Genomic DNA, 44675 nt, shown 5'->3' with positions numbered 1-44675 from the left:
TGTTACGGCGGTCATGGCGAAAGGGAAACGCCCGGTCTCATTCCGAACCCGGAAGCTAAGCCTTTCAGCGCCGATGGTACTGCCCGGGGGACCGGGTGGGAGAGTAGGACGCCGCCGGACAATCTTTGAACGAACGGGGGTCGGAGCATCTGCTCCGGCCCCCGTTTCGTGCGTTCAGGGCCTCCTCTGCGCGTGCGGCCGAGGGCCACGAGACGGCCCGCTGGCCGCGATCCAATCCGGTAGCGCTCAGGCGTGCACCGATTCCCAGTGAGGTACGTACACACCATGACTTCTCCGCGTCGCGGGCCCGCAGGCTCTGATCGAGGTCGAGGCGCTTCCTCCGGGGGCGGCCGCGGAGGTGGCGGTGGGGGGCGGTCCGGCGCACCGCGGCAGGACGGCGCCAGCGACCGCGGGCGCCCAGCCGGGCACCGTGGCTCCCGTAGTGGGGACTCGCGCGGCGGTGCGCAGAGCGGTGACCGTCCTCAGCGTTCTGGTGGCGGTGACCGGCCGTCGTGGCAGGACCGGCGTCCCGCCGGTGACCGCCCGCAGCGCTCCGGCGGCGAGCGTCCGCAGCGCTCCGGCGGTGATCGTCCGCAGCGTTCTGGTGGCGGTGACCGGCCGTCGTGGCAGGACCGGCGTCCCGCCGGTGACCGCCCGCAGCGCTCCGGCGGCGAGCGTCCGCAGCGCTCCGGCGGTGATCGTCCGCAGCGTTCTGGTGGCGGTGACCGGCCGTCGTGGCAGGACCGGCGTCCCGCCGGTGACCGCCCTCAGCGCTCCGGCGGCGAGCGTCCGCAGCGCTCCGGCGGTGATCGTCCGCAGCGTTCTGGTGGCGGCGACCGGCCGTCGTGGCAGGACCGGCGTCCCGCTGGTGACCGCCCTCAGCGCTCCGGCGGCGAGCGTCCGCAGCGCTCCGGCGGTGATCGTCCGCAGCGTTCTGGTGGCGGCGACCGGCCGTCGTGGCAGGACCGGCGTCCCGCTGGTGATCGTCCGCAGCGTTCTGGTGGCGGTGACCGGCCGTCGTGGCAGGACCGGCGTCCGGCCGGTGACCGTCCGCAGCGTTCTGGTGGCGGTGACCGGCCGTCGTGGCAGGACCGGCGTCCCGCCGGTGACCGCCCTCAGCGATCCGGCGGCGAGCGTCCGCAGGGCTCCGGCGGTGATCGTCCTCAGCGTTCTGGTGGCGGCGACCGGCCGTCGTGGCAGGACCGCAGGCCGGATCGCGCGGCTGGTCGCTCTACCGGAGAAGGGGCCTGGCAGGAGCGTCGTCCGGACCGCCCCGCCGCCCCTGATCGCCCGTCCTGGCAGGACCGCAGGCCGGCACGTCCGGACGGCCCGCCGGACGACGGGGTCCGGCGTCCGGCTGCGCCGGAACTGCCCGAGTGGGCGGATGCCCGCGAACTGGACCCCGCTGTCCGAGCTGCCCTGCGCGGTCTGGACTCACGCAACTCCGACGTCGTCGGACAGCACCTGGTGGCCGCCGGCGGCCTGCTGGAGGAGGAGCCCGAGCTCGCCCTCGAGCACGCCCGGGCTGCCCGGGACCGGGCGTCCCGGCTCGCGGTCGTGCGTGAAGCGGTCGGGGTCGCTGCCTACCACGCGGGTGACTACGCGGAGGCAGCTCGCGAGCTGCGCGCCTATGCCCGGATGACCGGCGACCAGAGCTACCGCGCCGTGCTCGCCGACTGTGAACGTGCACTGGGGCGCCCCGAGACGGCTCTGCGACTGGTGCAGGAGGCGTTGGAGACGTCGCCGGAGGGGGAAGAGCTCGTCGAGCTGCGGCTGGTGGAGGCCGGTGCCCGGCGGGACATGGGCGAGGAGCGTGCCGCCGTCCTGGTCCTGGAGGCCGCGCTCGGCGGCCGGCCCACGCCCGCTGGCCTCGGCGACGCCGACCTCGGCCGGCTCCGGCTGGCCACCGCGTACGCCGACCTGCTCGCCGACCGGGGTGACGAGGACGTCGCTCAGCAGTGGTACGCGGTCATCGCGGCTGCCGATCCCGACGACCTGACCGGGGTCAGCGCGCACTTCGCCGAGGACCCCGAGGACGAGGCAGAAGACCCGGATGCCGAGGCTGACGATGTGCGTGCGGCCGGCGACGAGGCCACCGACCTCACGTCCGCGCCGGAGGGCCGGGGCGCCGACGACCCCCTGAACGGTGCCTTCGACGAGGAGGTGCTCGACTCGGTGACCGGCCCGGTGACCGACGCCGACATCGAGGCGGAGGTGGCGGAGCTGCTGGGGGAGACGCCGCCGCCGGTGGAGCGCGATCACACCCGGCTCTTCCAGGAGCCGCCCACCCACGGGAGCGAGCAGGACCCGCCGACGGACTGAACTCCGTCGTCCACACCGGCCGGGGCTGTCCACAACTCGCGGTCAGCCCTGGCCGGCCGGTCCACCTCCCGGCGAGGCTTGCCGGTATGAGCCTGGCCGTGATCGACCGGAACGACGTCGTACTGCGTGGGCGGCTGTCCGCCCCGCCCGAGCTGCGCCCGCTCCCCAGCGGGGACACGATGCTGCTGTTCAAGCTGGTGGTGCGACGCGAGAACCCGCGCCCGCGGGCGCCGAAGTCCGACGTCCTGACCTGCGTGAGCACCGTCCCCACGCTGCTGCGCTATGCCTCGGCCTGGCGCACCGACGACGTGGTCGAGGTCGAGGGCTCGCTGCAACGCCGGTTCTGGCGCACCCCCACCGGCACCGCCGTGGCCTATGAGGTCAGCTGCCGGCGAGGCCGCAAACTGCAGCGCACGAGCCGTGGCACTGCACGTGAGCCGGCATGAGCCCGGTCAGTCCTCGTGTGGTCGCAGCACCAGCCCGGTGCGCGGCTTGGGCAGGAAGAGCGTCGACTTCCGCGGCATGCGGGCACCACTGCGGGCGACCGCGGCGACGTCCGCCGGGGCGGGGGAGTGGAGCAACAGGGCCACTCCCGCGCGCTCACCGGCCAACCGGAGCGCCTGGTCGACGTCGTGGGCGACCAGCACCGATGCGGGGTCGTCGGAGCGGTGCCACAGGTGGCCGAGCAGACCGTGGTGGGCCAGCACCACGTCGAGCTCCCGCCACGCCGCGGGGGCCCCCGTCGGCACGGTCGCGAGCAGGGACGCCGTCGGGGCCGACAGCTCCACCACGCGTTTCCCGTCGGTCACCAGGAAGCCCGGACCACCCACCGTGCCGGCCGCGCCGTCCGCCCCGCGTGCCCAGCGACGGCAGACCTCGGCGACCTCGCCGTCAGCGGGGGTGACGTCCCGTGCGGTCAACCCGGTCGCGGCGAGATCGACAGCGGCTGTCAGCGACAGACCGGGTACGACGCGGTGGATCGCCTGCACCCGCAGTCCCCCGGGTCCGGTGGGCGTGAGCAGGGCGAGCACGGCACACCGCGCGGAGCCACCGGTCGCCTGGTGGGCCCGGGCAGCCGCGAACCGGTGGTGCCCGTCGGCGATGACCGCGTGGGTCTTTTCCAGGGCCGTGGTCAACCGCTGCAGCACCAGCGGGTCGGTCACCCGCCACAGCCGGTGCGTCACGCCATCCGGGTCGGTCACCTGCAGGGTGGGCGCGCCCTGCCCCGAGTGCCGCGTCACCTCGGCGACCTCCGGCTCCGGGTCGTGGGCCAGCACGACCGGCTCGAGGTCGGTGCGGGTCTCGTCGAGCAGCATCCGGCGGCCCTCGACGGCCGGAGCGAACGTGTCCTCGTGCGGCAGCACGGCGGTCGACCCCGCCGGCGGCACGCGCACCGCACCCAGCCATCCGGTGGTCGCGGCAGTCCCCGGGGTGGCCATCTCGTACCGCCACATCGCCGGCACGTCCTCCCGGACGAGCACCCGCTCGGCCAGCCACTGCTGCAGGTTGCCCGCCGCCGCGCGCGCCGAGGCGCGGTCGCGTGCGACGCGGCCCCCGGGGACGGGGTCGACGTGCGGCAGGATCAAGCGGACGATGTTGTGCGGGTCGGCCTCGACCAGGCGGTCGCGGCCCCCCACGGTGACCAGGTCGTAGGCTGGCGAGCTCACCCGGGCCAGGTGTGTGGGGTCGTGCTGCCGGTAGACCAGGGCGCGGAAGGGCCGGACGTCCAGCCCCGTCGCGGCGGAGGGCGGGACGTCCGCCGGCGGGGTGGGCACCGCCCGATGGTAGGAGCGAGGTGCCGGCTGGCTCGCGCCGGCTGGGCGTCGGCGGGGCCGGGCCGGGGCGACGGGGAGGAGCAGGAGTGGAGCCAGGTCAGCCGGACGGCGGCGTCTACGAGTGGTACCAGCGCGGCCTCCAGCTGCTGGGAGACGGGCACCCCGATGCCGCGGCCACCTTGCTGGAGCGCGCGGTCCACGCCGAACCGGCCTCCCGGAGCGTGCTGGAGGCGCTCGCGCGCGCCCAGTACGACGCGGGCCGCTACCGCGAGGCGGTCGAGAGCTTCGCCCGGATCATCGACGCCAACCCCACCGACGACTACGCCCAGTTCGGCCTCGGGCTCGCCGCCAGCCGCGCCGGAGACCTCGAACTCGCCGCCGAGCACCTGGCCCTGGCCGTTGCCATGCGGCCCGATCTCACCCACTACGCCCAGGCGCTGCGCGGCGTGCGCGCCCGCCGCGACCTCGCCCAGGAGCTGCCGTGACCGACCCGATCCTCGCGTCCCGCCCCGTTCCCGCCGACCGGTCCGAGGCCCCCTCGTGACCGCACCGGAACGGCCGCCGCTCGCCGCTGGCAGCGACAGGCCGCCGGCCGACGAGTACGACGTCGCGCTGCTCGACCTCGACGGGGTCGTCTACGTCGGCCCCGCGGCGGTGCCCGGCGTGCCCGAGGCCCTCGCCGCCGCGCGCGACCAGGGCATGCGCCTGGGCTTCGTGACCAACAACGCCGCGCGCACCCCGGAGCAGGTCGCCGAACACCTCACGGAGCTGGGCGTGTCCGCTGCGGCCGAGGACGTCATCACCAGCTCGCAGGCCGCGGCCACGGTCGTCCGGGAGCTGGTCGGCGCCGACGCGCCCGTCCTGGCGGTCGGCGGCCCGGGCGTGGCGGCCGCGCTGACCGCCGCCGGGCTCCGGGTCGTCGAGCGGGCCGAGGACGAACCGGCGGCCGTGGTGCAGGGCTACGGGCCCGGGGTGGGTTGGGCGCAGCTCGCCGAGGCCGTGGTGGCCGTGCGGAACGGAGCCCGGCACGTGGCCACGAACACCGACGCGACCATCCCCTCCCCGCGCGGGGTGTTGCCGGGCAACGGCGCGCTGGTGGGGGTGGTCAGCGCCGTCACCGGGCGGGCCCCGCTGGTGACCGGCAAGCCCGACCCCGCGATGCACGCCGAGTGCGTCCGTCGCACGGGCGCGGACCGGCCGCTGGTCGTGGGTGACCGCCTGGACACCGACATCGAGGGCGCCCGGCGGGCCGGCGCAGCCAGCCTGCTCGTCCTCACCGGGGTCGCCACCCCGACCGATCTGCTCGCCGCGGTCCCCGAGCACCGGCCGGACCTGCTCGCAGCCGACGTCGCCGGACTGCTCAACCCGCACCCGGCGGTGGAGCCGGTCGAGGGTGGGTGGCGCTGCGGGGGCTGGCTGGCCGAGGCCGCCGGCGCTCACCTGGTGCTGCGCTCGCAGGGCGCCGGTGGAGACGGCGGTGACGGGCTGGACGGACTGCGCGCCCTCGCCGTGGCGTGCTGGGCGGCGGACGGCCGGTCCAGCGGCGAGGGCGGCCGGCGGCCACGGGTCAGCGCAGCCGACGCCCCGGCGGCCGCGGCGCTGGCGCGGTGGGGTCTCGTCCCGGACTGACCGGGTCGACCGGGCCGTCGACGCGGGAGACGGCCGGCTCACCGCCGCCGCGGGGTCAGAGCATCGAACGGAGCCGGAGCATGTCGCGCAGCCCCGCCTCCAGCTTCACCCGGCCGCTGGCCCAGGCCGGGGTGAACGACAGGTTGCCGGCCGTCAGCGCCAGCAGGTCGTCGCTGGTCATGGTCAGCCGGATGTCGGCCTTGGGCACCGCCGGCCCCTCGGGCACCGCGGTCATGTCGTGCACGGCGCCCCGGGCCAGCCGGCCCTGCACCACCTGCCCGAGGTCGGTGAGCCGGCAGGAGACGGTGCGGTCGAGGTCGCGGGCCGCGTCCTTCGCGGCCAACCGGCCGACGAAACCGGTGAGAGCGGTCATGCACTGGTCCAGCGTCGCCACGGAAGGGGTGCCTCCTCCAGCCGGTGGCCGGGCAGGTCCCGGCCGGGGCAGTCCAGGGCGGGACGCTACCGGCGGCCACCGACACCGGCGCGGCCGGTCAGGGGCGGGCGGCGGCTCGGCGGCGCTGGAGGTCCGTGGGTGCTCCGCCGCGCCGCGGGCAGTCCGCACGGGCCGGTAACCTGCGACGTGGTCCGCCGACCTGACACCCGGGGGCGGACCGGTCCGGGAGCCCGCAGCACCCGGCCGTGGCCCCGACCCCCTGCACGCCCATCCGCCAGCCCGCCGCCCCACCGACGGCGCAGCCCGATCACCGACCCCGTGGAGGAGGACCGTGAGCCACCCGGAACGACCACGCCCGGTGCCCGGCCCCCCGCGCGGTCCCGTGGTCGGTCCGCTGCCCGCGCCCGACCCGGCGACCGGCGTCCCCAGCGGCGCTCCGGGGCCGGACGCGGGCTCAGGTCCGGACGCGCCGGCACGCGACGTCCCCCCGGCCGGCTCGCCGTTCGCCGGACTGGCCGAGCGGCCGGTGGCCGAGCACGTGGGGGTCTACGAGGCCGAGCACGAGCGGTTGCAGCGCGAACTGTCGACCATCGACGAGCTCTGATGGCACGTCGCAGCCGGCTCGACGCCGAGCTCGTCCGTCGTGGGCTGGCCCGCTCCCGGGAGCACGCCGTCGCGCTGATCGCCGAGGGGCGGGTCACCGTCGCCGGTGCCGCCGCCACCAAGCCGGCCACCGGCGTCGAGGCCGGCACCCCGGTGGTCGTCCGCACCGATCCCGACCAGCCCAGCTGGGTGTCCCGAGGCGCGCACAAGCTGCTGGGCGCGCTGGCCGCCTTCGACGTCGACGTGACCGGCCGGCGCGCCCTGGACGCCGGGGCCTCCACCGGTGGGTTCACCGAGGTGCTGCTCAGCCGCGGAGCCCGCGAGGTGGTCGCGGTCGACGTCGGGTACGGCGAGCTGGCCTGGTCGCTGCGCACCGACGACCGGGTCGCGGTGCACGAGCGCACCAACGTCCGGGAGCTGACCCCGGAGGTGATCGGTGGGCCGGTGCAGCTGGTCGTGGCCGACCTCTCGTTCATCTCGCTGCGGCTCGTGCTCCCTGCCCTGACCAGCTGCGCCACCCCCGACGCCGACCTGCTGCCGATGGTCAAGCCCCAGTTTGAGGTCGGGCGGGAGCGGCTGGGAAGTGGCGGGGTCGTCCGCGACCCGGCGCACCGCGCCGAGTCGGTGCTCACGGTGGCCAGGGCCGCGGCCGATCTGGGCTGGGGCACCGCCGGGGTGGTGGCCAGTCCGCTGCCCGGCCCGGCGGGCAACGTGGAGTTCTTCCTCCGATTGCGCCGCGACGCCCCACCACCGCAACCGGACGACGTCGACCGAGCAGTTCAGGAGGGACCACAGTGACCGAGTGCCTGCCACCGCGGGAAGGGGGCGGGGTCCGGCGCGTGCTGCTCGCCGTCCACACCGGACGGGCCGACATCGTCGCGCTCGCCCGGTCCGCCGCCGCCCGGCTGGCCGGGGCCGGTTTCGTCGTCCGGGTGCTCGACGACGAGGCGGTGGACCTGGCCATCCCCGGCGCCGAGGTCTGCACGTTCGGTCCGCAGGCCGCCGAGGGCACCGAGATCCTGCTCGTCTTCGGCGGGGACGGCACGTTCCTGCGTGCCGCCGAGCTCGCCCGCTCGACCGATGCGGCGATCACCGGGGTGAACCTGGGCCGGGTCGGCTTCCTCGCCGAGACCGAGCCGGAAGCGGTCGAGGAGATGCTCGCCGCGGTCGAGCGCTGCCAGTACGAGGTCGAGGAGCGGCTGACCCTGGAGGCGACGGTCTTCGACGACGAGGGGCGGTCCGTCGGCGGCACCTGGGGCCTGAACGAGGTGTCGGTGGAGAAGGTGGAGCGCTCCCGGGTGCTCGACGTCGTCCTGGAGGTCGACGGGCACCCGCTCACCAGCTTCGGCTGCGACGGCGTGCTCTGCGCGACCCCGACCGGGTCCACGGCGTACGCATTCTCCGCCGGTGGGCCGGTGGTGTGGCCCGACGTGGAGGCGCTGCTGCTGGTGCCGGCGAACGCGCACGCCCTGTTCTCCCGGCCGCTGGTCACCTCACCGACCTCGGTGCTCACCGTGGCCGTGCCGCACGACGGCGCCCGGGCGCGGGTCTCCGCCGACGGACGCCGCCTGGTCGAGGTGCCCGACGGCGGCCGGGTCGAGGTGCGGCGCTCGGACCGGCCGGTGCGGATCGCCCGGGTCAACCCCACGTCCTTCGGTGACCGGCTGGTCGCCAAGTTCGGGCTCCCGGTGCGCGGCTTCCGCGACGCCCGCTCGCACGGCCCCGGGCACGAGGCGCCGACCTGGCACCGCAACGTGCTGGGCCGGGGCATCAACACCGCCGACGGCGCCACCCGCCGACCCGAGGAGGTGGGCGGTGGCGACGCGGACGGCGCGGCGTGAGCAGGCGCAGCCGGCAGCTCCGCGCAACGGCGCCCTCACCGAGCTGCACATCCGCGGCCTCGGCGCGATCGATGACGTCACCCTGGAACTCGGGCCCGGGCTGACCGTGGTCACCGGGGAGACCGGGGCGGGCAAGACCATGGTCGTCACCGGGCTGACCCTGCTGTTCGGCGGCCGGGCGGACCCCGGCCGGGTGCGCGCCAACGGCCGGGCGAGCGTGGAGGGCCGGATCACGCTGCCCCCGGGCTCGCCGGTCTGGGACCGCGCGGCCGACGCCGGTGCCGATCCCGACGAGGACGGCAGCCTGATCCTGGCCCGCACGATCAGCGCCGAGGGCCGGTCGCGGGCGCACCTGGGCGGGCGCACCGTGCCGGTCGGCCTGGTCGCCGAGCTGTCCGAGCACCTGCTGGCCGTGCACGGGCAGACCGACCAGCTGCGGCTGACCCGGCCGGCGGAGCAGCGTCGTGCCCTGGACCGCTATGCCGGTCCGGCGCACCTGGCGCTGATCGAGGAGCACCGGGTCGCCTACGCGCGGTGGCGCGAGCTCGCCGACGACCTGGACCGCCGGCGCAGCCAGGCCCGGGAGCTGGCGCAGACCGCTGACGTGCTGCGGCACGGGCTGGAGGAGATCGCTGCCGTCGCCCCCGAGCCGGGCGAGGACGAGGCGCTCGACGCCCAGGCCAGGCGGCTCGGGGATGCCGACGCGCTGCGCGTGGTCGCCGACGAGGCCCGGATCGCCCTGGTCGGTGACGTCACCGGCGAGCTCGGCGGCGACGGCGGCTTCTCTGCTGACGCCTCGGCCGCCCTGGCCACGGCCGAGCGGGCGCTGGCCGGCTCCGACGACCCGTCGCTGGTGCTGCTGGCCCGGGACCTCGCCGACGCCGTGGCGGTGGTCTCCGACGTCGCCGTCCAGCTGGCCGGCTACGTCGCCGACCTGGACGCCGACCCGGCCCACCTGGCCGAGGTGCTGGACCGGCGTGCCGCGATCACGGGGCTGGTCCGCAAGTACGCCGATCCGGGCGCCGGGCTGGCCGGGGTGCTCAGCTGGGCGGCCGACGCCCAGCAGCGGCTGGCCCAGCTGGACGTGTCCGACGAGGCGCTCCAGGCGCTGGAGGCCGAGCGGGACGCCGCCCGAGCCGAGCTGGCCGCGCTGTCCGCCCAGGTCACGGAGGGGCGTCGGGCCGCGGCCGACGGCTTCGCCGCCGAGGTGGGCGCGGAGCTGGCCGGGCTGGCGATGAAGAGCGCGCAGGTGTCCTTCCGCATCGACACCGACCCGGACCACCTCGGCGCCGACGGCGCGGACGACGTGGTGCTGCTGCTGTCCGCGCACCCGGGTGCGCCCGCCCGGCCGGTGCACAAGGGGGCCTCGGGCGGTGAGCTCTCCCGGGTGATGCTGGCCATCGAGGTGGTGTTCGCCGGGGCCGACCCGGTGCCGGTGATGGTGTTCGACGAGGTCGACGCCGGCGTGGGCGGTCAGGCGGCCGGTGAGATCGGCGCCCGGCTGGCCCGGCTGGCGCGGGAGCACCAGGTCGTCGTCGTCACGCACCTGGCCCAGGTCGCTGCCTTCGCCGACACCCACGTCGTCGTCGACAAGGCGCCCGACTCCGGTGCCGGCGTCACCGCCACCGACATCCACACGGTCACCGACGACGAGCGGGTGCGGGAGCTGGCCCGGATGCTGTCGGGCCTGGCCGACAGCGAGACCGGTCAGGCGCACGCGCGGGAGCTCCTGGCGGTGGCCACTCAGCGGCACTGAGCCGGTCGGGGCCCCGCGAGGGCCCCTCCGTCAGCGGCGTTCGGCGTAGCCGGCGAGGCCGGTCTGCAGCAGGGCCAGCCCCGAGCGGCCGCGGGCGCGCAGCTCGGCGACCAGCTCCGGACCGGCGGCGCCGGCCAGCACCCGGTCACGGGCCAGCTCCAGCAGCCCTGCGTACAGCCCCAGCACCGAGTGGGCGGCGAGCCACGGTTCGAGCCGGCCCGGCTCGGCGCCGGTCTCGGTCGCGAACTCCGCGGCGAGGGAGGAGGTCAGTGCGCCGAGGATCTCCCGCTCCCGCACCTGCAGGGTCCGCGAGCCGCGGATCACCCGGGCCATCTCCGCGACGCCCTCGGCGGCCGCGGCGGAGCCGAGCTGGCTGATCGCGGCGACCACGAAGCCGCCGGCGGCCGCGGGCGCCGACACCCCGGCGCGCCGGTGCCGGACGGCGTCGAGCAGCGCCTCGCGCATCGGCGGGTCGGCCTCGAAGACCAGCCCCTCCTTGACCGGGAAGTGGTTGAAGACGGTCTTCTCCACGACGCCCGCGCGCTGGGCGATCTCCTGCACGCTCACGGCGTCGAACCCGCGCTCGGCGAACAGCCCGGCGGCGGCGTCGACGATCTCCTCGCGGGTCTGCTGGCGGCGCAGCTCCCGCTTGTTCGGCCCCCCGCGCCCGCGCCGGCGGGCCGGGCGCCGGCGCTGCTCCTCCGCGTCCTCGGCGGGCCGGACAGGGGCGGGCGGCGCGGGGGTGAAGGCCACCACCTGCGCGGTGCGCCCGGCGTCGTCCGCGACGGGATCGGCGGCCCCGGCCGGGACGACCGGCTCGGCGGCGGCATCGTGCAGGACGGTCGCTGTACCCCGGCTCGCGGAGGCCCCTCCAGTCACAGCAGCCACGCTAGTGACGGGCCGGTCCCGTCCCCGGGCAGCGACACCCGGTGCGATCGTCGGCGTGTCGCGCTCGACCCCGTGGCGTTCACCAACGGTGATCGACCCGTCACCCTTGCGCGTCGGGCCTCGGGTCCCGACGGCCCGTGGGAGCATCGGGGGATGCGCATCGGCACCCTGCGGCGCGGACGGGCGTCCTCGACGGGACCCGGCGTGGCCGGCACCGTCCGGCTGGACCGGCGGACCAAGAACCTCACCAAGCGGCTGCGTCCCGGCGAGGTCGCCGTCATCGACCACGCCGACGTGGACCGGGTGAGCGCCGACTCGCTGGTCGCCGCCAAGGTCGCCGCGGTGGTCAACGCCGCGCCCAGCACCACCGGCCGCTACCCCAACCTCGGTCCCGGGATCCTGGTGGAGGCGGGCATCCCGCTGATCGACGGCGTCGGCAAGGAGGTCTTCGAGACCCTCAAGGAGGGCACGGAGGTCCGGGTCGAGGGCAACCGGCTCTATGTCGGGGAGACCGTCGTCGCCGAGGGCGTCGAGCAGACCCAGGAGACGGTCGACGCGGCGATGGCCGAGGCCCGGGCGGGGCTGTCCACCCAGCTCGAGGCGTTCGCCGCCAACACGATGGAGTACATGAAGCGCGAGCGCGCGCTGCTGCTCGACGGCGTGGGGGTGCCCGACGTCACGACCCGGATCGAGGGCCGGCACGCACTCGTCGTCGTCCGCGGGTACGACTACAAGGAGGACCTGGCGGCGCTGCGGTCCTACATCCGCGACTACCGGCCGGTGCTCATCGGCGTCGACGGCGGCGCCGACGCCATCCGCGAGGCCGGCTACCAACCGGACATGATCATCGGTGACATGGACTCGGTCAGCGACGACGTCCTGCGCTGCGGTGCCGAGGTCGTGGTGCACGCCTACGCCGACGGGCGCGCTCCCGGGCTGCAGCGGGTGCTGGACCTCGGGGTCGAGGCGATCACCTTCCCGGCGTCGGCCACCAGCGAGGACATCGCGATGCTGCTGGCCGACGAGAAGGGTGCCTCGCTCATCGTCGCCGTCGGCACGCACGCCACGCTGGTGGAGTTCCTGGACAAGGGCCGCGGCGGCATGGCATCCACCTTCCTCACCCGGTTGCGCCTGGGCGGCAAGCTCGTCGACGCGAAGGGGGTGAGCCGGCTCTACCGCAGCCGGATCTCCACCCTCGCCCTCACCCTGCTGGTCCTCGCCGCGCTGGCGTCGATCGCGGCGGCGCTGGCCGTCTCGACCGCCGGCCGGGTGTACCTGGACCTGCTCATCGACCAATGGGACAGCTTCACGTTCTGGTTGGAGAACCTCTTCTCGTGATCGACTTCCGCTACCACCTGGTCTCGCTGATCGCGGTCTTCCTGGCCGTGGCGCTGGGCATCGTCATCGGCACCACCCAGCTCAACGGGCCCGTGCTGACGAACCTGCAGAACCAGGTCAGCCAGCTGCAGGAGGACAAGAGGGCCCTGGAGGACCAGACCCGGGAGCTGCAGGCCCAGCTCGACGAGGACGGCGGCTTCGACGAGGCCGTCGGCCCCGTCCTGGTGGCCGACCGGCTGAGCGGGCGAAGCGTGCTGCTGGTGGTCACCGGCGGCGAGGTCGAGCCCGAGGTCGTCGAGGGAGTCACCGCGTTGCTGGGCACCGCCGGCGCGACGGTCACCGGCACGATCCGGCTCACCGACGCCTACGCCGACCCGGCCACCGCCAGCAGCCTGCAGAGCTACGTCAGCGGCCCCGGGCTGCCGGCCGGGGTGCTGCCCCCGGAGACCGGCGACACCGGCGAGCTCGTGGCCTCGGTGCTGGCGCAGGTCCTGATGGTGCCCAGCCCGGGCATCGAGGGCCCCGGGGTGGCGCCGGACACCGCCGCCACCTCGCAGCTCCTCGCCGGCCTGGAGGAGCTCGAGGTCCTGAGCCGGGAGACCAGTTCGGTGAGCCCGGCCGACTACGCGGTGGTCCTCACCTCCGGTGGCATCGAGGGGGAGGACGCCGAGGCGCGCGCCGCGGCGCTGGTGGACCTGGCGACCGCCCTGGATGCCCAGGGGTCCGGTGCCGTCGTCGCCGGGGACTCGGCCGCCGCCCAGGACGGCGGACTGGTCGCCGCCGTCCGGGCCGACGCCGGGGCCAGCGACAACGTCTCCACCGTCGACAACGTCACCGCGCCGGCCGGCCGGATCAGCACCGTGCTCGCCCTGGTCGCCGAGGGTGCGGGCACCTCGGGGCGGTACGGGAGCGGCGAGGACGCCCAGCCGGTGCCGGCGCCGGTCTCATGAGCCCTCGTGGTCAGCACCGCCGGACCCTGGCCCTGACAGCCGCCGGTGCGCTCGCCGCCCGCGCCGGGCTGGCCGGCGCCGCGGCGCTCACCGCTCGCCCGGCCGGGGACCGCTGGCGGCGCACCAACTACGCGGGGCGGCCGGTGACGCTGCTCGGCGGACCGGTGCTGGCCGCCGCGGCGACCACCACCAGCGCGGCCGGTGCCCCGGCCGGGCAGCGGGCCGCCGCGCTCGTCGTCGGTGCGGCGGCGGGGCTGGTCGGCGGCTACGACGACCTCGCCGGCGCTCGCCCGGAACAGGCGCGGGACAAGGGCCTGACCGGTCACCTGGCGGCGCTGCGCGCCGGCCGGGTCTCGGCCGGCGCGGTGAAGGTCGCCGGGATCGGCGCGGCCGCCGCGGTGGCCGCGGTGCTGACCCGCCGCGGTACCGGCGCCGGTGCTCTCGTCGACGGCGTCCTCACCACCGGTCTGGTCGCCGGGACGGCGAACCTGGTCAACCTGCTCGACCTGCGGCCCGGCCGTGCCGGCAAGGCCGCCGTGCTGCTCGCCTCGGCCACCGCCGGTGGGCCCGCCGGGGGGCTCGTCGCCGGCCCGCTGGGTGCCACCCTCGGGGTGCTGCCGGCCGACCTCGGCGAGCGGGTCATGCTCGGTGACTGCGGCGCCAACGCCGTCGGTGCGCTGCTCGGGCTGCGCCTGGCCGCACTGCCCGGTCGCCCGGCGCGCGCCGGCCTGCTCACCGGCATCGCCGCGCTGACCCTGGCCAGCGAGCGGATCAGCTTCACCCGCGTCATCGAGGCCACTCCGGGGCTGCGCGAGCTGGACCGGCTCGGCCGCCGACGGGCGTGAGCGCCCGGCGGGTCGCCTCGGGGGTGGCCGGGGCGGCGCTGCTGATCTCGGCGCTGACCCTGCTGGCACGGACGGCCGGCTTCGGCCGCACGGTGGTGTTCACCAACGCGGTGGGCGCGGACTCCACCGGCGACACCTACCAGGCCGCCAACAACGTGCCCAACATCGTCTTCGAGGTCGTGGCCGGCGGCGCGCTGGCCAGCCTGGTGGTCCCGATGCTGGCCGGCGGGATCGCGGCCGGCGACCGGGAGCAGGTGCGCCGGACGGCCTCGGCGCTGCTGGGCTGGACGCTGCTGCTGCTGGTGCCGCTGGCGGTGCTGCTGGCGGTGCTCGCCCACCCGATCGCGGCCCTGCTGCTGGGCGGGGACGCCGGCGACCCCGCGAAGGTCGATCTCGCGGCCCGCTTCCTGCTCGTCTTCGCCCCCCAGGTCGTCCTCTACGGCATCGCGGTGGTGCTCACCGGCGTGCTGCAGGCGCACCGGCGGTTCACCGGGCCGGCGGTCGCGCCGCTGCTGAGCTCCGTCGTCGTCGCCGGGGCCTATCTGCTCTTCGCCGCCCTCGGGGGAAGCCGGGACGTCGACACCCTGTCCACGGCGGCCGAGCTGGTCCTCGGCGTCGGGACCACGCTCGGGGTGGTGGCGCTGAGCCTGTCGCTGCTGGTGCCGCTGCGGGCGCTGGGGCTGCGGCTGCGCCCGTCGCTGCGCTTCCCCGTCGGCGCCGCGCCGCGGGTGCGCCGGCTGGCGGTGGCCGGGGTGCTGACCCTGGCCGGGCAGCAGCTGGTCGCGGTGGTCGCGATCCGGCTGGCCAACACCACCGACGCCCCGAACGGCACGCTGGTCGTCTACTTCGCGGGGCTGACGCTGTTCCTCCTGCCGTGGGCGGCGGTCGCGGTGCCGCTGGCCACCTCCGTCTACCCCGGGCTCAGCGAGGCCGCCGAGCGGGGCGACGAGCCGGCGTACCGCCGGGCGCTGGCACCGGCCGCGGTGCTCGTCCTCGTCGGGTCGGCGGTCGCCGCGGCCGGGCTGGTCGCGATCTCCGGCCCGATGGCCCGGCTGTTCCTCGCCTCGGGGGACGACAGCGGCGACGCGCTCGCGCTGCAGCCGGCGATCGTCGCCTTCGCCCCGGGGCTGCTCGGCTACGGCCTGGTCGCGCTGCTGTCCCGGGCGCTGTACGCCCGCGGCCTCTGGCGGGCGCCGACCGTCTGCGTGGCCGGCGGGTGGCTGGTCGCCGTGGCTGCCGACCTGGTCCTCTCGGCTGCCCTGCCGTCGGGTGACCGGGCGCTCGCGCTGGCCGCGGGGCACACCGTGGGGGTGAGCGTGGCCGGGCTGGCGCTGCTGGTGGTCACCGGCCGGGTGGCCGGGGCCGGGGCACTGGAGGGCGTGGTGCGGGCCGGGGGAGCGGCCGTCGCCGCCGCCGTGGTCGGCGGGGCCGCGGGGCTGCACACCGCGCGCCTGCTGGGCGCCGACCCGGTGCCCGCCGGTGTCCCCGCGGCGCTGGGCACCGGCGTGGTCGCCGGTGCGGTCGTGCTGGTGGTGGCCGCTGCGGTCATGATGGGCACCGCCCGGCGGCCGCTGCTCGCGGCTGTGGCCGGGCTGCGCGGACCGGTACGGCAGGAGGTGACCCATGGCTGACCCGCAGGAGCCCCCGCTGGCCGACCGGCGGATCGCCGAGGTCCTCGCCACCAGCACCGGTGGCGTCGGCACCCACCTGCGCTCCCTGCTGGGCCCGCTGGGGCGGGCCGGTGCGTCCGTGCGGGTGTGCGGCCCGCAGGCCACCGAGGAGTTGTTCGGCTTCACCGCCGCCGGCGCCGACTTCCGCCCGGTCGGCATCTCCGCCGGTCTGGACCCGGCCGCCGACCTGCGCGCCGTGCTGGCGCTGCGGGGCGCGGCCGCCGGCGCCGACCTGCTGCACGCCCACGGCCTGCGGGCCGGGCTGGTCGCCGCGGCGGCCCGCCGGCTGGCCGGGCAGCGGCGCCGCCCGCTCGTGGTCACCCTGCACAACGCCCTGCCCGAAGGGGGCGGGCTGCGCCGGCGGGTGCTCCAGGTCGCCGAGCGGGCGACCATCCGCGGCGCCGACGTCGTGCTGGCCGCCTCCGGCGACCTCGCCGAGAACGCCCGCCGCCTCGGCGCCCGCGACGTCCGGGTCGCCCCGGTGGCCGCGCCCCCGCTGGCGCCGCCGCAGCGCCCCCGGCCGGAGGTCCGCCGGGAGGTGGGCCTGGACGACGACAGCCGGCCGCTGGTGGTCGCCGTCGGCCGACTGCACCCGCAGAAGGGCTACGACGTCCTGCTGGACGCCGTGGCCCGCTGGATCGCCGATCCGGGGCTGCAGCCGGCTCCGCTGGTGGCGATCGCCGGCGACGGCCCGCTGCACGACGAGCTCGCCGCCCGGATCCGCGCCGAGCAGCTGCCGGTCACCCTGCTGGGCCGCCGCACCGACGTCGCCGACCTGCTGGGCGCCGCGGACGTCTGCGTGCTGCCCTCTGTCTGGGAAGCCCGCTCGCTGACCGCGCAGGAGGCGCTGCGCGCCGGCACCCCGCTGGTCGCCTCCCGCGTGGGCGGCATCCCCGAGCTGGTGGGCGACGCAGCCGAGCTGGTGCCGGTGGGTGACGCCGGTGCGCTGGCCGAGGCCGTCACCCGGGTGCTCACCGACCCGGCGCGGACCGCCCGGCTGGGCGCGGCCGGGCCACGTCAGGCGGCGACCTGGCCCGACGAGGCGGCGACCGCAGCCCAGCTGGTCGCGCTCTACCGGGAGCTGCTCGGCCCGCCCACCGGGCCGCGCCGGTGACCCGGGTGGCCCGGGCGGTCGCCGTGCTGCCGCTGCTGCTCGCGGTGCTGGCGGGTCTGCTCGCCGGGACCGCCGGGACGGCGGCGGCCGCGGACGGCGCGGCCGCCGACCAGTGGCGGGCCGACCGGGTGCTGGTGATCGGGGTGGCCGGCCTGCTGTGGTCGGACCTGGACCCCGAGACGACGCCCCAGCTGTGGTCGCTGGCCGAGGGATCCGGGATCTCGGCGGTCTCGGTCCGCGCCGCCCGGTCCACCACCTGCCTGCTCGACGGCTGGGCGACCCTGGGCGCGGGCAACCGCGCGCGGTACCCCGGTCCGGTCGAGCCGATCCCGCCGTTGCCGCTGCCCAGTGCCCCGGTGCCCGAGGAGGGCGACGGGGACGCCGCCGAGCCGGCCGCCCCGGCGGCCCCGCCGGTCGACACCTCCCTGTCCTTCTGCGGCCTGGAGGAGCAGGTCGCAGAGGTCGGCCTGGAGGAGCCCCGCCGCACCGTCGAGCGGGTGGCCCAGGACGCGGCCACCGCACGCTTCGGCGCCCGGCCCGGGGCCCTGGGTGACGCGGTCGGGTGCAGCACCGCCGTCGGGCGGGCCGCGTCCCTGGCGGTTGCGGGGCCCGACAGCCGGTTCACCGTCGTCGACCGGCTGCCCGACGACCCGGCCGAGGTGGCCGCGCTGCTCGACGAGTGCCCGCTGACGCTGGTGGCCCTGGACAACCTCACCGACGCGGGCAGCTCCAGCCAGCAGGAGACCGAGACCGGCACCCGGGCCGACGCCCGGCCGTGGGCGGTCCGGCAGGCCGACGCCGCCGTCGGGGTGCTGCGGGACGCCGTGGCCGGGCTGCCGGGGGAGACCCTGCTGGTCCTGCAGGGGGTCTCCGAGGTCAACGACGGCCGGCCGCAGCTGCACGTCGGCATCGTCTCCGGGCCCGGTTTCGAGCCCGGCTGGCTCAGCTCGGCGAGCACCGGCCGGGCGCCGTTCACCCAACTGATCGACGTCGCCCCCACGGTGCTGCGGGCGCTGGGTGCCGAACGGCCGTCGACGATGAACGGGCAGCCGATGCGGGTGGCCGGTGCACGCCCGCCGCTGGCCGAGGCGGTCACCGCGCTGGAGCACGCCAACACCCGCGCGGTGGTGCACCACCGCAGCACCGGCACCTTCTTCTGGACCCTGGTCGCGCTCAACGGCGCGCTGCTGGCGGCCGCGCTGCTGGTGCTGGGGCCGCGCCACCCCCGCCGGGACGTGCGCGGCCGGGCCCGGGGTGCGCTGCGGGTCGCCGCGCTGGTCGTCGCGTCGGTGCCGGTGGCCACCTACCTGGCCGGCGTCGTCCCCTGGGAGCGGACGGCCCAGCCGCGGGTCACCCTCGCGCTGGCCGTCGTCGCCGCCGCGCTCGCCGTCGGCGGGGTCGCGGCCGCCGGACCGTGGCGGCGCCGGCGCCTGGGACCACCTGCCGTGGTCCTCGCCGTCACCCTGGTCACGCTGGTCGCCGACGTGCTGGCCGGCTCGCCGCTGGAGCTCAACGGGCTGCTCGGGTACGACGCGATCGTCGCCGGTCGGTTCACCGGGTACGGCAACCTGACCTTCGGGCTGTTCGCGGTCAGCGCCCTGCTGCTGACCGCCGGCGCCGCGGCGTGGTGGGCCCGCCGCGCGGCCGCCCCGTCCCGGATCCGCTGGCTGCTGCCGGTGCTGGTCGCCGGCGTCGTCTCCGTCGTGCTGGTCGGCGCGCCCGGGCTGGGCCGCGACTTCGGCGGGGTCCTCGCCGCGGTGCCGGGATTCGTGGTGCTGGGCATGCTGCTGGCCCGGATCCGGGTGACCGTGGTCCGGTTGGCCGCGGTCCTCGCCGCCGCCGTCGTCGTCGTCGGGACGGTCGCGGTGCTGGACTGGACGGGCCCGCCCGACGACCGCAGCCACCTGGGCCGGTTCGTCGGGCAGCTCGTCGACGGCGAGGCGTGGACGGTGGTCGGGCGCAAGGCGTCGGCCAACCTGGCGATCCTCACCGGCAGCCCGCTGTCGTGGACGCTGCTGGTCGCCGCGGTCGCCGCCGGCTGGCTGCTGCGGCCCGGCGGCCTGCTGCGCAGCGGCCCCGGACGGCGGCCGGGCGGGCTCACCGGCACCCAGCTGCGGGTGCTGCGGGCCGGGCTGACCGCGGTGGCGCTGAGCCTGACCGTCGGGGCGCTGGTCAACGACAGCGGGGTCGCCCTGCCCGCCACCGCGGCCGCCCTGCTGGTGCCGCTGCTGATCTGGCTGGCCGCCGGCACCCAGGCGCCGCACGGGGCGGCGCCCGGCCCCGCTGACGCCGACCCGGGAGGGGAGCCGGGGGACGGGGACCCGCGTGTTAGCGTGGGCGTCCGTGGGTCGACTGGCTGAGCACGGCAACTCTCCCGACAACCGGCGGGGGCCCCTTCTCCCCAACTCGCAGCCGACGAAGTTCATCTTCGTCACCGGCGGCGTGGTCTCCTCGCTGGGCAAGGGCCTCACGGCCAGCTCGCTGGGTGCACTGCTGTCCGCCCGCGGCCTGCGGGTGACGATGCAGAAGCTGGACCCCTACCTCAACGTGGACCCGGGGACGATGAACCCCTTCCAGCACGGCGAGGTGTTCGTCACCGAGGACGGCGCCGAGACCGACCTGGACATCGGCCACTACGAGCGCTTCCTGGACACCGACCTCACCGGGCGGGCCAACGTGACCACCGGGCAGGTCTACTCCGACGTCATCGCCAAGGAGCGGCGCGGGGAGTACCTGGGCGACACCGTGCAGGTCATCCCGCACATCACCAACGAGATCAAGTCGCGCATCATGGCCGTGGCGGAGACCTCCGAGCGGGTCGACGTGGTCATCACCGAGGTCGGCGGCACGGTCGGCGACATCGAGTCGCTGCCCTTCCTCGAGGCAGCCCGCCAGGTGCGGCACGAGATCGGCCGGGACAACTGCTTCTTCCTGCACATCTCCCTGGTGCCCTACATCGCGCCCTCGGGGGAGCAGAAGACCAAGCCCACCCAGCACTCGGTGGCCTCGCTGCGCAGCATCGGCATCCAGCCCGACGCGCTGGTCTGCCGGTCCGACCGGGAGGTCGGGGAGGGCATCAAGCGGAAGATCAGCCTGATGTGCGACGTCGAGGCCGAGGGCGTCATCTCCTGCCCCGACGCGCCGTCCATCTACGACATCCCGAAGGTGCTGCACCGGGAGGGCCTGGACGCCTACGTCGTCCGCCGGCTCGGGCTGCCGTTCCGGGACGTCGACTGGACCGTCTGGGGCGACCTGCTCGACCGCGTGCACCAGCCGAAGCAGACGGTGACCATCGCCCTGGTCGGCAAGTACATCGACCTGCCCGACGCCTACCTGTCGGTCACCGAGGCGCTGCGGGCCGGCGGCTTCGCCCACCGGTCGCGGGTGGAGATCCGCTGGGTCCCCTCCGACGACTGCGAGACCGAGGAGGGCGCCGCGGCGGCGCTCGCCGGCGTCGACGGCGTGTGCATCCCCGGTGGCTTCGGGGTGCGCGGCATCGAGGGCATGTTCGGCGCGATCCGGCACGCCCGGGTCAACGGCATCCCGACGCTGGGGCTGTGCCTGGGCCTGCAGTGCATGGTGATCGAGACCGCCCGCAACCTGGCCGGGATCGCCGGCGCGAACTCCACCGAGTTCGACCCGGGCACCTCCGACCCGGTCATCTCCACGATGGCCACCCAGCTCGACGTCGTCGCCGGGCGCGGGGACATGGGCGGCACGATGCGGCTGGGCAGCTACCCGGCCGCGCTGCAGAAGGGCTCGGTCGTGGCCGCCGCCTACGGGTCGACGGAGATCACTGAGCGGCACCGCCACCGCTACGAGGTGGCCAACGCCTACCGGGACCGGCTCAGCGAGGCCGGCCTGGTCTTCTCCGGCACCTCGCCGGACGGGACGCTGGTGGAGTTCGCCGAGCTGCCCGCCGACGTGCACCCCTTCTTCGTCGGCACCCAGGCCCACCCGGAGCTGAAGAGCCGCCCCACCCGGCCGCACCCGCTGTTCGCCGCGTTCGTGCAGGCAGCGGCGAGTTTCCAGGACTCCGCGCGGCTGCCGGTGCCCGAGGACGAGCCGGTGGGCATCTGATGAGCGTCCCCACGAAGGCGACGGGCGAGCGAGCATCGCAGGGAGCGCCAGCGATCGAGCAGCGGAACGAGTCGGGAGCCGAGCGATGAGCCACGAGTACGAGGTGCTCGCCAGCGAGGAGGTCTACGCCGGCCGGGTGATCTCGCTGCGCAAGGACACCGTGGCGATGCCCGGTGGCGGGGACAGCGTCCGCGAGGTCGTCCGGCACCCGGGTGCGGTGGCGGTCGTCGCGGTCGACGACGACGACCGGGTGGTGCTGCTGCGCCAGTACCGCCACCCGGTGGGGCAGCACCTGTGGGAGCTGCCGGCGGGGCTGCGCGACGTCGACGGCGAGCCGCCGGTGGAGACCGCCCGCCGGGAGCTGGCCGAGGAGGTGCAGCTGGCCGCCGAGCGCTGGTCGCTGCTCACCACCCACTTCTCCTCACCGGGCTTCTGCGACGAGCAGGTGGTCGTCTACCTGGCCGAGGGGCTCTCGGACGTCGATCGGCCCGAGGGCTTCACCGTGGAGCACGAGGAGCTGGACATGACGGTCGAGCGGGTGCCGCTGGGCGAGGCCGTGCAGCAGGTGTTCGACGGGACGATCCGCAACGCGGCCGCCGTGGTCGGCCTGCTGGCCGCGGCGCAGGCCCGCGCGACCCGACCCCGGTTGCGCCCGCTCGACGGCGCCTGACGTCCAGCCGCGGCCCCGCCCGTCCGGCGGGGCCGCGGGCTTGCCCGGAGCCCGGCCGCCGGGACAGGCTGGAGCCGTGCTGACCCTGGACCAGGCCCTGGAACTGCTCGCCGCCGCCCGGGCGGAGGCCGAGGGCATCGGCGTGCCGATGTCGTTCGCGGTGACCGATCCCGGTGGCCACGTGGTGGCCGTGGCCCGGATGGACGGCGCGCCCTGGATCACCCCGGAGGTGGCGCAGGGCAAGGCCTGGACGTCGGTCGCCTTCCGGGTGCCCAGTGACGTGCAGAAGACCCGGATGCAGACGATGCCCAACTTCGTCTCGGCGCTGACCGCCATGACCGGTGGCCGGTACACCCCGCAGACCGGTGCGGTCCCGGTGCACGCCGACGGCGCCCTGGTCGGCGCGATCGGCGCGGCCGGCGGCAGCGGCGCGCAGGACGAGGCGGTCTGCGCGGCCGCGGTCGCCGCGTGCGGCTACACGGTGGGCTGATCCGCCCGGGCGTCCGGGAGCGGCTCCAGGCCCAGCCGGCGCAGCTCGAGCGCGGCCAGGTCGCGCACCGCGGCCGGGTCACCCGCCCGCCAGCGGGCGCCGGTGCCCAACGGCAGGCGGGCCAGGTCCGGCAGCGGTGCGGTCGCCATCGCGCGTGCGGCGAGCAGCTCCAGGTCGGCCGGCTCCACCCCGCCGGCCGCCAGCAACCGTCCGGTCGCGCCGGCCTCCCGCGCCCAGCGCAACCGCGCCGGGAGCCGGCGGGCCACCAGCCAGCCCACCGGGAGCACCACGAGGACCACCGCCAGCACCGCGGCCAGGGTGTGCACCGCGTCCGAGGTGGCCTGGCCGGCGCCGGTCACCGACGCGCCTGCCCGGCCGAGCGCCTCGAGCGGCCCGGACAGCTCGTCGCCGACCATCGGGAGCTCGTCGGCCGCGCCGGCGGCGGACTCCATCGTCCCGGACAGTTCACGGCCCAGGCCGGCCACCGCCTTCCCCGGCTCGGCCAGGGTCAGCACGGCGCCGTGCACCGTCCGGGCGACCAGCACCCACAGCACCGCCCAGAGCAGCAGGCCGAGGTCGCCGGCCACCTGGCGGGCCCGGCGGTCGGGGCGGTCGGCGTACAGGCGCATCGGGCGGCTCCGGGGGGACGGTGCGACGTGGGTCCGGTGGAACGTGGGTCCGGTGGAACGTGGGTCCTGGGCATCGTGCGGCACGCGGCTGCGCGCGGCGATCCAGGACCGAGCAAGAACGGTCGGGCCGGAGAGCCCGCCCGCTCGGGAGACTGCGGGCATGACCGAGGACGTGCGGGCCGGGCGTGACCGGCTGCGCGAGCTGCTGGACGCGGTGCTGGACGAGGGCAACCGCACGCTCACCGAGATGGCCGGGGACGCCTTCGCCTCCCCGTGGCACTTCAGCCGCCAGGTGGCCCGGGGTGCCGGGGAGTCGCCGGTGGCGCTGCGCCGGCGGGTGGAGCTGGAGCGGGCGGCCTGGCAGCTGCAGCAGGGCCGGCGGGTCACCGACGTCGCGTTCGCTGCCGGGTACGAGTCGGTGGAGGGGTTCAGCCGCGCGTTCGTCCGGGCCTACGGCCGCTCCCCGGGGCAGCAGGCACCGGCGCCCACCCGCGACCACCACTGGCTCCCCGCGCCCAACGGCATCCACTTCCACCCGCCGACCTCGCTGTGGGTGGCCGGTGAGCCCGGTGCCCGCGGCGGGGACGAGGTCACCGCCCTGCTGGTGCACCACGCCCTGGACGACACCCGGTCGCTGCTGGAGACCGCCCGGGAGCTGCCGGACGACGAGTACCGGCGTCCGCGCGCCGCCGATCTGCAGGTGCTGCCCTGGGACGGCCCGGAGGAGTCCCTCGCCGCCGTCCTCGAGCACCTTGTGCGGACGACGGAGGTCTGGCTCGCCTCGGTCGAGGGGGCCGATCACCCGGCCCGCGGCAGCGACGGCCCCGCCGCCCTGCTCGCCCGGCACGACGCCGCCGCGCCCCGCTGGCTGGCCTTCGTGCGCGACGTCTCCCGCCGCGGCGCCTGGGGAGACCGGCTCGTCGACGCGCTCTGCGACCCGCCCGAGACGTTCGTGCTGGGCAGCGTCGTCGCCCACGTGCTGACCTTCGGCGCGCACCGGCGGCTGCTGGCGCGCCACTGGCTCCGCGCGGCCGGTGTGCCGGTCGACGCGGGCGACCCGATCGACTGGCTGAGCAGGAGGGCCCCGTGACCCGCACCGTGTACCACACCGCCACCTCCCTGGACGGGTTCATCGCCACCGCCGACCACTCGCTGGACTGGCTGCTGAGCCGGGAGAGTGACGAGGACGGGCCGATGGGCTACCCCGCGTTCATCGCCGGGGTCGGCGCCATCGCCATGGGCGCGACGACGTGGGAGTGGGTGCGCCGCCACGACCCCGACTGGCTGCCGGAGCGGCCAGCCTGGGTGTTCACCCATCGCGACCTGGCGGCCCCACCCGGAGCGGACGTGCGGTTCACCGCCGACGACCCGGCGCGGGTGCACGCGGCGATGACGGCGGCCGCGGCCGGGCGCGACGTGTGGATCGTCGGCGGCGGGGACCTGGCCGGGCAGTTCGCCGACCGCGGCCTGCTCGACGAGGTCGCAGTGTCCGTCGCGCCGGTCACCCTGGGCGGCGGGGCCCCGCTGCTGCCCCGGCGCGTGGAGCTGGTGGTGCGCGAGTGCGCCCGCAACGGCGAGTTCGTCTGCGTGCGGTACGCGGTGCTGCCCAGCCCGGCCGGTGCCTGACCCGGTCGGTCAGCGGCCGATCCGGTCCAGCTCGGCCAGGTCCTCGGCGCCGAGCCGGAGCCCGGCGCCGGCGACGTTCTCCCGCAGGTGCGCCATCGACGAGGTACCGGGGATCAGCAGGACGTTCGGCGAGCGCTGCAGCAGCCAGGCGAGGGCCACCGACATGGGGGTGGCGCCCAGCCGGTCGGCCACCGCGGACAGCGCCGTCGACTGGAGCGGGGTGAACCCGCCGAGCGGGAAGAACGGCACGTAGGCGATGCCGGCGGCGGCCAGGTCGTCGATCAGTCCGTCGTCCTGCCGGGTGGCGAGGTTGTACCTGTTCTGCACGCAGACGATCGGCGCGATCGACCGGGCCTCGGCGACCTGCGCGGGCGTCGCGTTGCTCACCCCGAGGTGCCGGACCAGGCCCTGCTGTTGGAGCTCGGCCAACGTCTCGAACGGCTCGGCGAGCGAACCGGCGACGGGCCCTTCGGCGTCGCCCAGCCGCAGGTACACCAGGTCGAGCACCTCCAGGCCGAGGGTCTCGAGGTTCTCCTGCACCTGACCGCGGATGTCCTCCGGCTGCCGTGCCGGGGGCCAGCCGCCGGCGGAGTCCCGGGTCGCACCGACCTTGGTGGCGACGTGCAGCGACTCCGGGTAGGGGTGCAGCGCCTCGCGGATCAGCTCGTTGGTGACCCGCGGTCCGTAGGCGGCACTGGTGTCGACGTGGGTGATGCCGAGCGCGACGGCCTCGCGGAGGACGGCGAGTGCGCCGTCGTGGTCGGCGGGCGGGCCCATGACCCCGGGGCCGGCGAGCTGCATCGCGCCGTAGCCGAACCGGGTGACGGTCAGGTCGCCCAGCGTCCGGCTGCCGCCGGGGAGCGGAGGGGAGAGCGTGTCCATGTCCTGCCTTCTCGGATGAGTGGGTGGTGTCCGGTCGTTCCTCTGGAGAGGGTGGTGCGGGAACCCCTCGGCGGGAAGCAGGCACCTGGAAGTGCGTAGGTCACCCAGGGGTGGGAGGAGCGGTCCGTGGCGACGACGACGGCGGCCCAGCGGCGGGCGCAGGACAAGGTGGAGTACGAGGCGTTCCTGGCGGCCTGCGCCGGCCGCCAGCTGCTCGACCGGATCTCCGAGAAGTGGGTCATGCTGGTCCTCGCCGCGCTCGGCAGCGGTGGCCCGCACCAGGAGGGTGGCCCGTGCAGCGGTGAGCCGCGGGCGATGCGGTACTCCGAGCTGTCCCGTCAGCTGGCCGGGGTCAGCCAGAAGATGCTCACCCAGACGCTGCGCTCCCTGGAGCGGGACGGGTTGCTCACCCGCACCGTGACACCGACGGTGCCGGTCACCGTCACCTACGAGCTGACCGACCTCGGACTGTCGCTGTACGGGACGATCCGCGGGCTCAAGGTCTGGGCCCAGCAGCACATGGACGAGGTGCTCGCCGAGCGCGCCGCCTACGACGCCCGGGTCGGCCCGAGCCGAGGCCGCTGACCGGCCGAGGGTGGCCGTTGACACACCTGGCGCACCGGCCGTGCCTAGACTCCGCCGGGAGGCGCGCCCCGACCGGGCCCGCCCAGAATGCGGTGGCACCACCGACACCCCGGTGGCTGACGCCGGGACCGGGGGTCGGAGCAGATGCGGGTCGGAGTCGCCCGAGAGGTCAAGAACCGCGAGTACCGGGTCGCCCTGACGCCGTCGGGCGTCACCGAGCTGGTCGCCGCCGGGCACGAGGTGCTCGTCGAGCACGACGCGGGGGCCGGGTCGTCGATCCCGGACGCCGACTTCACCGCGGCCGGCGCCCGGATCGTCCCCACCGCCGACGACGTCTGGGCCGACGCCGACCTGCTGCTCAAGGTGAAGGAGCCGGTCGCGGAGGAGTACGGCCGGCTGCGCGCCGAGCAGACCCTCTTCACCTACCTGCACCTGGCCGCCTCCCGGGCCTGCACCGACGCGCTGCTCGCTGCCGGCACCACCGCCATCGCCTACGAGACGGTGCAGACCGACGGCGGGGCCCTGCCGCTGCTCGCCCCGATGTCGGAGGTCGCCGGCCGGATGGCGCCGCAGGTCGGGGCGCACACCCTGGAGCGCGCGCAGGGCGGGCGCGGGGTGCTGCTGGGCGGCGCGTCCGGGGTGCACGCGGCGAAGGTCGTCGTCCTCGGCGCCGGGGTCTCCGGGATGAACGCGGCCACGATCGCACTGGGCATGCAGGCGCAGGTCACCGTGCTCGACCGCGACCTGGAGAAGCTCCGCGCCGCCGACCGGCTCTACCGCGGGCACCTGCAGACGGTCGCCTCCAACGCCCTGGAGGTCGAGCGGGCGGTGCTGGAGGCCGACCTCGTGATCGGCGCGGTCCTGGTGCCCGGCGCCAAGGCCCCCACGCTGGTCACCGACGAGCTGGTCGGCCGGATGAAGCCGGGGTCGGTGCTGGTGGACATCGCCGTCGACCAGGGCGGGTGCTTCGAGTCCACCCGGCCGACCACGCACGACGACCCGACGTTCGGCGTGGCCGACTCGGTCTTCTACTGCGTGGCCAACATGCCCGGCGCGGTGCCGCACACCTCCACCTACGCCCTGACCAACGTCACGCTGCCCCACGTGCTCGCCCTCGCCTCCCGGGGCACCGACGGGGCGGTGACGGCGGACCCGGCGCTGGCCCGCGGGGTCAACGTCGCCGCTGGCCGGCTGGTGCACGAGGGGGTGGCCGCGGCGCACGGGCTGCCGTGGGAGCCGCTGGCGGAGGTGCTGTCCTGACGGCCGCGCGGACCGGGGCCGGCCCCGACGTGCAGCGGGTGGTCACCGGGTACCTGGACCACCTGACGGTCGAGCGCGGCCTGGCCGCCAACACCATCGCCTCCTACCGCCGCGACCTGCGCCGGTACGCCGAGTTCCTGGCGGCCACCGGCGTGCGCGGTCTCGGGGAGGTGGGCGAGTCCGACGTCGCGGCGTTCCTGGTGGCGCTGCGCACCGGCGATGAGGACCACCCGCCGCTGTCGGCGACGTCGGCGGCGCGCGCGGTGGTCGCCGTCCGGGGGCTGCACCGCTTCGCGCTGCTCGACGGGCTGGTGCCCGACGACGTCGCGGCGGAGGTGCGCCCGCCGGCCCCGGCCCGCCGGCTGCCCAAGGCGATCCCGGTCGAGGAGATCGAGGCGCTGCTGACCGCCGCCGGGTCCGTGGAGGGCCCCCGCGGGCTGCGCGACCGGGCACTGCTGGAGCTGTTGTACGGCACCGGTGCCCGGATCTCCGAGGCGGTCGGGCTGGCCGTCGACGACCTGGACCTGGGCAGCGACCCCAGCAGGGCCGCCGTCCGGCTGGCCGGCAAGGGCGGCAAGGAGCGCGTCGTCCCGGTGGGCAGCTACGCCGTCCGGGCCGTCGAGGAGTACCTGGTGCGCGCGCGGCCGGCGCTGGCGGAGAAGAGCCGGCCGGGAGCGCGCGGGGGAACGCTGTTCCTCAACGCCCGCGGCGGGCCGCTGTCCCGGCAGAGCGCCTGGTCGATCCTGCGCGACGCCGCCGAGCGGGCGGGGATCTCCGCCGAGCTGTCCCCGCACACGCTGCGGCACTCCTTCGCCACCCACCTGCTCGACGGCGGCGCCGACGTCCGGGTCGTGCAGGAGCTGCTCGGGCACGCCTCGGTGACCACCACGCAGGTGTACACGCTGGTCACCGTCGACCGGCTGCGCGAGGTCTACGCCACCAGCCACCCCCGCGCGCTGCGCTGACCAGCCGCGCAGCCCGTCGGCAGATTTGTCGACAACTCGACCGCCAGCCGGTCACGTCCCCCTCCCGGGCTGCCGAGATCACCGGTGGGAGATCGGTGCGGAGGCTTCCCCCCGCCGTGCCGCGAGGTCTCCCGGCGCGGCCACCGTCCGGTGGTCGCGGGTCCGGGGCCGGCGCACGCCGCCGGCCGGCACCAGCGAGGGAAGAGGGCGCACACCATGTCGACACGAGCCGAGGCGGCGGGGCGCGCGGTCGCGCTCCCGTACGGCGGGGCCCCGGCCGGCGATGCCGAGATGGGGGCGCCGGCCAGCCGGATCGACCCGGCGAAGGCGCGGCAGCGCAAGCTGCCCGACCCCAAGCCGCTCACGCAGCACGGGCCGGCGCGGATCATCGCGATGTGCAACCAGAAGGGCGGCGTCGGCAAGACGACGTCGACCATCAACCTCGGTGCCGCCCTCACCGAGGCCGGGCGCAAGGTGCTGCTGGTCGACCTGGACCCGCAGGGCGCGCTGTCGGTCGGCCTGGGCATCCCCGCGCAGCAGCTGGACCGCACGATCTACAACGCCCTGATGGAGCCGGCCACGACGCTGGCCGACGTGCGGGTGGCCACCGGCGTGCCCGGCCTGGACCTGGTGCCCAGCAACATCGACCTGTCCGCCGCCGAGGTGCAGCTGGTCAGCGAGGTCGCCCGCGAGCAGACCCTGATGCGGGTGCTCGGCCCGATCCGCGCCGAGTACGACTACGTGCTCATCGACTGCCAGCCCTCGCTGGGCCTGCTGACGGTCAACGCGCTGACCGCCGCGCACGGCGTGATCATCCCGCTGGAGTGCGAGTTCTTCTCGCTGCGCGGCGTCGCCCTGCTGGTCGACACCATCGACAAGGTCAAGGAGCGGCTCAACCCGGCGCTGGAGGTCTCCGGGATCCTCGCCACGATGTACGACACGCGGACCGTGCACTGCCGCGAGGTGTTCAGCCGCGTGGTCGAGGCCTTCGGTGACACCGTCTTCCAGACCGTCATCGGCCGCACCGTGCGGTTCCCGGAGACGACCGTCGCCGGGCAGCCGATCACCACCTGGGCGCCCACGTCCTCCGGCGCCGCGGCCTACCGCGACCTGGCCAAGGAGGTCATCGCACTGTGACGCGGCGACCCGTCCTCCCCGGAGCGAGCGAGCTGTTCCGCCGCACCGACGCACCGGCCGCGCCGTCGGCGCCGGTCACCGAGCTGCCGACCCTCGCCGCCGCGCAGTCGTCCCCGGCCCTGCGCGGCGCCAAGGCCGAGCCCGCCCGGCCGGCCGCCGAGCCGCAGACCGCGCCGCCGCCGCCCGGCGCGGCGCCGCTGACCCTGGTGCCCGACGTGGCGGGGGGTGCGCCGCGGATCGTCGTCGACGAGCTCGCCGGCCACCGCGCTGCGCTGCCCGCGCCGGCCCCGAAGGCCGCGAGCCGGCAGCGCGCCGACCGCGGGCGCACCCGGCACGAGGAGAAGATCACCGTCTACTGCTCGGCCGAGGAGCTGCTGGCGCTGGAGTCGGCCCGGCTCACGCTCCGCGGCCAGCACGGCGTGGTGGCCGACCGGGGGCGGATCGTCCGTGAGGCGATCGCGGTCCTGCTGTCGGACTACGAGCTGCACGGCGAGGACTCCGTCCTGGTCCGCCGCCTCCGCAAGTGAGCTGACCGTTCGTCCGACGAGGTGGGGCGTTCCGGCCGGGGCTGGCGGGACTGCTGTGGTCGGGCGGCTGACCAGCGCCTCCGGGCGATCTAGGCTCGGAGCGTGACGACGACGGTGGCGGAGGTGGTCCCCGACGGGCGGTTCACCGTCCGGCTGACCAACTTCGAGGGCCCGTTCGACCTGCTGCTGCAGCTGATCGGCAAGCACAAGCTCGACGTCACCGAGATCGCGCTGTCGAAGGTCACCGACGAGTTCATCGCCCACCTGCGCGCCCTCGGCGACGAGCTGGACCTGGACCAGGCCAGCGAGTTCCTGGTCGTGGCCGCGACCCTGCTGGACCTCAAGGCCGCCCGGTTGCTGCCGGCCGCCGACGTGGAGGACGAGGACGACCTGGAGCTGCTGGAGGCGCGCGACCTGCTGTTCGCCCGGCTGCTGCAGTACCGGGCGTACAAGCAGGCCGCCGAGTTCCTGCGCGAGCGGGAGGCGCAGGCGGCCCGCCGGTTCCCCCGGGACGCCGCCCTGGAGCCCCGCTTCGCCGACCTGTTGCCCGAGGTGCTGCTGGGGGTGGGCCCGGAGCAGTTCGCCGCGCTCGCCGCGCAGGCGCTGACCCCCAAGCCCCCGCCCACGGTCAGCGTCTCCCACCTGCACGCGCCGGCGGTGAGCCTGACCGAGCAGCTGGTCCTGGTGCGGGTTCGGCTGGCCGAGGCGGGGACGGCGACCTTCCGGGGCCTGAGCCGGGACTGCGCGCACACCCTGGAGGTGGTGGCCCGCTTCCTCGCCCTGCTGGAGCTGTACCGCCAGCAGCTGGTCACCTTCGACCAGGTGGTCCCGCTGGGGGAGCTGCACGTGCGGTGGACTGGACCGCAGCTCGTCGACGGCCGGCTGCCGGGGCTCGACGACGACGCCGACGAGCGCGTGGAGGAGTACGCGTGACCGGGCCCGAACTGCCCGAGGACCAGCAGACCGGCGACCAGCCGCCCGAGGAGCGCCCCGCCTTCTCCTGGGACGCACTCGCCGCCGAGTTCGCCGCCGCCGGGCAGGACGACGACGACCCGCCGGTCGCGGCCTGGGACGCCATCGCCGCCGAGCTCGCCGCCGGCCTGGGCACCCCCGAGGACGCCGACGGCTCGCCGGAGGGCTCCCTCCCGGACAGCGGCCCATCCGCCGACGGGCCCGCCGCGCCCCCGCTCGGGCGCGCCCCGGCCGCCCCGCCGGTGGAGCTGGTCGTCGTCCCCGAGCCGGAGGCCCCGGTCGAGGAGCCGACGGCCGCCGAGCCGGCACCCGACGAGCCGCCGCTGGACGCCGTCGCGCTGCGCGGTGGGCTGGAGGCGCTGCTGTTCGTCGCGGACGCCCCGCTGGACGAGGGGGCGATGGCCGCCGCGCTGCGCTGCTCGGTGCTGCGGCTGCGCCAGGAGCTGGCCGATCTGGCCGCCGGTTACGACGCCCGGCGCGCCGGCGTGGTGCTGCGCCGGGTGGGGGAGGGGTGGCGGCTCTACACCCGCGAGGAGCACGCCCCCGTCGTCGAGCGGCACCTCCTGGGCGGGCAGCGCAGCAGGCTCACCCAGGCGGCGCTGGAGACGCTCGCGGTGATCGCCTACCGCCAGCCGGTCACCCGCGCGCGCGTCTCGGCGATCCGCGGGGTGGGCGTCGACGCCGTCGTCCGGACCCTGGTGACCCGGGGGCTGATCCGGGAGGCCGGCTCGGACCCCGACACCGGGGGAGGGTTGTACGTGACCACGCCGCTGTTCCTGGAGCGGCTCGGCCTCACCGGCCTCGACGAGCTGCCGCCGCTGGCGCCGCTGCTCCCGGAGACCCGCACCGTGCTCGCCGAGCACCCGGACGCCTGAGGGACCTGCGTGGCTGCTGGACGGCGCGGGCCGTGCCGGCACCGCTGATCACGGGGCCCGCCGGTCGGCCGGTTCGTCTGCCACCGCGAGGGTGGGAGACTGGTGGGGATGAACACGCACGCAGACGACGAGTCCCAGACCGCGGGCGGCGAGGGCTGGTCGGAGGAGATGGAGCTCGCGCCGGCCCACCCGGGTGACCGGGAGGCCGCTGAGCCCGACGACGACCGCCCCGGTGAGCGGCTGCAGAAGGTGCTCGCCCGCGCCGGCATCGGCTCCCGCCGGGTGTGCGAGGAGATGATCGACGCCGGCCGGATCAGCGTGAACGGCGCGGTCGTGATGGCGCAGGGCATGCGGATCGACCCCGACACCGCCGTGATCGCGGTCGACGGGCGGCGGATCGACATCCGCAACGACAAGGTCACCTACGCGATGAACAAGCCCGCCGGGATCATCACCTCGATGAGCGACGACCGCGGCCGCCCGACCGTGGGCGACATGATGGGCGACCTGGCCGCGGGCCTGGTGCACGTCGGCCGGCTGGACCAGGACACCGAGGGCCTGCTGCTGCTCACCACCGACGGTGAGCTGGCCCACCGGCTCGCCCACCCCTCGTACGAGGTGAAGAAGACCTACCTGGCGCAGGTCAGCGGCTCGGTGCCGCGCGACATGGCCCGCCGGCTGCGCAAGGGCATCGAGCTGGAGGACGGCCCGGTGAAGGTCGACTCCTTCTCCGTCGTCGACACCCACGCCGGCCAGTCCGTGGTCGAGGTGGTGCTGCACGAGGGACGCAAGCACATCGTGCGGCGGCTGCTGGCCGAGGTGGGCCTGCCGGTGAACCGGCTCACCCGCACCGCCGTCGGCCCGGTCGACCTGGCCCGGATGCGGGTCGGCACGATCCGGAAGCTGACCCGCCAGGAGGTCGGCGCCCTGCACGAGCTCGTCGGCATGTGATGAAGGACCCTCCTGCCCCCACCGCTCGCACGCTCGCGGCGGGCCCCTGCAGGAGGGCCGGGAGAACGCCAGGAGGGGCGGCCGTCGCACCGACAGCCGCCCCTCCGGCCGTCACAAGGCGCGGACCTCCACCGGGGTGCTCAGCACCCGGTCGGTGCCGACGACGCGCGTCGCGCCGCTCAGCTGCACGGGGAGCTGGAACCGCAGGTCCTCGCTGGACGCGCCCAGCTGGAACACCAGGTCACCGGGCTCGACGATCCGCTGCATGTCCCGGCCGGTGAACGACGTCCGGTCGGCGTGCACGGTGAACGTCACCTGCGCGGCGGCGCCGGCGGCGAGCTCGACGCGGGCGAAGCCGACGAGCTGGCGCACCGGGCGGACCACGCTGGCCACCGGGTCGTGCAGGTAGAGCTGCACGATCTCCGCGCCGTCCCGGTCACCGGTGTTGCGCACCGTCACCGACACGGTCACCTCGCCGTCGCTGGGCAGCTCGGCCGCCCCGACCGCGGCGTCCTCCCACGCGAAGGACGTGTAGGACAGGCCGTGCCCGAACGGGAAGACCGGGGTGGGGTCCGCGGCGCTGATCCCGCTCTTGGCGCCCAGCGCCGCGTGCAGGTAGGTGTTCGGCGCCCCACCCGGCGTGCTGGCCACCTGGACCGGCAGCTTGCCCGAGGGGTTGACCCGGCCGCTGAGCACACCGGCGACCGCGCCGGCGCCCTCCTCACCGGGGAAGAACGCCTGCACGATGGCGGCGGCCCGGTCGACCACGCCACCGAGGGCGTAGGGCCGGCCGGTGAGCAGCACCACGACGACGGGCTTGCCGGTCGCCAGCAGGGCGTCCAGCAGCTCGCCCTGGGCGCCGGGCAGCCGCAGGTCGTCGGCGTCGCAGCCCTCACCGGAGGTGCCGCGGCCGAACAGCCCGGCGACGTCGCCCAGCACGGCCAGCACGACGTCGGCGTCCTCGGCCACGCGGACGGCCTCGGCGATGCCGCTGCGGTCGACCTCCTGCACCGGGCAGCCCTGCGCCGTGGTGACCTGGGCGCCGGGGAACTCGGCGCGGACGGCGTCCAGCAGCGTCGGCAGCTCGATGCCCAGGTCCATGTCCGGGTGCTGCACCCCGACGTGGTTCGGGAAGGCGTAGCAGCCCATCAGCGAGAGCACCTCGTCGGCCGCGGGGCCGACGACGGCGAGCCTGCCCGGGCCGGTCAGCGGCAGGGCGCCGGCCCGGTTGTCCAGCAGCACCACGGAACGCTCGGCGATGGTGCGGGCCAGCGCCCGCATGTGCGGCGGGTCGAAGTCGATGGGAGCGCCCTCGCGCAGCACCGGCGGCTCCGGGTCCCAGCCGGCGTCGAGCAGCCCCAGCTCGCCCTTCTGCCGCAGCACCCGCTCCAGGGCGGTGTCGACGACGGACATGGGCACCTCGCCGGACCGGATCCGCTCCAGCAGCGGCTCGCCGTAGCAGCGCACGGTGGGCAGCTCGACGTCGATGCCGGCGGTCAGCGCCAGCGCGGCGGCCTCGCCGGGTCCACCGGCCACGCCCTGGGTGGTCTCCAGGAAGGAGACGGCGAAGTAGTCGGCGACGACCACGCCGTCGAAGCCGAGCGCCCCGCGCAGCAGGTCGGTCATCAGCGCCGGGTCGGCCGCCGGGGGCAGCCCGTCGACGGCGGCGTAGGAGTTCATCACCGAGCGGGCACCGCCCTCGCGCAGCGCGGTCTCGAACGGCGGCAGCACGACGTCGCGGAACTCCCGCTGACCCATCCGCACCGGGGCGTGGTTGCGGCCCGCGCCGGAGCCGGAGTAGCCCGCGAAGTGCTTGAGGGTGGAGACGATCCCGGCGTCCTCCAGGCCCCGCACGTAGGCGGTGCCGAGCGCCGCCACCAGGTAGGGGTCCTCCCCGATGGTCTCCTCGGTGCGCCCCCACCGGTGGTCGAAGCTGACGTCGAGCACGGGGGAGAGGCCCTGGTGCACGCCGACCGACCGCATCAGGTCGCCGATGCCGCGGGCCATGGTGTGCACCGACTCGGCGTCGAAGGAGGCCCCCCAGGCCAGCGGGGTCGGGAAGACCGTGGCCTGCCAGGCGGTGAAGCCGGTGAGGCACTCCTCGTGCGCGATCGCCGGGATGCCCAGCCGGGACCCCTCGACGATGCCCCGCTGGGTCTGCGCCAGCACGCGGGCGCCGGTCTCCGGCTCGACCGGGCCGGTGCCGAACACGCGGGTCAGCTGACCGAGGCCGGGCTTGGTCAGCTCCTCCCACGGCGGGAGCGGCTCGGCGAACTCGTGCTGGTTGGGCGCGACCTCCTCGCCCTCGGAGATCGCCGTCCAGACCCCGTACAGCTGGGCGACCTTCTCCTCCAGCGTCATGGCGGCCATGAGTTCGCGCACCCGCTCGTCCAGCGGGCGGGCGGGGTCACGCCACCCGGCGGTGGCCTCCGCGGCGTCCTCGGCGGTGTGCTGGTCGTTCGGCTTCGTCACGGTGGTGCTCCTGGTGGTCCGGGTTCAGCGGCGGCGAGCTCAGGTCGCCGTGGTCAGGTACGGGGAGGTGCGGTGGAGGCGCGGGTGACCAGGTGCGTGGCGAGCTCGACCCGCTGCGTGGCCAGCTCACCGCCGGTGATCAGCTCGGTCAGCACCCGCCCCGCCATCCGGCCCATGTCGGCCAGCGGCTGGCGGACGGTGGTCAGCGGCGGTGAGGACCAGCGCGCCATCGGCAGGTCGTCGAAGCCGACCACGCTCAGGTCCCGGGGCACGGAGCGGCCGGCCTGCCGGGCGGCCTCCAGCACGCCGAAGGCCTGCTCGTCACTGCCGGCGAAGACCGCCGTCGGCGGGTCGGGCAGCTCCAGCAGCCGGCGTGCCTGCTCGTAGCCGCCCTCGTGGTGGAAGTTGCCGTGGCGCAGCAGCTGCGGGTCCACGGCGATGCCGGCCCGGTCCAGGGCGGCCCGGTAGCCGTCCAGGCGGGCACGGCTGCACAGATAGGGCTCCGGCCCGCCGATGGCGGCGATCCGCCGGTGCCCCAGCTCGATGAGGTGCTCGGTGGCGGACAGCCCACCGGCCCAGTTCGTCGCGCCCACGCTCGGCACGTCCTGCCCCGGCATGTCGACCGGGTCGATGACGACGACGGGCAGCCGGGACCGGCCGAGCCGGCGCTGGTCGGCGGGGGTCAGCCGGGAGGTGACGACGATGGCCCCGCGGCGACCGCCGGCGATGAGCTGCTGCACCCAGTCGTTCCCGGGGGACTGGCTCAGCGCGTCGACCACGACCTCCAGGCCGCTCTCGGTGACGCCACGCAGGATCTCGATCGCCCAGGGGCTGTCCAGGGCGGTGAAGACGACGTCGACCAGCAGGCTCTCGGGAGCCTTGCGGTTCAGCGGGACGTAGTTGTGCTGCTCGAGCACCTTCTGCACGTGCGCTCGGGTGGCGGGGGCGACGTCCTGCTTGCCGTTGACCACCTTGGAGACGGTCGCCAGCGAGACGCCGGCCGCCGCGGCGATGCTCGCCAGCGTGGGTCGGCCCACCGGTGGGGCAGCCACTGTCGGTCCTCCCGGGTTCGGCATGCGGGCGCCGGCTGCATGCGGAGCCGCGCACGGGCAGGGAGCACCGGGCGGGCCGGCGTCGCTGTCGGCGTGGAGACGGATGCTAGCCACACCTCGGCAATTATCGAAACTCCCCGGCTGCAGCGGCTCGTCCGAGGGGGTGCAGACTGGCCCCGATCGAGGCGAATGTCACGGCTTGGACACCGTTCCGTCGAGCCGCGGCCCCGTCGTTGACACGCATCGTGGCGTGTCTTACGTTCTCGCAACTGCCCGAAACTTTCGGTTTTCAACGACGAAACAGGAAGGTGCGTGGGATGACATCCCGGCGTCTGACCCGTGTGGCCGTCTCGGCCACGTCCCTCGTTCTCATCGGCTCCATGGCCGCCTGCGGGTCCTCCGGCCCCGGCGGCGGTGGTGAAGGCGGTGGGGGCGGTGGCACCACCCAGATCTGGGCGCTGCAGGATGCTGCGCTCCAGCCCATCCTCGACGGCTCCGTCGAACGCTTCAACGAGCAGTCCGAGACCGGCGAGGCCGAGCTGACGACGTTCGGCAACGACCCGTACAAGCAGCGGCTCCGCATCGCGATCGGCAGCCCGACCGCGCCGGACCTCTTCTTCAACTGGGGCGGCGGCAACCTCAAGGAGTACGTCGACGCCGGTGAGGTCGAGGACCTGACCGGGCTGCTCGACGAGAACCCCGAGCTGCGCGAGGCCTTCCTGCCCAGCGTCCTCGCCGGCGCGGAGCTGGACGGCGCGAACTACGGCCTGCCGATGCGCGGCATGCAGCCGGTGTTCCTCTACTACAACCAGGCGGTCCTCGACGAGGCCGGCGCCACCGTCCCCACCACCTGGGACGAGATGCTGACCGCGGTCGACCAGCTGAAGGCCGCGGGCAAGACCCCGGTCGCCCTGGCCGGCAACCAGCCGTGGACCGAGCTGATGTGGGCCGAGTACCTGCTCGACCGTGTCGGTGGGCCGGAGGTCTTCCAGAACATCCGCGACGACCAGGCCGGCGGCTGGGAGCAGCCCGAGGTCCTCGAGGCCATGACGCTGCTGCAGGAGTTCATCGAGCGCGGTGCCTTCGGCACCGACTTCGCCTCCGTCGGCTACGACGTCGGCGGCGCCTCGACGATCCTCGCCCAGGGCGACGCGGGCTTCCACCTGATGGGCTCGTGGGAGTACACCAACCAGCTGGACCAGAGCCCGGACTTCGTCGCCGCCGGTGACCTCGGCTGGACGGAGTTCCCGGCGGTCGAGGGCGGTGCGGGGGACCCGTCGAACCTGGTCGGCAACGTGTCGAACTTCTACTCGCTGACCGCCAACTCCGACAACAAGGAGGCGGCCCGCGAGTACCTGCAGACGGAGCTGACCAGCGACGAGTACGTCACCGACCTCATCGAGGCCGGGGACGTGCCGCCGGTCCAGGGCATCCGCGACCAGCTCGAGGCCACCGAGAACGGCGAGCACGCGACGTTCGTGTACGACTCCACCGTCGACGCGGACAACTTCCAGCTCTCCTGGGACCAGGACCTCACCTCTGACGAGGCGAACGAGATGCTGGAGCAGCTGTCGCGGTTCTTCCTCGGCGAGATCGACGCCCAGGGCTTCGTCGACGCGCTGGCCGGCTGAGAGAACGAACGAGAACGGTAGATCATGAGTTCACGAGGGTCATCCGTGCAGACGGGTCTGCAACGACCGTCTGCCTGGTACGCCACACCGGCACTGCTCTTCTTCGGGCTGTTCGCACTGGTGCCCATGGTGCTGGTCGTCTACCTCAGTTTCACCGACTGGAGGGGCTTCGGCTTTCCGGGCCTGTCCGGGACGGAGAACTGGACGCGGCTGGCGCAGGACGGGGAGGCGCTCGCCTCGCTGCGGCTGACCCTCGTGTTCATGGTCCTGTCCTGGGTCGTCCAGACCCCGATCGCGCTGGTGATCGGGGTCTGGGCGGCCGGCAAGCAGCGGAACCGGGCGGTGCTGAGCACGCTGTTCTTCCTTCCGCTGCTGCTGTCCACCGCCGCCATCGCCCTGCTGTGGCGGTCGGTGCTCGACACCAACTTCGGGGTCACCCAGGCGTTGCCGTTCCTGGACCGGTTCAACTTCCTCGGTGACACCTCGATCGTCGTCTACACCGTGGTGTTCGTGGTGAGCTGGCAGTACATCCCGTTCCACACGCTGCTGTACCAAGCCGCCACCCGCGGGATCCCGGCCAGCCTCTACGAGGCCGCCACGATCGACGGTGCAGGGCGGTTCAAGCAGTTCTTCTCGATCACGCTGCCGCTGCTGCGCTACACGGTCGTCACCTCGTCCGTGCTGATGCTGGTGGGCTCGTTCACCACGTTCGACACGATCCTGATCCTGACCGGCGGCGGTCCCGGCACGGCGACCCGCGTGGCGCCGCTGTACATGTACATCACCGGGTTCAGCGCCTACGAGCTCGGTTACGCGAGCGCCGTCGCCGTGCTCCTGCTCGTGCTGGGTGGTGTGCTGTCCCTGGTCGTGACCAGGGCGACCGGCTTCCGCAACATGCAGAGCGAGCAGGAAGGCGCGTGACCGTGGCCCAGACCGCCATCGACCCGGAGACCATCAGCGCGGGCTCGTCGCCCGCCCGGCCGCCCCGCCGCAGCGGCAGTCCGGGCGGCCGCCGGGAGAAGCCCAACTACCTCGCCGGCGCGCTGGCCACCCTGTGGCTGGCCATCGTCGCCGTCCCGCTGTACTACCTGGTGGCGGCGAGCTTCCGCACCCGGACGGACTACCTGTCGACCAACCCGCTGAACCCGCCGGCGGACCCGACCGCGGAGAACTACTCGACGGTCCTCCAGGGCGGCTTCCCGACCTACCTGGTGAACACCGCCGTCGTCACCATCGCCACGGTCGCGATCGTGGTCGGGCTGTGCGTGCCGGCGGCCTACGCCATCGCCCGCAACACCGGACGCCTGGTGCAGCGCGGCTTCTCGATCATGCTGATCGGCCTGGCCATCCCGGCCCAGGCGACGATCATCCCGGTGTACCTGCTCATCACCCAGATGCAGCTCTACGACACCCTGCTGGCCGTCATCCTGCCGACGGCGGCCTACGCCATGCCGGTGGCGCTGCTGGTGATGACCAACAGCCTGCGGGACATCCCGAAGGAGCTGTACGAGGCCCAGACCCTCGACGGCGCCGGGCCGTTCGCGGTGCTGCGCAGCCTGGTGCTCCCGCTGGCCAAGCCGGCGATCACCACCATCTCGGTGTTCACCGCGCTGAACGCCTGGAACGGCTTCCTGTTCCCCCTGGTGCTCACCCAGTCCAAGGACACCCGGGTGCTCACCCTCGGCCTGTGGGACTTCCAGGGGCAGTTCGGCACCAACGTGCCCGGGCTGCTGGCGGCTGTCACGCTGTCGGTCGTCCCGATCTTCCTGCTGTACCTGTTCGGTCGGCGCTACCTGCTGGGCGGCCTGACGGCCGGCTTCGGCAAGTGACCGCCCGGTACACCTCCTGATCCACCAGCACTCGAGAGGAACTCTCTGATGACCGACCTGAAGCCCACGCGTGAGGACAAGTTCACCTTCGGGCTCTGGACCGTGGGCTGGCCAGCGGCCGACCCGTTCGGCACCGCGACCCGTGAGCCGGTGGACGTCGTCGAGTCGGTGCACCGCCTCGCCGAGATGGGCGCCTACGGCGTCACCTTCCACGACGACGACGTGATCCCGTTCGGCAGCGACACCGCCGCCCGGGACGCGCACATCAAGCGCTTCCGGGCCGCGATCGACGAGACCGGCCTGGTCGTCCCGATGGTGACGACGAACCTGTTCACCCACCCGGTGTTCAAGGAGGGCGGCCTCACCGCCAACGACCGCGAGGTGCGTCGCTACGCGATGCGCAAGGTCATGCGGAACATGGACCTGGCCGCCGAGCTCGGTGCCCAGACCTACGTGCTGTGGGGTGGCCGCGAGGGCGCCGAGGTCGACATGGCCAAGGACCTCATCGCCGCGCTGGACCGCTACGCCGAGGCGATCGACACCCTGGCCGCCTACTCCGAGGCCCGCGGCTACGGCCTGCGCTTCGCTCTGGAGCCCAAGCCCAACGAGCCCCGCGGTGACATCTTCCTGCCCACCATCGGGCACGCGCTGGGCTTCATCGCCAAGCTCGAGCACTCGCACCTGGTGGGGCTCAACCCGGAGACCGGGCACGAGCAGATGGCGAACCTGAACTTCACCCACGGGATCGCCGAGGCGCTGTGGGCGGGCAAGCTCTTCCACATCGACCTCAACGGCCAGCACGGCCCGAAGTTCGACCAGGACCTGGTGTTCGGCCACGGCGACCTGCTGCAGGCGTTCTCCACCGTCGACCTGCTGGAGAACGGCGGCGTCGACGGTGCCCCGGCCTACGACGGTCCGCGGCACTTCGACTACAAGCCGCTGCGCACCGAGGACATGGACGGCGTGTGGCGTTCGGCCGCGGCGAACATGCGCACCTACCTCATGCTCAAGGAGCGGGCTGCTGCCTTCCGGGCAGACCCCGAGGTGCAGGAGGCGCTGGCCGCCGCTCGGGTGCCCGAGCTGCGGCAGTCCACCCTCGGCGCGGGCGAGACCTTCGAGGACCTGCTGGCCGATCGCTCGGCTTTCGAGGACTTCGACGCCGAGGCCGTGGCCAAGCGCGGTGCCGGCGTGGTCCGCGTCGACCAGCTGATGATCGAGCACCTGCTCGGCGCCCGCTGATCTGACGCCCGGTTCCACAGAGCAGCAGAGGTAGGTCATGACGCTGGTGGCGGGGGTCGACTCGTCGACCCAGTCGTGCAAGGTCGTGGTGCGGGACGCCGGGAGCGGCGCGCTGGTCCGTGAGGGCCGGGCGTCGCACCCGGAGGGCACCGAGGTCGACCCCGCCGCCTGGGAGGCGGCGCTGCGGGAGGCGATCGACTCCGCCGGTGGCCTGGGCGACGTCGCCGCGGTCGCCGTCGGGGGGCAGCAGCACGGCATGGTCTGCCTCGACAAGGCCGGCCAGGTCGTCCGCCCCGCCCTGCTGTGGAACGACACTCGGTCGGCCGGCGCCGCCACCGACCTCATCGCCGAGCTCGGCGACGGGGACGACGGCGCCGGCCGCCGGGCCTGGGCCGATGCGGTCGGCCTGGTGCCGGTGGCCTCGTTCACCGTCACCAAGCTGCGCTGGCTCGCCGAGCACGAGCCGGAGAACGCAGCCCGGACGGCGGCGGTCGCGCTGCCGCACGACTGGCTGACCTGGCGGCTGGCCGGTTCGCCGGGCCTGGACGCCCTGGTCACCGACCGGGGCGACGCCAGCGGCACCGGCTACTGGTCGCCGTTCACCGGGGAGTACCGCGCCGACCTGCTGGAGCGGGCGCTGGGGCACGTCCCGGCGCTGCCGCGGGTGCTCGGGCCGGCCGAGCGCGCCGGGCAGGTGGCCGCGGGTGCGCTGGCGGCCGACGGTGGGGCGGTGCTCGGCCCGGGCAGCGGTGACAACGCCGCCGCGGCACTGGGCATCAACGCCGAGCCGGGGGACGTCGTCCTCTCCATCGGCACGTCGGGGGTGGTCTCCACCGTCTCCACGACTCCCTCGGCGGACCCCTCGGGGACCGTCGCCGGCTTCGCCGACGCGACCGGGAACTTCCTGCCGCTGGTCGTGACGCTCAACGCCGCCCGGGTGCTGGACGCCACCGCCCGGCTGCTGGGGGTCGACCACGACGAGCTCTCCCGGTTGGCGCTCACCGCGCCGGCCGGCTCCGGCGGGCTGGTGATGGTGCCCTACCTCGAGGGGGAGCGGACGCCGGACCGCCCGCACGCCACCGGGGCGTTGCACGGTCTGACCCTCGCCACCAGCGACCCGGCGCACCTCGCGCGGGCCGCGGTCGAGGGGCTGCTGTGCGGGCTCGCCGACGGTCTGGAGGCGATCGCCGCCCTGGGCAACCCGGTCCGCCGGGTTCTCCTGGTCGGGGGCGGCGCCCGGTCCGAGGCGGTCCGCCGGCTCGCCCCGTCGGTCCTCGGCGTCCCGGTGCTCGTGCCCCCGCCGGGGGAGTACGTCGCCGACGGCGCCGCGCGGCAGGCGGCCTGGACCCTCGCCGGCGGCGAGACCCCGCCGGTGTGGCCCACCACCAGCACCGAGACCTACGAGGCCGACCCGGTCCCGCACGTGCGGGAGCGCTACGCCGAGGTCCGGGAGATGACCGCCGCGCGGGTGTGACCGCACGACGTCAGGCGCTCGCGAGAGTGCATGCTCAGCCACGGCAACACCGTGACCCCACCCACTCGGATCGTCCGGCACGTTCCTGCCGGTAGGAGGACCACACCATGGCGTCTGTCACCTACGACCACGCGACCCGTCTGTACGCCGGGGCCGAGCGCCCCGCGGTGGACGCGATCAACCTGGAGATCGAGGACGGGGAGTTCCTCGTGCTCGTCGGCCCGTCGGGCTGCGGGAAGTCCACCTCGCTGCGCATGCTCGCCGGACTGGAGGAGATCGACGGCGGGCGCATCCTCATCGGCGGGCGCGACGTCACCGACGTCCCCGCCAAGGACCGCGACATCGCGATGGTGTTCCAGAACTACGCGCTGTACCCGCACATGAGCGTCGCGGACAACATGGGCTTCGCGCTCAAGATGGCCGGGGTCAGCAAGGAGGAACGCCGCAGCCGCGTGGAGGAGGCGGCCAAGCTGCTGGACCTCGAGCCCTACCTGGACCGCAAGCCCCGCGCGCTGTCCGGTGGCCAGCGCCAGCGCGTCGCCATGGGCCGCGCGATCGTCCGCAGCCCGCAGGTCTTCCTCATGGACGAGCCCCTGTCGAACCTCGACGCCAAGCTCCGGGTGCAGACCCGCACGCAGATCGCCTCGCTGCAGCGCCGCCTGGGCGTCACCACCGTCTACGTCACCCACGACCAGACCGAGGCCATGACCATGGGCGACCGGGTCGCGGTGCTCAAGGACGGCCTGCTCATGCAGGTCGGCAAGCCCCGCGACCTCTACGACCGGCCGAAGAACGTCTTCGTCGCCGGCTTCATCGGCTCCCCGGCGATGAACCTGTTCGACCTCGACGTCGTCGACGGCGGGGTGTCCTTCGGCGACACCGTCTACCCGGTGCCGCGCGACGTGCTGGGCCAGTCGGCCGGCAGCGGCAAGGTCACCGTCGGCATCCGGCCCGAGGACGTCGAGTTCTCCGAGCACGGCCTGCCCGTCGAGGTCGACGTCGTCGAGGTCCTCGGCGCCGACGCCTACGTCTACGGGCGCACCAAGCTCGGCGACGGGGAGCACGACATCATCGCCCGCGCCGACGGCCGCACGCCGCCGGAGAAGGGCGACCTGCTGCACGTCAGCCCGCGGCATGGGCACGTGCACCTGTTCGACTCCACGAGCGGCGAGCGCATCGGATGACGGTGCTCCCCACCGGGCAGCAGTACCTGCTCTCCTGCGCCGGGGCGGAGGTGACCGTCGTCGAGGTGGGCGGCGGGCTGCGCACCTACCGCTCCGGCGGCCGGGACGTCGTCGACGGGTTCGCCGAGCACGAGCTCGCCGAGTACGGCCGCGGGCACGTGCTCGCCCCGTGGCCGAACCGGCTGCGTGACGGCCGCTACAGCTGGGACGGGCAGGAGCATCAGCTGCCGCTCACCGAGCCCGAGGTGGCCAACGCCATCCACGGACTGGTCCGGTTCGTCAGCTGGTCGGTGGTCGAGCGCGCGAGCGACGCGATCACCCTGGAGCACCTGCTGCACCCGCAGCCGGGCTACCCGTTCGTCCTGCGGCTGCGCGTCGGCTACGAGCTGTCGCCCGAAGGGCTCACGGTCACCACCACCGCGACCAACGAGGGCGACACCGCGCTGCCCTACGGCGAGGGACACCACCCCTACCTCGCGGCCGGCACCGGGCTGCGGGTCGACGACTGCACGGTGGTCGCCCCCGGCGCCACCCGGCTGGAGACCGACGAGCGCGGCATCCCGACCGGCTCGGCTCCGGTCGAGGGCACCGAGTACGACCTGCGCGCGGGCCGGCTCATCGGTGACCTGCGGATCGACCACGCGTTCACCGACCTCGAGCGCGGCCCGGACGGGCTCGCCGAGGTGCGGCTGACCGGGCCGGACGGCCGGGGCGCGGCGGTCTGGATGGACGGCTCCTACGGCCACGTGCAGGTGTTCACCGGCGACGTCGTCGTCGGACCGCGCCGCCGCGGCGGCCTGGCGGTGGAGCCGATGACCTGCCCGCCCAACGCGCTGCAGAGCGGCGAGGGGGTCCGCCGGCTGGAGCCGGGGGAGACCACCACCGGCCGCTGGGGCATCCGCCCGATCGGCTGAGCACCGCCCCCGGGGGGGGGGGCCCCGGCGGCCGGCCCCGGGGGGGGGGGGGGGGGGCGCCGCTCCCGCGCGGCGGCGGGGGGGGCTCGCGCGGGATGGGGGGCGG

The 44675-nt window shown here is 75.2% G+C and carries 41 protein-coding genes and 1 rRNA gene; 35 read left to right on the top strand and 7 right to left on the bottom strand.

Annotated elements, in window-relative coordinates; all coding sequences use genetic code 11:
• Positions 1-3: 3 nt before the first annotated feature.
• The 3 genes from rrf to ACI79Y_RS16600 all read left to right on the top strand — a co-directional run bounded on the left by rrf (position 4) and on the right by ACI79Y_RS16600 (position 2768).
• Positions 4-120, top strand: a 5S ribosomal RNA gene (gene rrf / locus ACI79Y_RS16610).
• Between the two features lie 1347 nt (positions 121-1467).
• Positions 1468-2322, top strand: coding sequence for a tetratricopeptide repeat protein (locus tag ACI79Y_RS16605; RefSeq protein WP_457159551.1), 855 nt, complete (start codon positions 1468-1470; stop codon positions 2320-2322).
• Between the two features lie 86 nt (positions 2323-2408).
• A complete protein-coding gene (locus ACI79Y_RS16600; protein WP_457159550.1) occupies positions 2409-2768 on the top strand; it encodes a single-stranded DNA-binding protein in 360 nt (119 codons plus the stop codon).
• Positions 2769-2774: 6 nt separating this feature from the next.
• Here the strand turns inward: ACI79Y_RS16600 and ACI79Y_RS16595 are convergent, their stop codons facing one another.
• A complete protein-coding gene (locus tag ACI79Y_RS16595; protein WP_457159549.1) occupies positions 2775-4097 on the bottom strand; it encodes a DUF1015 domain-containing protein in 1323 nt (440 codons plus the stop codon).
• A gap of 86 nt (positions 4098-4183) precedes the next feature.
• On the opposite strand from ACI79Y_RS16595, the gene ACI79Y_RS16590 reads away from it, so the two are divergent.
• Positions 4184-4582, top strand: coding sequence for a tetratricopeptide repeat protein (locus ACI79Y_RS16590; RefSeq protein WP_457159548.1), 399 nt, complete (start codon positions 4184-4186; stop codon positions 4580-4582).
• Positions 4583-4637: 55 nt separating this feature from the next.
• Positions 4638-5726, top strand: a complete 1089-nt coding sequence (locus tag ACI79Y_RS16585; RefSeq protein ID WP_457159547.1) for an HAD-IIA family hydrolase — start codon at positions 4638-4640, stop codon at positions 5724-5726.
• A gap of 55 nt (positions 5727-5781) precedes the next feature.
• Here the strand turns inward: ACI79Y_RS16585 and ACI79Y_RS16580 are convergent, their stop codons facing one another.
• Positions 5782-6120 carry an alkyl sulfatase C-terminal domain-containing protein gene (locus tag ACI79Y_RS16580; protein ID WP_457159546.1) on the bottom strand — a complete coding sequence of 113 codons (339 nt, stop codon included), beginning with the start codon at positions 6118-6120 and terminating at the stop codon, positions 5782-5784.
• Positions 6121-6451: 331 nt separating this feature from the next.
• On the opposite strand from ACI79Y_RS16580, the gene ACI79Y_RS16575 reads away from it, so the two are divergent.
• The 4 genes from ACI79Y_RS16575 to recN are packed head-to-tail and all read left to right on the top strand — an operon-like array spanning position 6452 to position 10320.
• Positions 6452-6724: a hypothetical protein gene (locus ACI79Y_RS16575; protein ID WP_457159545.1), complete on the top strand. Its 273-nt coding sequence runs from the start codon at positions 6452-6454 to the stop codon at positions 6722-6724.
• The gene (locus ACI79Y_RS16570) at positions 6724-7521 is read left to right on the top strand and encodes a TlyA family RNA methyltransferase (RefSeq protein WP_457084165.1); all 798 of its coding nucleotides are present in this window, start codon (positions 6724-6726) and stop codon (positions 7519-7521) included. The genes ACI79Y_RS16575 and ACI79Y_RS16570 overlap by 1 nt, the downstream gene beginning before the upstream one ends.
• Positions 7518-8564, top strand: a complete 1047-nt coding sequence (locus tag ACI79Y_RS16565; protein ID WP_457159544.1) for an NAD kinase — start codon at positions 7518-7520, stop codon at positions 8562-8564. Before ACI79Y_RS16570 ends, ACI79Y_RS16565 begins: the two co-directional genes overlap by 4 nt.
• Complete coding sequence (gene recN / locus ACI79Y_RS16560) at positions 8539-10320, top strand: DNA repair protein RecN (protein WP_457159543.1); 1782 nt, start codon at positions 8539-8541, stop codon at positions 10318-10320. Before ACI79Y_RS16565 ends, recN begins: the two co-directional genes overlap by 26 nt.
• 30 nt (positions 10321-10350) lie before the next feature.
• On the opposite strand, the gene ACI79Y_RS16555 is transcribed toward recN, so the two are convergent.
• Positions 10351-11199 carry a TetR/AcrR family transcriptional regulator gene (locus tag ACI79Y_RS16555; protein WP_457159542.1) on the bottom strand — a complete coding sequence of 283 codons (849 nt, stop codon included), beginning with the start codon at positions 11197-11199 and terminating at the stop codon, positions 10351-10353.
• A gap of 162 nt (positions 11200-11361) precedes the next feature.
• Between ACI79Y_RS16555 and steA the strand changes: the two genes are divergently transcribed.
• The 9 genes from steA to ACI79Y_RS16510 all read left to right on the top strand — a co-directional run bounded on the left by steA (position 11362) and on the right by ACI79Y_RS16510 (position 22365).
• Positions 11362-12546: a putative cytokinetic ring protein SteA gene (steA, locus tag ACI79Y_RS16550; RefSeq protein WP_457159541.1), complete on the top strand. Its 1185-nt coding sequence runs from the start codon at positions 11362-11364 to the stop codon at positions 12544-12546.
• Positions 12543-13496: a copper transporter gene (locus ACI79Y_RS16545; protein WP_457159540.1), complete on the top strand. Its 954-nt coding sequence runs from the start codon at positions 12543-12545 to the stop codon at positions 13494-13496. The genes steA and ACI79Y_RS16545 overlap by 4 nt, the downstream gene beginning before the upstream one ends.
• Positions 13493-14341 carry a hypothetical protein gene (locus tag ACI79Y_RS16540; protein ID WP_457159539.1) on the top strand — a complete coding sequence of 283 codons (849 nt, stop codon included), beginning with the start codon at positions 13493-13495 and terminating at the stop codon, positions 14339-14341. The genes ACI79Y_RS16545 and ACI79Y_RS16540 overlap by 4 nt, the downstream gene beginning before the upstream one ends.
• Entirely contained in the window at positions 14338-15972 is a 1635-nt protein-coding gene (murJ, locus tag ACI79Y_RS16535; protein WP_457159538.1) for a murein biosynthesis integral membrane protein MurJ, read from the top strand. The genes ACI79Y_RS16540 and murJ overlap by 4 nt, the downstream gene beginning before the upstream one ends.
• Positions 15965-17125, top strand: coding sequence for a glycosyltransferase family 4 protein (locus tag ACI79Y_RS16530; protein WP_457159537.1), 1161 nt, complete (start codon positions 15965-15967; stop codon positions 17123-17125). The genes murJ and ACI79Y_RS16530 overlap by 8 nt, the downstream gene beginning before the upstream one ends.
• Complete coding sequence (locus ACI79Y_RS16525) at positions 17122-19485, top strand: hypothetical protein (RefSeq protein ID WP_457159536.1); 2364 nt, start codon at positions 17122-17124, stop codon at positions 19483-19485. Before ACI79Y_RS16530 ends, ACI79Y_RS16525 begins: the two co-directional genes overlap by 4 nt.
• Positions 19469-21205: a CTP synthase gene (locus ACI79Y_RS16520; protein ID WP_457159535.1), complete on the top strand. Its 1737-nt coding sequence runs from the start codon at positions 19469-19471 to the stop codon at positions 21203-21205. The genes ACI79Y_RS16525 and ACI79Y_RS16520 overlap by 17 nt, the downstream gene beginning before the upstream one ends.
• Positions 21206-21290: 85 nt before the next feature.
• The gene (locus ACI79Y_RS16515) at positions 21291-21875 is read left to right on the top strand and encodes an NUDIX domain-containing protein (RefSeq protein WP_457159534.1); all 585 of its coding nucleotides are present in this window, start codon (positions 21291-21293) and stop codon (positions 21873-21875) included.
• A gap of 76 nt (positions 21876-21951) precedes the next feature.
• Entirely contained in the window at positions 21952-22365 is a 414-nt protein-coding gene (locus ACI79Y_RS16510) for a GlcG/HbpS family heme-binding protein (protein WP_457159533.1), read from the top strand.
• On the opposite strand, the gene ACI79Y_RS16505 is transcribed toward ACI79Y_RS16510, so the two are convergent.
• On the bottom strand, positions 22350-22994 hold the full coding sequence (locus tag ACI79Y_RS16505) for a hypothetical protein (RefSeq protein WP_457159532.1): 645 nt from the start codon (positions 22992-22994) through the stop codon (positions 22350-22352). The genes ACI79Y_RS16510 and ACI79Y_RS16505 overlap by 16 nt on opposite strands.
• Before the next feature lie 160 nt (positions 22995-23154).
• Between ACI79Y_RS16505 and ACI79Y_RS16500 the strand changes: the two genes are divergently transcribed.
• Positions 23155-24084 carry a helix-turn-helix domain-containing protein gene (locus ACI79Y_RS16500; protein WP_457159531.1) on the top strand — a complete coding sequence of 310 codons (930 nt, stop codon included), beginning with the start codon at positions 23155-23157 and terminating at the stop codon, positions 24082-24084.
• The gene (locus ACI79Y_RS16495; RefSeq protein WP_457159530.1) at positions 24081-24620 is read left to right on the top strand and encodes a dihydrofolate reductase family protein; all 540 of its coding nucleotides are present in this window, start codon (positions 24081-24083) and stop codon (positions 24618-24620) included. The genes ACI79Y_RS16500 and ACI79Y_RS16495 overlap by 4 nt, the downstream gene beginning before the upstream one ends.
• Before the next feature lie 9 nt (positions 24621-24629).
• Here ACI79Y_RS16495 and ACI79Y_RS16490 read toward each other — a convergent pair whose 3' ends face one another.
• Positions 24630-25502, bottom strand: a complete 873-nt coding sequence (locus ACI79Y_RS16490; protein ID WP_457159529.1) for an aldo/keto reductase family oxidoreductase — start codon at positions 25500-25502, stop codon at positions 24630-24632.
• A gap of 126 nt (positions 25503-25628) precedes the next feature.
• Here ACI79Y_RS16490 and ACI79Y_RS16485 point away from each other — a divergent pair, with 126 nt between their 5' ends.
• From ACI79Y_RS16485 to ACI79Y_RS16450, 8 genes are all read left to right on the top strand, one after another.
• On the top strand, positions 25629-26087 hold the full coding sequence (locus ACI79Y_RS16485; protein ID WP_457159528.1) for a winged helix-turn-helix transcriptional regulator: 459 nt from the start codon (positions 25629-25631) through the stop codon (positions 26085-26087).
• A gap of 144 nt (positions 26088-26231) precedes the next feature.
• Positions 26232-27347 (top strand): alanine dehydrogenase, encoded by a 1116-nt coding sequence (gene ald, locus ACI79Y_RS16480; RefSeq protein WP_457159527.1) that lies wholly within the window; start codon positions 26232-26234, stop codon positions 27345-27347.
• 38 nt (positions 27348-27385) lie between these two features.
• Positions 27386-28312, top strand: coding sequence for a site-specific tyrosine recombinase XerD (xerD, locus tag ACI79Y_RS16475; protein WP_457159526.1), 927 nt, complete (start codon positions 27386-27388; stop codon positions 28310-28312).
• Positions 28313-28528: 216 nt separating this feature from the next.
• On the top strand, positions 28529-29449 hold the full coding sequence (locus ACI79Y_RS16470; protein WP_457159525.1) for a ParA family protein: 921 nt from the start codon (positions 28529-28531) through the stop codon (positions 29447-29449).
• On the top strand, positions 29446-29976 hold the full coding sequence (locus ACI79Y_RS16465) for a hypothetical protein (protein WP_457159524.1): 531 nt from the start codon (positions 29446-29448) through the stop codon (positions 29974-29976). Before ACI79Y_RS16470 ends, ACI79Y_RS16465 begins: the two co-directional genes overlap by 4 nt.
• Before the next feature lie 102 nt (positions 29977-30078).
• The gene (locus tag ACI79Y_RS16460) at positions 30079-30909 is read left to right on the top strand and encodes a segregation and condensation protein A (protein ID WP_457159523.1); all 831 of its coding nucleotides are present in this window, start codon (positions 30079-30081) and stop codon (positions 30907-30909) included.
• Entirely contained in the window at positions 30906-31823 is a 918-nt protein-coding gene (scpB, locus tag ACI79Y_RS16455; RefSeq protein WP_457159522.1) for an SMC-Scp complex subunit ScpB, read from the top strand. The genes ACI79Y_RS16460 and scpB overlap by 4 nt, the downstream gene beginning before the upstream one ends.
• Before the next feature lie 108 nt (positions 31824-31931).
• Positions 31932-32774, top strand: a complete 843-nt coding sequence (locus ACI79Y_RS16450; protein ID WP_457159521.1) for a pseudouridine synthase — start codon at positions 31932-31934, stop codon at positions 32772-32774.
• Positions 32775-32885: 111 nt separating this feature from the next.
• On the opposite strand, the gene ACI79Y_RS16445 is transcribed toward ACI79Y_RS16450, so the two are convergent.
• Both ACI79Y_RS16445 and ACI79Y_RS16440 read right to left on the bottom strand, forming a co-directional pair.
• Positions 32886-35246, bottom strand: coding sequence for a beta-xylosidase/alpha-l-arabinosidase (locus ACI79Y_RS16445; protein ID WP_457159520.1), 2361 nt, complete (start codon positions 35244-35246; stop codon positions 32886-32888).
• A gap of 53 nt (positions 35247-35299) precedes the next feature.
• Positions 35300-36298, bottom strand: coding sequence for a LacI family DNA-binding transcriptional regulator (locus tag ACI79Y_RS16440; protein WP_457159519.1), 999 nt, complete (start codon positions 36296-36298; stop codon positions 35300-35302).
• Positions 36299-36678: 380 nt separating this feature from the next.
• Between ACI79Y_RS16440 and ACI79Y_RS16435 the strand changes: the two genes are divergently transcribed.
• The 7 genes from ACI79Y_RS16435 (at position 36679) to ACI79Y_RS16405 (ending at position 44569) form a co-directional block, all read left to right on the top strand.
• Positions 36679-37929 carry an ABC transporter substrate-binding protein gene (locus ACI79Y_RS16435; RefSeq protein WP_457159518.1) on the top strand — a complete coding sequence of 417 codons (1251 nt, stop codon included), beginning with the start codon at positions 36679-36681 and terminating at the stop codon, positions 37927-37929.
• Positions 37930-37974: 45 nt separating this feature from the next.
• Entirely contained in the window at positions 37975-38850 is an 876-nt protein-coding gene (locus ACI79Y_RS16430; RefSeq protein ID WP_457159517.1) for a carbohydrate ABC transporter permease, read from the top strand.
• Entirely contained in the window at positions 38847-39758 is a 912-nt protein-coding gene (locus tag ACI79Y_RS16425; protein WP_457159516.1) for a carbohydrate ABC transporter permease, read from the top strand. Before ACI79Y_RS16430 ends, ACI79Y_RS16425 begins: the two co-directional genes overlap by 4 nt.
• A gap of 48 nt (positions 39759-39806) precedes the next feature.
• Entirely contained in the window at positions 39807-40997 is a 1191-nt protein-coding gene (gene xylA / locus ACI79Y_RS16420) for a xylose isomerase (protein WP_457159515.1), read from the top strand.
• A 37-nt stretch (positions 40998-41034) separates the two neighbouring features.
• Positions 41035-42471: a xylulokinase gene (gene xylB, locus ACI79Y_RS16415; protein ID WP_457159514.1), complete on the top strand. Its 1437-nt coding sequence runs from the start codon at positions 41035-41037 to the stop codon at positions 42469-42471.
• Between the two features lie 107 nt (positions 42472-42578).
• Positions 42579-43655, top strand: a complete 1077-nt coding sequence (locus ACI79Y_RS16410; RefSeq protein WP_457159513.1) for an ABC transporter ATP-binding protein — start codon at positions 42579-42581, stop codon at positions 43653-43655.
• Entirely contained in the window at positions 43652-44569 is a 918-nt protein-coding gene (locus ACI79Y_RS16405; protein ID WP_457159512.1) for an aldose 1-epimerase family protein, read from the top strand. The genes ACI79Y_RS16410 and ACI79Y_RS16405 overlap by 4 nt, the downstream gene beginning before the upstream one ends.
• Positions 44570-44675: the final 106 nt, after the last annotated feature.

Source organism: Modestobacter sp. SYSU DS0875, from assembly GCF_054050915.1.
Note: the sequence above shows the minus strand (reverse complement) of the source record. Positions and strands in the feature narration are given on the sequence as shown.

Excerpts from the sequence above, each read along its gene's own strand:
- ACI79Y_RS16600 (WP_457159550.1), top strand. The coding sequence starts at position 2,409 with ATGAGCCTGGCCGTGATCGACCGGAACGACGTCGTACTGCGTGGGCGG.
- xylA (WP_457159515.1), top strand. The coding sequence starts at position 39,807 with ATGACCGACCTGAAGCCCACGCGTGAGGACAAGTTCACCTTCGGGCTC.
- ACI79Y_RS16450 (WP_457159521.1), top strand. The coding sequence starts at position 31,932 with ATGAACACGCACGCAGACGACGAGTCCCAGACCGCGGGCGGCGAGGGC.
- steA (WP_457159541.1), top strand. The coding sequence starts at position 11,362 with ATGCGCATCGGCACCCTGCGGCGCGGACGGGCGTCCTCGACGGGACCC.
- ald (WP_457159527.1), top strand. The coding sequence starts at position 26,232 with ATGCGGGTCGGAGTCGCCCGAGAGGTCAAGAACCGCGAGTACCGGGTC.
- ACI79Y_RS16405 (WP_457159512.1), top strand. The coding sequence starts at position 43,652 with ATGACGGTGCTCCCCACCGGGCAGCAGTACCTGCTCTCCTGCGCCGGG.
- ACI79Y_RS16435 (WP_457159518.1), top strand. The coding sequence starts at position 36,679 with ATGGCCGCCTGCGGGTCCTCCGGCCCCGGCGGCGGTGGTGAAGGCGGT.
- xylB (WP_457159514.1), top strand. The coding sequence starts at position 41,035 with ATGACGCTGGTGGCGGGGGTCGACTCGTCGACCCAGTCGTGCAAGGTC.
- ACI79Y_RS16540 (WP_457159539.1), top strand. The coding sequence starts at position 13,493 with ATGAGCCCTCGTGGTCAGCACCGCCGGACCCTGGCCCTGACAGCCGCC.
- ACI79Y_RS16505 (WP_457159532.1), bottom strand. The coding sequence starts at position 22,994 with ATGCGCCTGTACGCCGACCGCCCCGACCGCCGGGCCCGCCAGGTGGCC.
- ACI79Y_RS16410 (WP_457159513.1), top strand. The coding sequence starts at position 42,579 with ATGGCGTCTGTCACCTACGACCACGCGACCCGTCTGTACGCCGGGGCC.
- ACI79Y_RS16500 (WP_457159531.1), top strand. The coding sequence starts at position 23,155 with ATGACCGAGGACGTGCGGGCCGGGCGTGACCGGCTGCGCGAGCTGCTG.
- ACI79Y_RS16570 (WP_457084165.1), top strand. The coding sequence starts at position 6,724 with ATGGCACGTCGCAGCCGGCTCGACGCCGAGCTCGTCCGTCGTGGGCTG.
- ACI79Y_RS16470 (WP_457159525.1), top strand. The coding sequence starts at position 28,529 with ATGTCGACACGAGCCGAGGCGGCGGGGCGCGCGGTCGCGCTCCCGTAC.
- ACI79Y_RS16490 (WP_457159529.1), bottom strand. The coding sequence starts at position 25,502 with ATGGACACGCTCTCCCCTCCGCTCCCCGGCGGCAGCCGGACGCTGGGC.
- ACI79Y_RS16530 (WP_457159537.1), top strand. The coding sequence starts at position 15,965 with ATGGCTGACCCGCAGGAGCCCCCGCTGGCCGACCGGCGGATCGCCGAG.
- ACI79Y_RS16515 (WP_457159534.1), top strand. The coding sequence starts at position 21,291 with ATGAGCCACGAGTACGAGGTGCTCGCCAGCGAGGAGGTCTACGCCGGC.